The 40,583-nt window shown below is 60.2% G+C and carries 47 protein-coding genes, 1 tRNA gene and 2 pseudogenes (1 of these 50 running past the window's edge); 30 read left to right on the plus strand and 20 right to left on the minus strand.

Annotated features, from left to right (window positions below; translation table 11 throughout):
- A protein-coding gene (locus I2G20_RS05885; protein WP_196258733.1) for an alpha/beta fold hydrolase crosses the window boundary here: on the minus strand, positions 1 to 365 show its start. The gene continues 394 nt to the left of window position 1, outside the view; only the first 365 of its 759 coding nucleotides appear in the window; its start codon is at positions 363 to 365; the stop codon falls past the left edge of the window.
- A gap of 140 nt (positions 366 to 505) precedes the next feature.
- Here I2G20_RS05885 and I2G20_RS05890 point away from each other — a divergent pair, with 140 nt between their 5' ends.
- From I2G20_RS05890 to I2G20_RS05900, 3 genes are all read left to right on the plus strand, one after another.
- The gene (locus I2G20_RS05890; RefSeq protein ID WP_196258734.1) at positions 506 to 751 is read left to right on the plus strand and encodes a zinc-finger domain-containing protein; all 246 of its coding nucleotides are present in this window, start codon (positions 506 to 508) and stop codon (positions 749 to 751) included.
- A 14-nt stretch (positions 752 to 765) separates the two neighbouring features.
- Entirely contained in the window at positions 766 to 1,962 is a 1,197-nt protein-coding gene (locus tag I2G20_RS05895) for an FAD-dependent oxidoreductase (RefSeq protein ID WP_196258735.1), read from the plus strand.
- Positions 1,963 to 2,031: 69 nt separating this feature from the next.
- Entirely contained in the window at positions 2,032 to 3,402 is a 1,371-nt protein-coding gene (locus I2G20_RS05900; RefSeq protein WP_196258736.1) for a TCR/Tet family MFS transporter, read from the plus strand.
- 3 nt (positions 3,403 to 3,405) lie between these two features.
- Here I2G20_RS05900 and gndA read toward each other — a convergent pair whose 3' ends face one another.
- Positions 3,406 to 4,818, minus strand: coding sequence for an NADP-dependent phosphogluconate dehydrogenase (gndA, locus tag I2G20_RS05905; RefSeq protein ID WP_196258737.1), 1,413 nt, complete (start codon positions 4,816 to 4,818; stop codon positions 3,406 to 3,408).
- Positions 4,819 to 4,996: 178 nt separating this feature from the next.
- Here gndA and I2G20_RS05910 point away from each other — a divergent pair, with 178 nt between their 5' ends.
- Positions 4,997 to 5,527, plus strand: coding sequence for a gluconokinase (locus I2G20_RS05910; protein ID WP_196258738.1), 531 nt, complete (start codon positions 4,997 to 4,999; stop codon positions 5,525 to 5,527).
- Here the strand turns inward: I2G20_RS05910 and I2G20_RS05915 are convergent.
- From I2G20_RS05915 to I2G20_RS05925, 3 genes are all read right to left on the minus strand, one after another.
- Positions 5,524 to 6,396 (minus strand): TraB/GumN family protein, encoded by an 873-nt coding sequence (locus I2G20_RS05915; protein WP_196258739.1) that lies wholly within the window; start codon positions 6,394 to 6,396, stop codon positions 5,524 to 5,526. The two genes, I2G20_RS05910 and I2G20_RS05915, sit on opposite strands and share 4 nt — an antisense overlap.
- A gap of 105 nt (positions 6,397 to 6,501) precedes the next feature.
- The gene (locus tag I2G20_RS05920; protein ID WP_196258740.1) at positions 6,502 to 6,768 is read right to left on the minus strand and encodes a TfoX/Sxy family DNA transformation protein; all 267 of its coding nucleotides are present in this window, start codon (positions 6,766 to 6,768) and stop codon (positions 6,502 to 6,504) included.
- 91 nt (positions 6,769 to 6,859) lie between these two features.
- Complete coding sequence (locus tag I2G20_RS05925) at positions 6,860 to 7,627, minus strand: MerR family transcriptional regulator (RefSeq protein ID WP_196258741.1); 768 nt, start codon at positions 7,625 to 7,627, stop codon at positions 6,860 to 6,862.
- Positions 7,628 to 7,830: 203 nt separating this feature from the next.
- On the opposite strand from I2G20_RS05925, the gene I2G20_RS05930 reads away from it, so the two are divergent.
- The 3 genes from I2G20_RS05930 (at position 7,831) to I2G20_RS05940 (ending at position 9,987) form a co-directional block, all read left to right on the plus strand.
- Entirely contained in the window at positions 7,831 to 8,142 is a 312-nt protein-coding gene (locus I2G20_RS05930) for a hypothetical protein (RefSeq protein ID WP_196258742.1), read from the plus strand.
- A gap of 196 nt (positions 8,143 to 8,338) precedes the next feature.
- Positions 8,339 to 8,584, plus strand: a complete 246-nt coding sequence (locus tag I2G20_RS05935) for an EF-hand domain-containing protein (RefSeq protein WP_196258743.1) — start codon at positions 8,339 to 8,341, stop codon at positions 8,582 to 8,584.
- Between the two features lie 191 nt (positions 8,585 to 8,775).
- On the plus strand, positions 8,776 to 9,987 hold the full coding sequence (locus I2G20_RS05940) for a TsoY family (seleno)protein (RefSeq protein WP_196258744.1): 1,212 nt from the start codon (positions 8,776 to 8,778) through the stop codon (positions 9,985 to 9,987).
- A 67-nt stretch (positions 9,988 to 10,054) separates the two neighbouring features.
- Here I2G20_RS05940 and I2G20_RS05945 read toward each other — a convergent pair.
- The 5 genes from I2G20_RS05945 to I2G20_RS05965 form a co-directional block, all read right to left on the minus strand.
- Positions 10,055 to 10,141, minus strand: a tRNA-Leu gene (locus I2G20_RS05945).
- Positions 10,142 to 10,189: 48 nt separating this feature from the next.
- Positions 10,190 to 10,768, minus strand: coding sequence for an ASCH domain-containing protein (locus tag I2G20_RS05950; protein WP_196258745.1), 579 nt, complete (start codon positions 10,766 to 10,768; stop codon positions 10,190 to 10,192).
- A gap of 3 nt (positions 10,769 to 10,771) precedes the next feature.
- Entirely contained in the window at positions 10,772 to 11,266 is a 495-nt protein-coding gene (gene gpt, locus I2G20_RS05955; protein ID WP_196258746.1) for a xanthine phosphoribosyltransferase, read from the minus strand.
- Positions 11,266 to 12,036: a competence/damage-inducible protein A gene (locus I2G20_RS05960; protein WP_196258747.1), complete on the minus strand. Its 771-nt coding sequence runs from the start codon at positions 12,034 to 12,036 to the stop codon at positions 11,266 to 11,268. Before I2G20_RS05960 ends, gpt begins: the two co-directional genes overlap by 1 nt.
- A gap of 128 nt (positions 12,037 to 12,164) precedes the next feature.
- Positions 12,165 to 12,707, minus strand: coding sequence for a hypothetical protein (locus tag I2G20_RS05965; protein ID WP_196258748.1), 543 nt, complete (start codon positions 12,705 to 12,707; stop codon positions 12,165 to 12,167).
- A 68-nt stretch (positions 12,708 to 12,775) separates the two neighbouring features.
- Between I2G20_RS05965 and sfsA the strand changes: the two genes are divergently transcribed.
- Genes sfsA through I2G20_RS05985 form a run of 4 tightly spaced genes read left to right on the plus strand, consistent with a single transcriptional unit; the run spans position 12,776 to position 15,444 of the window.
- Entirely contained in the window at positions 12,776 to 13,486 is a 711-nt protein-coding gene (gene sfsA / locus I2G20_RS05970; protein WP_196258749.1) for a DNA/RNA nuclease SfsA, read from the plus strand.
- A 26-nt stretch (positions 13,487 to 13,512) separates the two neighbouring features.
- Positions 13,513 to 14,346, plus strand: coding sequence for a type I methionyl aminopeptidase (map, locus tag I2G20_RS05975; protein ID WP_196258750.1), 834 nt, complete (start codon positions 13,513 to 13,515; stop codon positions 14,344 to 14,346).
- The gene (gene radC, locus I2G20_RS05980; protein ID WP_196258751.1) at positions 14,343 to 15,065 is read left to right on the plus strand and encodes a RadC family protein; all 723 of its coding nucleotides are present in this window, start codon (positions 14,343 to 14,345) and stop codon (positions 15,063 to 15,065) included. The genes map and radC overlap by 4 nt, the downstream gene beginning before the upstream one ends.
- A 1-nt stretch (position 15,066) precedes the next feature.
- On the plus strand, positions 15,067 to 15,444 hold the full coding sequence (locus I2G20_RS05985) for a DUF1801 domain-containing protein (protein WP_196258752.1): 378 nt from the start codon (positions 15,067 to 15,069) through the stop codon (positions 15,442 to 15,444).
- Here the strand turns inward: I2G20_RS05985 and I2G20_RS05990 are convergent.
- Both I2G20_RS05990 and I2G20_RS05995 read right to left on the minus strand, forming a co-directional pair.
- A complete protein-coding gene (locus tag I2G20_RS05990; RefSeq protein ID WP_196258753.1) occupies positions 15,441 to 16,622 on the minus strand; it encodes a GNAT family N-acetyltransferase in 1,182 nt (393 codons plus the stop codon). The two genes, I2G20_RS05985 and I2G20_RS05990, sit on opposite strands and share 4 nt — an antisense overlap.
- 132 nt (positions 16,623 to 16,754) lie before the next feature.
- Positions 16,755 to 17,219 carry a hypothetical protein gene (locus I2G20_RS05995; protein WP_196258754.1) on the minus strand — a complete coding sequence of 155 codons (465 nt, stop codon included), beginning with the start codon at positions 17,217 to 17,219 and terminating at the stop codon, positions 16,755 to 16,757.
- A gap of 123 nt (positions 17,220 to 17,342) precedes the next feature.
- On the opposite strand from I2G20_RS05995, the pseudogene soxR reads away from it, so the two are divergent.
- A pseudogene (soxR, locus tag I2G20_RS06000) lies at positions 17,343 to 17,798 on the plus strand (redox-sensitive transcriptional activator SoxR); the annotation flags it as partial.
- Between the two features lie 75 nt (positions 17,799 to 17,873).
- Here the strand turns inward: soxR and I2G20_RS06005 are convergent.
- Together I2G20_RS06005 and I2G20_RS06010 are read right to left on the minus strand one after the other, a co-directional pair.
- Positions 17,874 to 18,611: a cytochrome c biogenesis CcdA family protein gene (locus I2G20_RS06005; protein WP_196258756.1), complete on the minus strand. Its 738-nt coding sequence runs from the start codon at positions 18,609 to 18,611 to the stop codon at positions 17,874 to 17,876.
- The gene (locus I2G20_RS06010) at positions 18,598 to 19,317 is read right to left on the minus strand and encodes a hypothetical protein (protein WP_196258757.1); all 720 of its coding nucleotides are present in this window, start codon (positions 19,315 to 19,317) and stop codon (positions 18,598 to 18,600) included. Before I2G20_RS06010 ends, I2G20_RS06005 begins: the two co-directional genes overlap by 14 nt.
- A gap of 144 nt (positions 19,318 to 19,461) precedes the next feature.
- On the opposite strand from I2G20_RS06010, the gene I2G20_RS06015 reads away from it, so the two are divergent.
- The 5 genes from I2G20_RS06015 to I2G20_RS06035 all read left to right on the plus strand — a co-directional run bounded on the left by I2G20_RS06015 (position 19,462) and on the right by I2G20_RS06035 (position 23,469).
- Positions 19,462 to 20,322, plus strand: a complete 861-nt coding sequence (locus I2G20_RS06015; RefSeq protein WP_196258758.1) for a DMT family transporter — start codon at positions 19,462 to 19,464, stop codon at positions 20,320 to 20,322.
- Between the two features lie 76 nt (positions 20,323 to 20,398).
- A complete protein-coding gene (rpe, locus tag I2G20_RS06020) occupies positions 20,399 to 21,073 on the plus strand; it encodes a ribulose-phosphate 3-epimerase (protein WP_196258759.1) in 675 nt (224 codons plus the stop codon).
- Positions 21,074 to 21,145: 72 nt separating this feature from the next.
- Positions 21,146 to 22,450 (plus strand): adenylosuccinate lyase, encoded by a 1,305-nt coding sequence (purB, locus tag I2G20_RS06025; RefSeq protein WP_196258760.1) that lies wholly within the window; start codon positions 21,146 to 21,148, stop codon positions 22,448 to 22,450.
- A 60-nt stretch (positions 22,451 to 22,510) separates the two neighbouring features.
- On the plus strand, positions 22,511 to 23,062 hold the full coding sequence (locus tag I2G20_RS06030) for an RBBP9/YdeN family alpha/beta hydrolase (protein WP_196258761.1): 552 nt from the start codon (positions 22,511 to 22,513) through the stop codon (positions 23,060 to 23,062).
- A complete protein-coding gene (locus I2G20_RS06035) occupies positions 23,062 to 23,469 on the plus strand; it encodes a GNAT family N-acetyltransferase (RefSeq protein ID WP_196258762.1) in 408 nt (135 codons plus the stop codon). The genes I2G20_RS06030 and I2G20_RS06035 overlap by 1 nt, the downstream gene beginning before the upstream one ends.
- Positions 23,470 to 23,518: 49 nt before the next feature.
- Here I2G20_RS06035 and I2G20_RS06040 read toward each other — a convergent pair whose 3' ends face one another.
- Positions 23,519 to 23,845: a DUF1476 domain-containing protein gene (locus I2G20_RS06040; RefSeq protein WP_196258763.1), complete on the minus strand. Its 327-nt coding sequence runs from the start codon at positions 23,843 to 23,845 to the stop codon at positions 23,519 to 23,521.
- A gap of 238 nt (positions 23,846 to 24,083) precedes the next feature.
- Between I2G20_RS06040 and purC the strand changes: the two genes are divergently transcribed.
- The 11 genes from purC to I2G20_RS06095 all read left to right on the plus strand — a co-directional run bounded on the left by purC (position 24,084) and on the right by I2G20_RS06095 (position 33,781).
- A complete protein-coding gene (purC, locus tag I2G20_RS06045; protein ID WP_196258764.1) occupies positions 24,084 to 24,848 on the plus strand; it encodes a phosphoribosylaminoimidazolesuccinocarboxamide synthase in 765 nt (254 codons plus the stop codon).
- 14 nt (positions 24,849 to 24,862) lie between these two features.
- Entirely contained in the window at positions 24,863 to 25,105 is a 243-nt protein-coding gene (gene purS / locus I2G20_RS06050) for a phosphoribosylformylglycinamidine synthase subunit PurS (RefSeq protein WP_196258765.1), read from the plus strand.
- Between the two features lie 279 nt (positions 25,106 to 25,384).
- A complete protein-coding gene (locus I2G20_RS06055; protein WP_196258766.1) occupies positions 25,385 to 26,470 on the plus strand; it encodes an acyltransferase family protein in 1,086 nt (361 codons plus the stop codon).
- Positions 26,471 to 26,592: 122 nt separating this feature from the next.
- The gene (gene purQ, locus I2G20_RS06060) at positions 26,593 to 27,252 is read left to right on the plus strand and encodes a phosphoribosylformylglycinamidine synthase subunit PurQ (RefSeq protein WP_196258767.1); all 660 of its coding nucleotides are present in this window, start codon (positions 26,593 to 26,595) and stop codon (positions 27,250 to 27,252) included.
- Positions 27,253 to 29,481, plus strand: coding sequence for a phosphoribosylformylglycinamidine synthase subunit PurL (purL, locus tag I2G20_RS06065; protein WP_196258768.1), 2,229 nt, complete (start codon positions 27,253 to 27,255; stop codon positions 29,479 to 29,481).
- Between the two features lie 23 nt (positions 29,482 to 29,504).
- Positions 29,505 to 29,738, plus strand: a complete 234-nt coding sequence (locus I2G20_RS06070) for a BolA family protein (protein ID WP_196258769.1) — start codon at positions 29,505 to 29,507, stop codon at positions 29,736 to 29,738.
- 15 nt (positions 29,739 to 29,753) lie between these two features.
- A complete protein-coding gene (locus tag I2G20_RS06075; RefSeq protein WP_196258770.1) occupies positions 29,754 to 30,068 on the plus strand; it encodes a DUF6665 family protein in 315 nt (104 codons plus the stop codon).
- A gap of 112 nt (positions 30,069 to 30,180) precedes the next feature.
- A complete protein-coding gene (locus tag I2G20_RS06080) occupies positions 30,181 to 30,666 on the plus strand; it encodes a GNAT family N-acetyltransferase (protein WP_196258771.1) in 486 nt (161 codons plus the stop codon).
- A gap of 84 nt (positions 30,667 to 30,750) precedes the next feature.
- Positions 30,751 to 31,086: a Grx4 family monothiol glutaredoxin gene (gene grxD / locus I2G20_RS06085; protein ID WP_196258772.1), complete on the plus strand. Its 336-nt coding sequence runs from the start codon at positions 30,751 to 30,753 to the stop codon at positions 31,084 to 31,086.
- 150 nt (positions 31,087 to 31,236) lie between these two features.
- On the plus strand, positions 31,237 to 32,454 hold the full coding sequence (locus tag I2G20_RS06090; protein WP_196258773.1) for an MFS transporter: 1,218 nt from the start codon (positions 31,237 to 31,239) through the stop codon (positions 32,452 to 32,454).
- A 91-nt stretch (positions 32,455 to 32,545) separates the two neighbouring features.
- A complete protein-coding gene (locus tag I2G20_RS06095) occupies positions 32,546 to 33,781 on the plus strand; it encodes a multidrug effflux MFS transporter (protein WP_196258774.1) in 1,236 nt (411 codons plus the stop codon).
- Here I2G20_RS06095 and I2G20_RS06100 read toward each other — a convergent pair.
- Positions 33,771 to 34,583 carry an inositol monophosphatase family protein gene (locus tag I2G20_RS06100; protein WP_196258775.1) on the minus strand — a complete coding sequence of 271 codons (813 nt, stop codon included), beginning with the start codon at positions 34,581 to 34,583 and terminating at the stop codon, positions 33,771 to 33,773. The two genes, I2G20_RS06095 and I2G20_RS06100, sit on opposite strands and share 11 nt — an antisense overlap.
- On the minus strand, positions 34,580 to 35,437 hold the full coding sequence (gene ttcA, locus I2G20_RS06105) for a tRNA 2-thiocytidine(32) synthetase TtcA (RefSeq protein WP_196258776.1): 858 nt from the start codon (positions 35,435 to 35,437) through the stop codon (positions 34,580 to 34,582). The genes I2G20_RS06100 and ttcA overlap by 4 nt, the downstream gene beginning before the upstream one ends.
- Positions 35,438 to 35,800: 363 nt before the next feature.
- Here ttcA and I2G20_RS06110 point away from each other — a divergent pair, with 363 nt between their 5' ends.
- Entirely contained in the window at positions 35,801 to 37,180 is a 1,380-nt protein-coding gene (locus I2G20_RS06110; protein WP_196258777.1) for a peptide transporter, read from the plus strand.
- Between the two features lie 56 nt (positions 37,181 to 37,236).
- On the opposite strand, the gene rpsD is transcribed toward I2G20_RS06110, so the two are convergent.
- Both rpsD and I2G20_RS06120 read right to left on the minus strand, forming a co-directional pair.
- Entirely contained in the window at positions 37,237 to 37,854 is a 618-nt protein-coding gene (rpsD, locus tag I2G20_RS06115) for a 30S ribosomal protein S4 (protein WP_196258778.1), read from the minus strand.
- A gap of 209 nt (positions 37,855 to 38,063) precedes the next feature.
- Positions 38,064 to 39,422, minus strand: coding sequence for an aminotransferase-like domain-containing protein (locus I2G20_RS06120; protein WP_196258822.1), 1,359 nt, complete (start codon positions 39,420 to 39,422; stop codon positions 38,064 to 38,066).
- Positions 39,423 to 39,577: 155 nt separating this feature from the next.
- On the opposite strand from I2G20_RS06120, the gene I2G20_RS06125 reads away from it, so the two are divergent.
- Positions 39,578 to 40,447, plus strand: a complete 870-nt coding sequence (locus I2G20_RS06125; RefSeq protein ID WP_196258779.1) for a DMT family transporter — start codon at positions 39,578 to 39,580, stop codon at positions 40,445 to 40,447.
- A 20-nt stretch (positions 40,448 to 40,467) separates the two neighbouring features.
- On the opposite strand, the pseudogene I2G20_RS06130 reads toward I2G20_RS06125, so the two are convergent.
- A pseudogene (locus I2G20_RS06130) lies at positions 40,468 to 40,583 on the minus strand (IS630 family transposase); the annotation flags it as partial.

Below are 40,583 nucleotides of genomic sequence, written 5' to 3' on the forward strand. Positions count from 1 at the left end.
CCGAAGATCGCACAAGCAACCTTTTCCGGGCTCTGGATGCAGACGAAGGCCGAAATCCGCGCGCCCATCGAATAACCGATCAATGCCACCTTCCCATAGCCAAGGTGATCCACGAGGTTGACGACATCACTTGCCATTTCACGCGCATCATATCGGCCAGAATCGTACACCTTCTCAGAATTGCCGTGGCCGCGATTGTCCAGCGTGACTACGCGATACCCGGCGCCGGTCAGGGTTTCCGCCCATCCTGTAGATACCCAGTTGACGATGCCGTTAGAACCGAAGCCGTGGACCGCGACAATCGGCGGTCCCTCGCCATATATTTCGTAGGCGAGCGTGAAACCTTCGGACTCAAATACCGGCATAAGTGATTCCTTTGACTCTGCTTTCGGCCTGTCTTAACAGCGCGCTTTATCGAGACCAACCGCGCCAATCTGCCCACTGGCATTTGCGGCCTCCAGCCGTTATGGTCCGGCCAACTTTGGCGCACCGGATAGACGCGATCATGGCACAACACAGCACCCCGCACTTCCACAATACCGAAGGACTGGCACGCATCGTGATCGGTGCCAAGGAATTCCAGTGCGTGGGCGCCAAGCCGCCATTCGATCATCCCCACGTCTTCCTTGACATGGGCGCGGACAACGAAATCGTCTGCCCGTATTGTTCGACCCTTTACGTCTACGATCCCAGCCTGCCCGCCGGTTCCGCCGACCCGGCGAGCGCTGTTTTCCACCTCGAAAACGCTTGAAGCCGGAGCGCCGAATGGGCGCACCTCGTACCATCGTTATCATCGGCGCCGGGATTTCCGGTCTGACGCTTGCTCTCGCCCTGGCCAAGTTTGGCGCGCAGGTGTTGGTGATCGAGCGCAACGCTGAGACCTCCGAATTCGGCGCTGGCCTCCAGATCAGCGCCAATGCCCGCAAATGCCTTATCCGGCTGGGGCTGGATGAAGCGCTGGAGCAGGTCAGCTTCCGTCCCGAAGGCATCGACCTATATCCCCATAAGTCCGATGCGCCGCTGCAAACGCTGACACTCGGCGCCACGATTGCCGAACGGTTTGGCGCACCCTATGCGGTCATGCACCGCGCGGATGTGGTCGAGGTGCTTTTTGCTGCCGCCAAGCGCTTCGCCAATATTGAAATCGCCTTCGGCGTCGAGCACTTCACGATCGACGACGCGGACGGAAGGATCGCAATCGCATTTGAGGAGCATGGTGGGCGGCAGCGGACCGTTGCGCCGTTCGCGCTCGTGGGTGCCGATGGCGTACGCTCGGTGGTTCGCACCCGATGGATGGAAGGAGCCGATCCCGTTTATTCGGGCAAGGTCGCTTGGCGTACACTGGTTGTCCCCGATAAGCTCGCCGACATCGTCAAATCTGATCGCGTGAGCGTCATGTTCGGCCCGCGCCATCATCTCGTTGTCTACCCCTTGCCGTATCGGAATGCAGTCAATCTGGCGCTGTTTGTGCAGGAGCCAGAAAGCCGGCTTGCGACGCTCGAAAAGGGCACACCAACGCTACGGAACGTCAACGACCAGCGGCTGGCGGCAATTCTAACCGCGGCCCAAGGCACCTGGACGCCATGGATACTGTCGGCGGTCGAGACGGAGAACTGGCACAAGGGTCCGATGGGTCTCATTGGAGACGCCGCCCACGCCATGCTGCCGTTCCAGGCGCAAGGAGCGGCAATGGGCATAGAGGACGCAACCGTTCTTGCGCCGTTGCTCGTTTCCGCGCCCAACGCGGAGCACGCTTTCAAGCGCTATGCAGCGCTCAGGCAGGAACGCGTAAGGCGTGTGCAGGCGGTCTCGCGTCGGAACGGCCACATATTCCATATGAGCGCGCCTTTTTCATTGGCGCGCGATCTGGTTATCAGGACCGAGGGGCCGGAAGGACACCTCAAACGCCTCGCCTGGCTCTACGGGTACGATCCGCTCTCTGCTGCCATAATAGAACCATAACGGCGGGGTTGCGTTTCCCCTCACGCCCATGCCAATTGAACTCAAGTTATCGACCGCAAAAAGGGCCAAATGCGCGTAAATCCCCAGTCGCGGCTGCCTCTCGTCTTCATCCTCATAACGGTGTTTCTGGACATCGTGGGGCTCGGCATCATCCTGCCCGTGCTCCCCGGGCTTATCCTTGAGCTGACAGACGGGCACAACGTCGCCGATGCCGCCGTGATCGGCGGGTATCTGGTCTTCGTCTATGCGTCCATGCAGTTTCTGTTTTCCCCCATTCTGGGCAATCTGTCGGATCGCTGGGGACGTCGGCCGGTTCTCCTGCTTTCGCTCGTGGGCCTCTCGCTCGACTATCTCCTGATGGCGTGGGCGCCCACGCTTATCTGGCTGTTCGTTGGCCGAATGCTCTCGGGTATCTGCGGGGCGGCAGTGGGCACGGCAACCGCCTATGTGGCCGACATAACGCCCAAGGAAAAGCGCTCGCAGCGCTTTGGCCTAATTGGCGCGGCCTTCGGCTTGGGGCTGATTGTGGGTCCCGTCATCGGCGGGGAATTGGGCGAGTTCGGTCCGCGCGCGCCCTTCTACCTCGCGGCGACCCTGGCGGCAGCAAATGTGGTGTTCGGTTTTTTCGTCCTGCCTGAAAGCCTCTCGAAATTCCGCCGCCGCCGCTTCGATCTCAAGCGCGCAAACCCCTTTGGCGCAATCCTGGCTTTTCGGCATACGCCCATCGTCCTGGTTCTGCTGGGCGCGCTGTTCCTGTTCGCACTCGCTGGGCAGACCTATCCCAATATGTGGAATTTCTACACCATCCGCCAGTTCGACTGGACACCCTCACAGGTCGGCCGGTCGCTCGGGGTCTTCGGCATTCTCTTCGCGCTTTCCCAAGCCGTGCTCGTTGGCCCGGCGATCCGCTATTTCGGCGTGGCCGGAACGATCCTCACCGGACTTGGGCTCGCCGTCTTCGCGTTTATTGGCGTCTCGTTGATCGATACGGTTCTGGGGCTCTGGTTCTTCCTGGTTGTGGGATCGTTCAGCGCCGTGGCCGCACCTTCGCTCACGGGGCTGCTGTCCAATAATGTGAAGGCGAACCAGCAGGGCGAACTGCAGGGGGCTGTAAATGCCACCAATTCCCTGACCGCAATTATCGCACCGGTGGGAGCAACGCAGCTATTCCGGTTCTTTACCTCGGATGCTGCGCCGACCTATTTCCCCGGCGCACCATTCTTCACCGCAGGTCTCATGGTCGCCGGCAGCGCTTTGCTGTTCATCTTCGCCGCGCTACGTTTCAACATATGGCAGGCACCGACCCACAAGGCCGAAAAACCCGTCGTGCCGCCGCCCCCGCCGAGCGGCCAGGCGGTCAACCGGCCAGATACCGAGCCGTTGCCGGGAGCGGAAGACGGAACCGAACCACCCGATGAGGTAAAAAGCGGTAATAGCTGACAGCTATTTCGCCACGAGGCTCGGCCACTTGTGGTGGAAGTCGCCTTCCCTATCGATCCGCTTGAATCCATGAGCACCGAAGAAATCGCGCTGGCCCTGGGTAAGATTGGTCGTACCATTCGCCTGCCGATAGGCATCGAAATAGGCAAGGGCGGAAGAAAGGCAAGGCGCCGGCATCTCGTTGACCGCACAAGTGGCGACCACGGCACGCAACGCCCCATTGCATTCCTTCATTAGCTCAACAAAGGCAGGTTGGGTAAGCAGGTTGGCGGCAGTTCCTGAAGCAAAGGATTGGGAAATCTGATCAAGGAAACGCGAGCGGATGATGCAGCCCGCGCGCCAGATCTTCGCGATTACGTCGAGTGGCAGGTTCCACCCGTTTTCCTCCGAAGCCTTGGCCATGACCGCGAAGCCCTGGGCGTAGGCCGCGATTTTTCCTGCCAACAGAGCTTTTTCCAATGTCTCTAGCGAGATCGTCGCCTTGCCCTTGGCCGCGGCGCCGTAGAGCTTCTCGCCTTCGATACGTTCGGTCTTCATCGAGGAGATTGAACGCGCCGCAACCGCGCCTTCGATCGTCGTGGCCGACACTCCCATGTTCAGCGCCTCGATGGCCGACCAGCGACCCGTGCCCTTCTGGCCTGCGGAATCGAGGATGATATCGACCAGCGGCTGGCCGGATGCCTCGTCCACAGCGTCCAAAACGTGGCCGGTAATTTCGATGAGATAGGAATCGAGTGGCCCCGCATTCCAGTCATTAAACACTTTGGCGCACTCGGATGCGGACATACCCAGGCCATCGCGCATCACCCCGTAGATTTCAGCGATCATCTGCATGTCGGCATATTCGATGCCATTGTGGATCGTTTTGACGAAGTGACCTGCCCCGCCAGTTCCCAGATAGGCGCAGCATGGCTCGCCATCGAACTTGGCGGAAATGGCGGTCAGCACCGCCTCAGCGTTCTTCCATTCGGCCTGCGAGCCACCGACCATGATGGAAGGGCCATGCCGAGCCCCCTCTTCACCGCCCGAGACGCCTATGCCCAGAAATCCGATACCGGATCCGTCGAGCTCTGCGAACCGGCGCACGGTGTCGTGGTAATTGGCATTGCCGGCATCTATGATGACATCCCCTTTTTCCAGCAGCGGCCGGAGCTCGGCGATGACGGCGTCCACGGGTTCGCCGGCCTTGACCATGACGATGACCGATCGGGGGGCTTTGAGCATGCCCACGAAGGCTGCCAGATCGCCGCTGCCCATTACATTGCCGGCCAGATCGCCCGCCGACTCAAGGAACGCATCGACCTTGCTCGCGGTACGGTTGTAGACCGCAACCTTATAGCCATTATCCGCAATGTTGAGCGCCAGATTTTCGCCCATTACGCCGAGGCCGATCAGCCCGATATCTGCCTGAGTCATCACTATCTCCATAAGTGGCAATGGGTTTTCGCACAGTGGGCCCTCAACGTCAAAACGCCCGATGCAAACGCCGCCGATAGGATGTAAAATTTTTAGGCCGCCAGCGCGAGAGCTTTTCTCGCAGCTTGGTTGCGGTATAGATGAAATTGTAATCGATTGCAGGAACGAGGAGGGCCACATGGGGTATGCCACGAGTTCGGCGGCCAACGCAGCGAGGCTCATCGTCGTTATGGGTGTCTCCGGGTCCGGCAAGACGACCATTGGCGAAAAGCTGGCGGAAGCGCTCGGGCTGCCGTTTCTCGATGCAGACAATTTCCATCCGCGCGCTAACGTGGAAAAGATGCGAGGGGGCCGCTCCCTCACCGACGAGGATCGCTGGCCCTGGCTCGAAATCGTGGCCGATGCCATGCGCAACACAGCCGATACGCGGGGCCGCGTGGTCTGCGCCTGCTCGGCTCTGCGACGCGACTATCGTGATTTTCTGGTCAAGAAAGCCGGTGAGTCCATCGCCTTCATTTTGCTGCACGGCGACAAGGACGTCATTGCCAAACGACAGGCGAACCGCCCCGGCCACTTCATGCCTGCAGCCCTACTCGACAGCCAGTTTGCGACTCTTCAACTGCTAGGAGAAGACGAGAACGGCTTTATGCTCGACGTGGCCAATACCGTCGAGGAACTGGTAACGCAGGCCGCTGAGCGGCTCTCTTAGCGGTATTCTACCGAATAACCTCGGTCCTCGAGGATGGCAGGTATCGAGTCCGGCCCGGCAAAATGTGCGAGTCCAACTGCGACCATCACCCTGCCCTCCCCTTGGAGAATGGCCTCGATGCCGTCGGCAAACTCGCGATTCCGTTCGACCAGCAGTGCATCGTAGAACTCGGGAGAACTGCGGCGCATCTCTTCCAGAATGGCTTCGAGGGGAGCAAGATCTCCTGTCGTCCAGGCATCGAGGCTGACAATGAGTTCCTCAATGGATCTGTCCGCCTCGAACAATACTTCGCGCAGCAGCCCGACCTGCGTTGCCTCGTCCATGTCGGCAAACACCTGAAATTGTCCCTCGAAGGATTCGAACCCATGGACCGGAATGGCATGGCTCCGCGCCAGTTCTTCGATGTAGATGTCCAGTCCCTGCGCGGGATCGAAGCCCGCGGCCCCCAGTACCAGCCCGGTGACCTGAAGGTAGGCAAACCAGGGACGTGCGTCCAAATAGCTTTCCAGCGGAACGCCATGTTCGGCAAGCAATGCCGCAAGCGCCTCTAGATCGGCGTCTTCGAGCACGTCCGTCAACGGCCGCTCCGGTGAGAGACCGTATTGCGCGATAAGGGCGAACATGGAGGGCGGGGGATTGGAAATATCGGCGATCTCGAGCCAGACCGCGTCGGATTTGGCGACCAGTTCGGAATAAAGAGCGAGGCCGGTGTTGTCTTCTCCGCGCATCATGTGAACCGTTCCGGCCATGTAGACGACGGAATCGGCGTTCCGCACGATCCAGATCGGCGGGTCGGCACGCTCGGCCCACGCCTGTGTGGGGAACGAGGCGATAACGAGCAGGCACAGCGGAACAATCAATCTCGACATCGGAGGACTCCAATAAGGCTCCACCGAGCCGACCATATAATCGATATCAGAAAGACAAGGCTCTCCAAGGAGAAAATGGAACGTCCAAGCAGGACCGCGGTTCCCTCAGTCGCCAGGTTTCAACTCGGCCGCTGCACGCAGCCAGGCCTTGCGCTCTGGCGACACCTCCCGCCAATCGCTCCCGGTCAACGCCGCGTCCATTGCATAGAGCGCGTTGAGGGATACGCGGTTGCCGAACACAAATCTGAGCCTGAGATAGGCACCAACCGCGCCCACCGCACGCAAGGCTTCGGCGTCCGGGATGCCGACTTCGATGAGCATGGCCTGCGTGACCTTGCCCAGGTTGCGCATCGCGCTGATCGCCCCGGTCATTTCCTACCCCCCAACTTTCGAAAACGCTCCCTGTCTTATTTCAACAAGGAGCGTTCAAATTAGCCGACCTGAGGCTGAAATGTCAGGGCCATCAACCCTGCCGCGCAGCCCAGGATTTCATCGCCTCGGTCAACCAGATGGTGAATCCCGGCGCAATGGCTTCATAGCGGGCAGCGAAGTCCGGATGCGCGAGGTACATGTCCGCGAGCCCGGCATAGGCCTGCGGTGGGCACGGCTTGTCCCACATTTTGCCCACCCACGCGCGGTGAGCCTCGATGAGCGCATCGTTGACGGGATCATCCGCGGCGATGCCCCGCTGCATGGCTTCGGCGAGGCCCCGCTCGATGGGCTCAAGTTCAGCCATCTGCTGTTGCATCGCCCCTTCGGGCTGCGAGGCCATGACGGCCTTGCTCTGCGCGATGCGATCGGCCATGTCCGGCCCGTAGGTGTCGACGAGCCACCGCTCGTATTCGGCCTGCTTTTTGGGATCGACGATCCCCGTGTACAAATCGGCGTCCTTCATGGCGCGATCTCCTTTCAGTTCGGCGATCGTGCGGTCGATCGTCCTCAACATCCCGGACAGCCGTTGGGTCTCGCCAGCGATCCTTTCGCGCTGTTTCATGAGCGCTTCGAGCCTATCGAAGCCCGGATCGTCCAGAATATCCGCGATCTCCGCGAGCGGGATGCCCAATTCGCGGTGAATGAGAATCTGTTGCAGGCGCAGCAGATTTTCGCGATCGTAGTAGCGATAGCCGTTGGTGCCGGTATGCGCGGGTCGGAGCAAACTGATGGCGTCATAATGATGCAGGGCGCGGACCGAAACCCCTGCCAGTTCTGCAACCCGTTTGACTGTGTACATCGTCCGCCTCCTTCTCCGCGCTTTCCGCAGGACCAGGGTCTTAGGCTCTCACGCCACGTGAGGGTCAACCCCTTCCCGGCATTTGAAAAGACTGGGTGATGCTCTGTTCACCATGAGCACAGTGTTCCCCGGCCGGAAAGTAATTGGTGACCCTCTCTGGTGCCATATTGTCTCTGCCACAGAGCCCGACGGAGAAAGACGGTATGAACGCACCATCACGCCAGGAACTCGCTCTCATGCTGGTATGGGCCTTTCGCGACCAGAAGGTCGAATCGGCCTACGATCCCCACGCAGACGCGCTAACGCTGTATCACAACGTGATGGCGCTTCCGGTCGAAGAGGCCGCAGCTGTCATCTCTTGTGCTCGCTCGGGCAACATACCTCCCTCCGACCCATTGATGCTTGCGCGCTGGACCCGGGGCGTCTGCCTTCTGCGCGAGATCATACAACAGCCCATGTGCGAGCTCTCGATTGCCCGCCCTGAGCGAGAATCCCCGGCCGCAACCGCCGCATGATCGAACGGGTCTGCCCAAACACGGCCAAAGCTGGGCAAAATTGCCTATAAATTTCCGTGTGATGGCCTTATGAGGGCCAAGTCTCCGCCACGTATCCCGCTCACGATCCGATCACGGTTTCGCGAACGGGCGGAATCGTCGGCGGGTGGATCCCCGCTCCGCCGTTTTTCAACGATACATGGAGCATGAAATTCCCATGAAGAAGACCGTTATTACTCTTGCCGCCCTGCTAGGCCTTTCCGTTGCCGCACCGGCACTGGCCCAGAGCGTCGATTTCGATACCATCGATGCAAATATGGACGGTGTAGTCAGCTTCGAGGAACTTCAGGTGGCCCTCCCCGCCATTACCCAGGAAGATTTCGATATTCTCGACACTGACGGCGACGGCGTGCTCTCGCGCGAAGAATTCGCCGTTCTCCTGGAAGCGCCTGCAGCTCAGTAGGTTCTCCAAAGAGCGATGTCGCCACAAAGCGGCATCGCTTCTTACCATCCGTATCACTTCCCCCTCAGATTTCTCTCCAGAGATTCAATCGCATCGGTCGAGGCTTCGCCGGCTATTTGATCTGGATCAATGCCGCAACTGTGCGCTAATAATATTCGAATCTTCTAAATTACGAATATATGGAGCACCGCATGATCCCCCGTATGCCTGACGCTCTTGGCGAGCGATACTCTCCTCTTTATTTCCTTGCCGCCCTCGGCGCGGGTGGCCTGTCGGTATCCTTCTTCCTCTACCTCATGTTTTGGGTACCCCACCCCGGGCAGGCGGTACCGATCTTTGAAGACATATTAAGTGCGTTTCAGACAGGAGGCGTCCTCGATCGCACGATGATCGCCGTCGCCTGGATCGGCGTTGCATTGTTTGCTGCCCTGCACTATCGGCTGCTCGCCTGGAATTTCGCTCAACTCTCCCACTTTCGGAAAACGGCAGCCTACACTCAGCTGCGCAATTCCAACGCCGAGACCCAACTTCTTGCCGCGCCGCTCGCGCTTGCTATGGCAATGAACGCTGCATTTGTTCTCGGCCTCGTCTTCGTGCCCGGCCTCTGGTCGGTCGTCGAGTACCTATTTCCCGTCGCGATTCTCGTCTTTGCTGCCATAGGTGTTTATGCCTTTAAACTCCTTGGGGACTTTTTCGGTCGCGTCCTGGTCTCTGGCGGATTCAACCCCGAAAAGAATAACAGCCTGAGCCAGCTTATGCCGTCGTTTGCATTGGCAATGATTGGCGTCGGGCTCGCTGCACCTGCCGCGATGAGCGGCGTTCTGGCGACCGCGGGGATCGCCTACATCCTATCCATCATATTCATCACCGCTGCAGTCCTTCTCGGTGCCATTCAAATCGTTCTTGGGTTCAAGGCCATGCTCGAGAACGGCGTGGATCTTCAAGCTGCGCCGACACTTTGGGTCGCGATTCCCATCGTCACGGTGATTTCGATTGCGGTCCTGCGGCTCGGACACGGTGCGCACGAGCACTTCGACCCGACGGCATCCACAAGCCAGTTCACATTTCTCACGGTCATGCTGGCCATCCAGATCGCGGTCGGCCTCCTCGGTTGCGTAGTGCTGGGCAAACTCGGATATTTCGGCAAGTTCGTCACAGGAGTAGACAAGTCAGCGGGCACCTATGCCCTGGTCTGCCCGCCGGTCGCCATGAACGTGATGCTCCAGTTCTATATCAATCGCGGCCTCGTACCGGCGGGGATACTGGAAAAAGGGTCAGCAACCTATATCGCGCTCTCGGCGCTGGCTCTGGCGTTTCAATTAGCGGCGGTCTGGCTGGTCTTTAGGCTCAATGCCAAGCACTTCCCCAGAGGTGCAAATCCCAAGGCCGTTCCGGCTGAATAGCAGGAACGAAGTCAAACCCGGGACCGGCATGCCGACCGCAGGCTGGTCCCTTTTGGTATCATGCGCTTGGTGCGGGCGGCGGGACTCGAACCCGCACGGGGATACCCCCTCAAGATTTTAAGTCTTGTGTGTCTACCAGTTCCACCACGCCCGCGGCAGATGCCCCTCACATACAGGGCCGATCCGAAATGACAAGCCCCGCCTAGGCTTTGAGAAGCGCCAGCAGTTTTTCCCCGCGCGGCGACAAGCGGTAACCGGTCTCAAGGCTCTCGGTGAGACCAAGCGCCTTCAATTCCCGGACACTCGCCTTGAACACGGGCTTTTCCAATCCCGTTTCGCCCGCCAGAGCTTCGGCGCGCACTCCCGGCCTTTCTGCGATCAGCGAGAGGGCTGCGTGGCTCCAGCCGATCTTGGTGCGTGCATCGATCTTTGCAAGTTCGGCGACAATACCACTGAGCTTTGTCGGATCGAGTGCATTATCTGATCGCAGCTCCTCGCGCGGATCGGGGCCCAAATAACGCACTTCGATACGGTCGAGGTCGCCGGGCTTCATCGTCTCAAGCCACGAAAGGAAATCGGAAACATCGCGGAAACCGGCGCGCTTCGCGTCTGCGTCCGTAACCTCCCCAGCGCTGATCGGCGTGATCGCACCGATCTGCAGCACGCCCACCTTCGTCTTGAGCGTACCGCCGGGTTTGACCGTGCGCTTTCGCCAGCGGCGGAACTGCAGGGTGATCTCGCCCGATTTGATCTTCTCGAGAACCTCGAGCTTGATGAGCATTGTTCAGTCGGTGCCCCCGGTGATCGGTGGCGCATAGGTGAAATCAAGATCCCACGGGAAATAGATCCACGTGTCCTGGCTGACCTCGGTAATGAACGTATCGACCATCTCCCGGCCGAGCGGCTTGGCGTAGACGGTGGCGAAATGGGCATGAGGCAGCATGTCGCGCACCGCGCGGGCCGTCGCGCCCGTATCGACGAGATCGTCGATGATGAGGAGTTTTTTGCTCGAAGCGTCGGCTGCAATGAGATCGTGATTGATAGACTTCATCACCCGGACTTCGCCCTGGTTCTGGTGGTCATACGACTTGACCGACACACTCTCGATCACGCGGATATTGAGTTCACGCGCAATGATTGCGGCCGGCACCAGTCCGCCCCGCGTGATCGCGACGATAGCATGGAACGGCCCCTCGCTGGTCAGGCGCCACGCAAGCGCACGCGAATCGCGGTGGAATTGATCCCAGGACACCGGGAAGGACTTGTTGGGCTGGTTCATCAATATGGCTCCTTGGGAAGCGTGATATTCTTTTTGGCATGAAGCCCGTCGACGAGGGCCTGCACTTCGGCGGTTGCCGCATCCAGCCGCGTAAGGTCGGAGCTGCGCAGCACGAGATGGGTAAGAATATGCGTATGCCCCATCTGGGGATAAGACCCGATCTTGACGTCATCGTAGCGAGACTGGATTTCCGCCAGCGGATCGCCCAATGCCCCTTCGCCCACGCCCGCACTCACCGTCCGGCTCTCGACCTTGCGTCCGCCCTCCAGCGTGGGGGCGATGGCCTCCAGCATCGCCTTCATGATCACCGGCACTCCGGCCATCACATAGACATTGCCAATACGGAAGCCGGGCGCAGCAGACACCGCATTGACGATCAGATCGGCCCCTTGAGGGATGCGCGCCATGCGCAAACGGGCATTGGTGACCTCGGTCCCGGTCTCCTTCCATCGCGCTTCGAGCATCGCACGTGCCTGATCGTTGATCGGCAGTGCCACCTCGAATGCCTTGGCGATGGCATCGGCTGTGATGTCGTCATGCGTGGGGCCGATTCCACCGGTGGTAAACACATAGCGATATCGGGCCCGCAAGGCGTTGACCGCCTCGACGATCATATCCTCGATATCGGGCACCACCCGCACCTCGGTGAGCGCAATCCCGAGATCGGTGCAGAATTCCGCCGTCGCCGCGATGTTCAAATCCTTCGTCCGGCCCGAAAGGATTTCGTCGCCGATGACAAGAAGACCTGCAGTGACCTCGGTTTGACTCATGGACGCGATCGCTTATGAGAGGAACTGGCATGGATGCCCGCACAAGCGGGGGAAATCAAGCAATAGACGAAACTTGCAGCGGTTATCGACAGGCAAGGCGCTCCAGAACCGCGCACCGGCGAGTGGGCTCACCGCGAGGCAAGGTCGGCAAGCCGAGCCTTCCAGAACCCGCGCCAATCCTCGACCTCATCCGGCCCTGCAAGTTTCTCATGCGTCAGCGCGATCGTTGCCTTGCCGCCCGGCTTTTCGCCGATTGTGACGTTCAGCCGCGAGCCATCGGCGAGTGGGCGGCGCCAATAGCGCCACTTCTGGCTGCCGGAGGTGCTCGCAGGTTCGGCAAACTCGACGCTGCCGTCTGTCTCCAACGCGCCTGCCCGCACCTTCCAAAGTGCCAGCGCATCGTCGGGAGAGCCGGGCACGGTTTTGCTCACCGACACTTCATGACTGCCATCCGAGCGCTGACCGGGCTGGCGGCGGCCGATATGTTGCTCGTAAGCGACCGTGATCGTCTGTGCCCACCATCCGCTCGCATCACCGGTGGCGACGATCCGCTCGGCAATGGCCGCGTGACTCATGTGCTCTGCATCGATGTTTTGTAGGAACGCGAGCCATTGCTCCCAGCTTCGTCCAGTCTTTCCGGCGAGGATCGAGGTATCGACAGGCTTGGTCATGGCTTTCTCTCGACAACCTTACCGGATAAGCCTATCCAATCGCCACCGAGCCGTATAGGCAAACGGCCATGCGCTTCTCCTCGCCCCTCATTCGCGGCACGCTTGTCAAACGCTACAAGCGCTTCCTCGCCGATATCATTTTGGAGGATGGCACGGCGATTACCGCCCATTGTGCCAATCCGGGCGGGATGATCGGGCTCAATATGTCCGGACTGCCCGTTTGGCTATCGAAATCGGACGATTCCAAGCGCAAGCTCGCCTATTCGCTGGAACTGGTGGAGCTGCCGACCGGTTTGGTCGGGATCAATACCGCGCATCCGAACCGTATTGTCGCCGCAGCGCTGAAAATGGGACTTATCAGCGAACTGGCGGGATACACCACCGTCCGGCCAGAGGTCCGTTATGGCGAAAAGAGTCGTATCGACTTTTTTTTGAGCGGAGAGGGGCGCCCTGATTGCTATCTCGAGGTCAAGAACGTCCATCTCGTTCGCCAGCCTGGCCTAGCCGAGTTCCCCGATACGGTGACCGTGCGCGGGGCCCGGCACCTCGCCGAATTGGCCGCCATGAAAGCCAAGGGGCTCCGCGCCGTAATGCTTTACGTCGTCCAGCGCACCGATTGCTCGGCCTTCGCACTCGCCGCCGATCTGGATCCTGCTTATGCGGCTGCGTTTGACCTTGCCACCGCGCAGGGCGTTGAAGCGTTGTGCTACGCGACCGATATAGCGAAGGACGGCATAAGCCTTTCTACCCCCCTTCCCTTCGCTCGGACGCGGAGCTAGGGTTGCCCCGATCAGATGAGGCCACGATGACCACCTACGTCGAAGCGACATCGAAGAAAAAGCGGATGCACGGCATTATCCCGCTGCACGGTGAGGAAGGCTTCGCCGGGATGCGAAAGGCCGGCGCGCTGACCGCCGAAGTGCTCGATCGCGTGACCGCGATGGTTGAGCCGGGCATGCCGACCGACAAGATCGACAGGTTCATCTACGAGTTCGCGCGCGATAACGGCGCGATCCCCGCGACGCTCAACTATCGCGGCTACCGCTATTCGTGCTGCACCTCTATCAACCACGTCGTCTGCCACGGGATGCCGTCGGACCGGCCGCTGCGTGAAGGCGACATCGTCAATATCGACGTGACGTTGATCCTCGATGGCTGGCACGGGGATTCGAGCCGCATGTATGCCGTGGGCGAAATCTCGCGCAAGGCGGAGCGGCTTATCGACGTGACCTATGAAGCGCTCGAACGCGGCATCGAGGCGGCAAGGCCGGGCAACACGACCGGCGACATCGGCGCCGCTATCCAGCAATACGCCGAAGCGGAACGGACCAGCGTCGTACGGGATTTCGTCGGCCACGGAATCGGCAGGCTGTTTCACGACGAGCCGAATATCATGCACTTCGGTAACCCCGGCACGGGCGTCGAACTCAAGCCGGGCATGGTCTTCACCATCGAACCGATGATCAACCTCGGCCGCCCGCAGGTGAAAATTCTCAACGACGGCTGGACGGCGGTAACGCGTGACCGGACGCTTTCCGCCCAGTGCGAACACACAATCGGCATTACGGAAACCGGCGCGGAAATCTTCACGCTCTCTCCCCGCAACATCTTCAACCCGCTTGGCGCCAGGGCAGCATGAGGCGCAGGCAGCAAGGCAAGTCCGACGCGGCGGGCCTTGCGGAAGTCCAGCCACATTATCTTGGCCATCGCGAACGGCTGCGGGAACGGTTTGTGACGAGCGGCGCGGCGGCTTTGCAGGATTACGAACTGCTTGAACTCATCCTGTTCCGCATTCTGCCGCGGCGCGATACCAAACCCATCGCCAAAGCCATGCTCGAAAGGTTCGGGAGTTTTTCCGAAGCTCTGGGCGCTCCAGCGCATTTGCTGGAAGAGATAGATGGCCTGGGACCTACCGCGATCACCGATCTGAAGGTCATTCTCGCCGCCACCCAGCGTATCGGCCGAGACGCTATCCAGAACAAGCCGATCCTGGGATCATGGTCGGACGTTATCGATTACTGCACGGCGCAGATGGCCTATGAAACCAAGGAACAGTTCCGCATCCTGTTTCTCGACAAGAAAAACCGGCTGATTGCCGACGAAGTGCAGCAGACCGGAACCGTGGACCACACCCCGGTTTATCCGCGCGAGGTTATCAAGCGCTCGCTCGAGCTCTCGGCGACCGCGATCATTCTCGTGCATAATCACCCCTCGGGCGACCCGGCACCTTCGTCCGCCGATATCCAGATGACCCGCCAGATCGTCGATATTGCAAAGCCGCTAGGCATCGAGATTCACGATCACCTGATCATCGGGCGCTCGGGGCACAGCTCATTGCGGGGGATGAGGCTGATTTGAAATGAATGGGGTCGACGCGTTTCTGGACTCACTTGCTCATCCGCTCCGCGCTGAAATCGATCGTGTACGCGCGCTCATCGTGACGGCAGTTCCTTCGCTCGATGAGCACGTCAAATGGAAGGCACCAAGCTTCAAAGCGGGCGGAGACGATTGTGTCACCCTAAAGCTCTATCCGCCAAAGGCTGTGCAGGTTGTTTTTCACCGGGGCGCCAAGGTAAAGGACAAAGCCGATCTCAAACATCTCGATCCAGATGGCCTGCTCAAATGGGCTGCATCCGATCGCGGCGTTGCACAGTTCACATCGCTCGAAGATATCGACAACCGCGCGGATGCCTTTAAAGCCCTCGTTACGCGCTGGGTTGCGGCTACCTCCAGCTAGCTCTTGCCGCCCGCTACACCTCTGCGCAGCCGCTTGGCCAACGCGAACCAATTGCGATTGCCTTTGACCGAGGCCCGTACGTGCTCGCCCAACCGCTGGACGATCCATGCGATATGACCGAGCGGAGTCAGAACATGGCAATAGTGGCCCAGCTCAACCCGCTCGTTGCACCATTGGCGCTTTTCGTCATTCTCCCCGCGCCCTAGATCGACAAACGCATAGCCCTCGTCAAATGCCGACTGCATGACGCCGAGCAGACACTGTTTGCCGGGCGAACCCGATTGGGTTGCGGCGCACGTGGTCATCGATGAAATCAGACAGTAAAGCCCCCCGCCGGCCGTAAGGTTGTAGCGTACGGCAATCACCTCGCCATCGAGCCGCAGGACATGGAGTACGCCCCCTGCCCGATCGAATACGTCCCTGTAGAACGCCCGCACGTGCGGCGGCGCGAAGGGATCGGCAATGCCCATCTCCCCGAACCGCACGGCTTTCTGCGCGAACATGGTTTCGATGACGTCATCGACAGGATCACCGGGCTTGAGAACCTCGAAATGCGGCACGCCCAGAGCTGCCAGTTTTGCCGCCTGCTGGCGATCGACCTTTCGCCGATGCTTGTTGCGCTGCGCCCCGTCGCATTCCTCCCAGCTCTCAAATCGCGCACGATACCCCCTGTCGGCTCCCTTCATCGAATGGAAAAGGTCCGCAAGCCCCGTCGGCCGGGCAATATCCGTGGGAACATTGGGAAGACTGATGAGGTCGGTGTCGAGTACCACGCGGGCGAGCCGATTCCATACCTGATGCCGGTCGAAATCCGACATGGCAGCAAAGGCACCTTTGTCGACCAGCGGCGCCTGCTGGCCCAGGTGATCACCTGTTAGCCATGTGGCGACGCTCAAGCCCATCCACCGCTTGCGATACAGCGGCAGCAGCACAACGGGCCGGTCGTTGAGCGCGGCAAGCACGAAAACGCGATCTTCCTTCCGCACCGCGAACGTATCGAGCCACGTCCTCACGAAATCGAGCCCCTGACCGGGGCAATCGATACCCAGGGCCTCCAGTTGGCGCCAAGCCGCCTCAACCTCTTCGATCCGCTCGGTAACGACGACGGAAATTCCCGGCACCCTCAATGGCGCCGCGCTTTCCCCTATTACCTGCTCTACAGCAGTGACCGCGCTCATGTGTCCCCCCACCAGCTACGGGAGCCAACCATCAGACAAAACCGTAAATCCCCCGTTTCGTGAAAGGATCAAACGTGCGGATTTCCGTGTTGTACTCGGGAAGCAACAGAGATGGTAAACGGGAAATAACCGTCAATAGAGGCCCATGCGCATGATCACCATGATCCCGAGCAGCACAAAAACGCCTCCGGGATAAACGAGAACGTCCATCCTGTACGTGCTCGCCATGGCAGGACGCGGATCCTCTCCTGCCGCGAGTGCAGCCATCACCGCTTTGCCATTCCTGATGCCGTAAAACCGGATCCCCAGGAACACCAGTAGCGCCGCGATCATGTATAGCCCGTAGGGGGCCAGCAGGTCTGCGAACGAAGTAACGCCGCCGCCAACGTAGCCGCGCACCAACCCCGACAGCATGGCCACCATCGCCGCTAGCCCGATCACCCGGCGGCCGCGCAACCCGACGGCCCTGTAATAGGTCTTTATCATTTCCGGCGGCAGCGCCCGCAATGCAGGATTCCATACGAGCGTCCCCACAACGGCGGCGCCGCCCCAGATGGAGCCTGAAACGATATGGATGTAATGAATCAACTCTAGCATCCGTTTCTCCAACAGCTTGAAAAGCCTCATGAAACCGGCGGTCGTTTGCGTTGTTGCCAGTAACGGATCGAGGTTATAAAATCTCAACCTTAGTTGAGGTCAAGCTATTTTCGAGGGGAGATCATGAGCCAGCAAGCGAGGGGAAATGCGCCGCCAAAACAGAGCCTGACCGTCGGAGAAGTCGCCGCACGAGCCGGCGTTGCTGTCTCGGCACTGCATTTTTACGAGCGCCGTGGACTTATCAGCAGCGACCGCTCCTCGGGCAACCAGCGGCGCTACTCCCGAGACGTGCTCCGGCGGGTCAGTGTCATAAAGACGGCACAGGCGCTGGGACTGGCGCTCGATCAGATTGCCGAAGCGTTGGCCGTTCTGCCCGGCGATCATGCACCTGGCCGATCTGATTGGGAGCGCATGGCCGCACACTGGCGCGCCGATCTCGATCAACGCGTCGTGAGGCTCTTGATGCTGCGCGAAATGCTTTCGGGCTGTATCGGCTGCGGCTGTCTGTCACTCGAACTCTGCCCCTTGCGCAATACGGGCGACCGGCTGGCCACCGAGGGTCCGGGACCACGTCTGATGGTCCCCGATATGAACAGGGAAGAAATCCAGACGCTACTGGCTGGCATCGACGAGGTAATCGCTCGTATGGGCCATTCACCCGAACTGGTTGAGAAAAGGCAGGTTGGCCTGGAACCAGAAGGCCAGGCGCGTGAAATTGCCCGTGATGAACATCACACCGACAATAACGAGTAGCCCTCCCATCACCTTCTCGACTGCTCCAAGGTGCTTCCTGAACCCGTCAAAGAACGAGAGGAAAGGACCAAGCGCCAGCGCCGCGAGCAGGAATGGCAATCCGAGCCCGGCAGAATAGACGGCAAGCAGCGCGGCGCCTTCCCATGCCGTCTGCTGATTGGCTGCCACCGTAAGAATTGCAGCAAGGATCGGCCCGATGCAGGGCGTCCAGCCAATTGCGAAGGCCAGTCCCAACAGGAAGCCACCGAGCGGCCCGCTGGCGATTTTCGGCCCTTCGAGCTTGAACTGCCGGTACAGCGCCGAGATACGGAACACTCCGAGAAAGTGCAGGCCCATCAGGATGATGACGATACCAGCCAGGGGCATGAGCACCGGCAGCGCCCGGCGTAACGCCTGCCCAAAGAACGTCGCCGTCGCCCCAAAAGCGATAAAAACGAGTGAAAATCCGAGAACGAAGGCCAGCGCAGTAATCGCCGTGCGCCTGTAAAGGGCGCCGCCCTGGACGCCTTCCACGCGTAACCGCTCAAATGTCGCGCCGGACATGTAGGTGAGATAGGCCGGCACCAGCGGCAATACGCACGGGCTGAGAAAACTCAGCACCCCTGCGCCGAACACGACTGGCAGTTCAAACCCGAACATGGGGACTCCCGAAACCGATCCCGGCCCTTGTATCGGCTCCGTGCCGCCGCGCATATGGCCCCAATTGTCTCATCGCGCCTTTTTGAACCGCCGCTACTCGAGCACAATCACCCGACCGAACAGCAAAAAAAGGGAGTTCTCCTTTTGGCGACACCGTCACGTCCGCATTAAGCGTATTGACCGCTCGATAGAGAGACGCGAAGGCATCAGGCAGGATTGGGGAGCCGAAATAATCCGCTATCGCCTTGCGACCCTGGCGCGGCGTAGGAGTATTGAATAACTCCGGCATATAGGGCCACGGCTGATCCTGCTGGGCTTGGACATTCCATTGCACGAGGAAAGCGGTCCACTCGGTCCGGGCGCCATGGAGCGTATCTTTGCCCATGAACCTCAACGCCGTTTGCCAGTCAGGAATGCCGGTCGTGATGCCGACAAAATCATCGAAGTCACGCGCCACGACACCAGCATAGCCCTCTGAATCGATGTAGAGGATGCGGCCATCGGACAACAGATGGTAGGTACCGCCCGCCCCGTCATATCCGAACAGCTCCTGCCCGCCCGCAAAAATGATCTCGATCCGTTCATCGAGGCCGAGCCCATAGCCCTCAGATGCCGCCTCGAGCGCCATGACCGCATTGATCTCCCCGGCCAGACGGGAGTTTTCGATTTCCGCGACAATCTCGCGCGCACTCCATTCCCTGCTCACTGCCGATCCTCCTGCCGCAACCATCCATCCGGTTGCGACCGCCGATATCAATATGCCTTTCAGGCCCGCCTGCATGCATTGGACTCCGATGGCGTTCAACCCGGTCGACAGATATCATATCGACCGGGAGTTGGGGGATTCGTGATGCGCATCATCGTTCTGACGGCGATCGCCATGCTGGCCTTTGCGGCCAATTCCGTTCTGGCCCGTCTGGCTCTGGCCGGCAGCGCTATCGATGCCGCGAGCTATACCGGGATCAGGCTGATTGCGGGTGCTGCCCTGCTCTACCCGCTGCTGACATGGGGCCCAGGCACCGGAAGGTCCCGGAAAATGGGTGGGAGCTGGCCGGGCGCAGCGGCGCTGTTTGGCTATGCGATTTTCTTTTCCATCGCCTATCTGATGCTCGGCGCGGGCCTCGGCGCGCTAATCCTTTTTACCAGCGTCCAGATGAGCATGCTCGGCTGGGCCGTATTCAAGGGGGACAGACCCGGCCTCATCGAATGGGTGGGCATCGGCGTTGCCCTCGCCTCGCTGACCTATCTGGTCTCTCCCGGCCTCACCGCGCCACATCCCTTCGGCGCGGTGCTTATGGCTTTGGCCGGCGCGTCATGGGCCGTTTACTCGGTCATCGGGCGCGGGTCGAAATCGCCGCTGGCCGACACGACCGGAAATTTCGCGCGCTGCGTGCCCATTGCCATAGCTCTGACCGGGTTTGGGCTGCTCACTACGAGCGTAGCGTGGGAAGGCGTCGCCTATGCCGTGGCATCGGGGGCAATTGCATCCGGCCTCGGCTATGCCGTGTGGTATCTCGCCCTGCCATCCCTGTCTCGGGTCAATGCGTCGACCGTCCAATTGACCGTCCCGGCGATTGCTGCGGCGGGCGGAGTGCTGTTTATCGGCGAGGCAATCACGCTCAGGCTCGCCATCGCCTCAATCGGCATTCTGGGCGGCGTGGCCATCGCGCTTTGGGCGGCAGAACACCGCAAGCGGGCAATGAACCCATGAATAGTACCTTTTGGGACTAGGATTCCGGGCCGGGCCATACTAACAAGCCCGCAGAACAGCCATTCCGGGGTCCACAATGAGCAACCGGTCCATCAAGGTCGCCCCCTCGATTCTTTCCGCCGATTTTTCGCGCCTTGGCGACGAGGTCCGCGCCATTGATGATGCGGGGTGCGACTGGGTGCATGTGGATGTGATGGATGGGCATTTCGTGCCCAATATCAGCTATGGTCCCCTGATCGTCGAGGCGATCCGCCCGGTGACCAAAAAGCTGCTCGATGTCCATCTGATGATCGCGCCCGTCGATCCCTATCTCGAAGCCTTTGCCAAGGCTGGCGCCGATATCATCACCATCCATGCCGAAGCGGGCCCGCATCTCGACCGCTCGTTGCAGGCGATCCGCGCACTCGGCAAAAAGGCTGGCGTTGCGCTCAATCCGGCAACACCGGTTTCCGCCATCCGGCACGTGCTCGACCGCGTCGACCTCATTTTGATCATGAGCGTAAATCCCGGCTTTGGCGGGCAGGCTTTTATCGCCGAGTCGGTCATCAAGGTCGCAGAGACAAAAGCGCTGGTCGGCGACCGTCCCATCGAAATAGAAGTCGATGGTGGCGTCGACGCGTCAAACGCAGGCGCTCTCGGCAAAGCAGGAGCCACCGCACTCGTTGCTGGTTCTTCTATCTACAAAGGCAATAACGCCTCGACCTACGCACCGCGCATCAAGGCAATCCGCGACGCGGTTAGTACCGGTTGAATCATTTTCTCAAAGCGCTGAATCAATCTCTCAGCGCCCGGACTCACTTTCGCAAGAACGGACCCTAAGCCCATGATCCCGCGCTATTCCCGCAAACAGATGGTCGATATCTGGTCGCCCGAGACCAAGTTCAAGATCTGGTTCGAGATCGAGGCGCACGCCGCCACCGCGCAGGCCAGGCTCGGCGTCATCCCCGCCGACGCCACTGAGGTGGTCTGGGCGAAGGGCAAGGACGCGCAGTTCGATGTCGACCGGATCGATGAGATCGAGCGGGAAGTAAAACATGACGTCATCGCGTTCCTGACCCACCTCTCGGAAATCGTCGGCCCGGAAGCCCGTTTCGTGCATCAGGGCATGACCTCATCGGACGTGCTCGATACCACACTTTCCGTGCAACTTGCCCGCGCCTCCGACCTCCTAATTGCCGATATCGATGCCCTGCTCGCCGCGCTCAAGAAACGCGCCTATGAGCACAAGGACACCATAACAATCGGCCGCAGCCACGGCATTCACGCCGAGCCGACCACATTCGGGGTCAAGCTCGCGCAGGCCTATGCCGAATTTGCCCGCTGCCGGGAACGCCTCGTCAACGCCCGCAAGGAAATCGCCACCTGTGCCATTTCGGGGGCCGTCGGGACCTTCGCGAATATCGATCCTTCGGTCGAGGAATATGTCGCCGAACAGATGGGTCTCGAAATCGAACCCGTCTCTACCCAGGTCATCCCCCGCGACCGTCACGCCATGTACTTTGCGACGCTGGGCGTCATCGCTTCGTCCATCGAACGGCTGGCAACCGAAATCCGCCATCTCCAGCGCACCGAGGTTCTGGAAGCCGAGGAGTTCTTCTCCAAGGGCCAGAAGGGTTCCTCCGCCATGCCGCACAAGCGCAATCCGGTGCTGACCGAAAACCTTACCGGACTCGCCCGCCTCGTGCGCGGCATGGTGATCCCGGCGCTCGAAAACGTCGCGCTCTGGCACGAACGTGACATCTCGCATTCTTCGGTCGAACGCATGATCGGCCCGGACGCCACTATCACTCTCGATTTCGCGTTGGCGCGCCTCACTAACGTCGTCGAGAACCTCGTCGTCTACCCCGAGAACATGAAGGCCAACATGGACAAGCTCGGCGGCCTGCACAACTCCCAGCGCTTCCTTCTGGCGCTTACACAGGCCGGCATGAGCCGCGAGGAAAGCTATTCGGCCGTCCAGCGCAACGCTATGAAGGTCTGGCGCGGCGAAGGCGCATTCCCCGATTTCCTGAAAGCCGACCCGGAAGTCTCAGCGAAACTTTCGGACGAGCAAATCGACGCCAGCTTCGACGATGGCTATCATCTCAAGCACGTCGATACGATCTTCAGGCGGGTTTTCGGGGAGTAATCGGTTGATTTGCGTGTCGCTAACGCCAACATAGCGGTCCAACTCGACCAAAGGGTATTCATGAAAACAGCCGATGCCGATATCCTCGTCGTACCGGGCCTTGGCCATTCTGGCCCCGGCCACTGGCAGCGGCGGTGGGTAGACAAGATCAGGACCGCCCGCTTTGTCGAACAGGACGAATGGGATGAACCGACTCTTGCGGGCTGGCTCGAAACGCTCGAGCGCGAAATCATGATGGCGACACGCCCCGTGGTCCTTGTCGGCCACTCACTGGGTGTGCACGCCATTGTTGCCGCCAGCCAGATTCTGGCCGACACCAAGGTCAAGGCCGCGTTCCTCGTCGCCCCGCCCGACATCGATGAACATCCCGATGTGCCGAAGGCGACCGGCCCTTTCCGCGGCCTGCCCAACGATCCACTGAAATTTCCCTCGATGACGGTCGCGTCCTCGAACGATCCTTACTGCTCCATCGAGCGCGCCGCCGAAATGGCCGCTTGCTGGGGCTCGGATTTTCACATCGCGGGCGATGCCGGTCACATCAACGCAGCATCCGGGCACGGCCCTTGGCCCGAAGGATTGCTGATGTTTACCCGGTTGATGGGCCGCATCTGATGGATGAGTACAAGTTTCAGGCCGAAACGCCCTCGGTCGAGGACTTCTGCCGCCTGCGTGAGATATGCGGCCTAAGCGCCAAAACCCGGGAAGCGGCAGAAAAAGGCCTGGCCAACACCTGGTATGGTGTGACTGTCAATCGCGATGGCCGAACAGTCGGCATGGGACGGATTATCGGCGACGGCGGCACCGCCTTCCAGATCGTCGACATCGCCGTTCAGCCAGACCATCAGGGCAAGGGTTTGGGCAAGAGGATCATGGCTGCGCTGGTCGAGCACCTTCGCGTCAACGCACCCGCTTCCGCCTATGTGAGCCTGATTGCTGACGGCGAGGCAAAGCACCTCTATGCCCAATTCGGCTTCAAGCCGGTGATGCCGGCCTCGATCGGAATGGCGATGCAGCTTTGACAAAAAGCCCGGCGCAATGGCCGGGCTTTTCCGATCCTCAAATCCGCGTTCAGCCTTCCGCCAGAACCTCGGCCTTCGCTTGCGCGTCGAACTGGGCGATCTGGGCGCGAATAGCATCTTCGCCGATCGCCACGCCCTTGGCGTCAAAATCGGCCTTGACCTTGACCACAACGTCTTCCGGCCCCGCTTCCTTGAGATCGGTCGCTATCACTTCGGCCACATAATTGGCAATGGCATCGGCATCCGAGACGCCCATCTGCGCGCAGGCCCAGTGGGCCAGGTGCTTGTTGCGGCGCGCTTCGGCCTTGAAGCGCAGCCCGGCGTCATGGGCAAATTTGGCTTCTTCCGCCCTCTCGCGGTCGTCGAATGAAGACATTGTCCTGTCCCTCGGTCTCGATTTGTCGTTGGCAATCCAGATAGGCTGTTCGCGCCGGCAAATCAACGGGTTCGCACGTCGCAGGCCGGCGCCCCGTCGCGGGTAGACCACAATTTAGCAGAATCGCTGTATCAATGGAAAAGGGCTTGCATTGGAGACGCAAAAAGGCGCATGAGTGCGCGCAAATTTTGACGGCCTCCGCGGTCCGATCTTTTCCGAACATCAACAGGCAGGTGAAATGAACCGTCGCCGCAAGATTTACGAAGGCAAGGCCAAGGTCCTTTACGAAGGCCCCGAGCCCGGAACCCTGATCCAGCACTTCAAGGACGATGCCACGGCCGGCAACGGCGCCAAGCACGAAGTGATCGACGGCAAGGGCGTGCTGAATAACCGGATTTCGGAATACATCTTCACCAAGCTCAACCAGCTCGGCATACCCACGCACTTTGTGCGCCGCATAAACATGCGTGAGCAGCTTATTCGCGAAGTCGAGATCATTCCCATTGAAGTGGTGGTCCGCAACGTTGCCGCAGGATCGCTGTGCAAGCGGCTGGGCCTTGAGTCGGGCACCCAGCTCCCCCGTTCGATTATTGAGTTCTACTACAAGGACGACGCCCTGAATGACCCGATGGTCTCCGAGGAGCACATCACGGCGTTCGGTTGGGCTACGCCGCAGGAACTCGACGACATCATGGCGCTGGCCGTGCGCGTCAACGATTTCCTCACGGGCCTGTTCATGGGGGTCGGCATCCAGCTTGTCGATTTCAAGATCGAATGCGGGCGTCTCTACGAGGGCGACCTGATGCGGATTGTCCTCGCTGACGAAATTTCTCCGGACAATTGCCGTCTGTGGGACATCAAGACCCGGAACAAGCTTGACAAGGACCGATTCCGCGAAGATTTGGGTGGCCTTGTCGACGCCTACCGTGAAGTCGCGCAGCGCCTCGGCATTCTTGTCGAGACCGATAACGCGCTGACCACCGGACCGCGTCTGGTTCAGTGACCCTGGGAAATTTGATGAAGGCACGTGTGATCGTCACCCTGAAGAACGGCGTCCTTGACCCCCAAGGCAAGGCCATCGAGGGCTCGCTGGCCAGTCTCGGATTTGCCGGTGTCGACTCGGTTCGGCAAGGCAAGGTCTTCGATGTGGAACTTTCCACCGCCGACGCGGTTTCCGCTAAGAAGGAGCTTGAAAGCATCTGCGAAAAGCTCCTCGCCAACACGGTGATCGAAAACTACGCGGTAGAGATTATCGGTTAACCTCTAAAATTTAGATTGAATGCCACGCAATCGTATTGGCGCGGCAGTATGGAGTTATGCCCAATGCTCAAGACAGCCTCTCTGTCGTTGATGTTCTTTGCAGCCCTCGGCCTGATGGTTGTGGCCTATGCCAGCGTCCCGGTCTGAGCCCCACACCCCGTTTTCGGGCTAGCCCCGAACGCAAGCCGGATGGGAGACCATCCGGCTTTTTCGTGTCCAAGTGAGCATTGTGTTGACCTTTTGCGGCTAACATTCGCGCCGAACGGAGGGGGACACATAATGAGCGGGCACACAACCACACGGCACGAATGGGTGGATGTCGCAAAGGGGATTTCCATCATTCTCGTTGTGATGATGCACGCGACCTTCGGCGTGGGCGAAGCGACCGGTGAAGTCGGCTTCATGCATTACGCACTCGCCTTTGCCTCCCCCTTCCGAATGCCCGAATTCTTTATGATCTCCGGGCTCTTTCTCGGCCTCGTCATTTCCCGCCCCTGGATGCATTACGCTGACCGGCGCATCGTCCACTATCTCTATTTCTATGCGCTTTGGGCGGTGATCCTGATCCTCTTCAAGCATCTGATCGTAGATCGCGACCCCGGCGGAACGCTTAGCCTTCTCGCAAGCGCGATCTATGAACCCTATTCCATCCTGTGGTTTATTTACGCGCTCGGTGTTTTCAGCTTGATTGCCAAACTGCTTTACCTGGTTAAAGCCCCGCATATAGCGGTGTTCATCGCTGCCGCCGTATTGTCTATCGCACCCTTTGAGACGCCGGTTCCGATCATCAACTACACCGCGCACTATTTCGTCTATTTCTATGCGGGCTATGCCTTTGCGCCGTATATTTTCCAATTCGCAAAAGGCGTGCGTACCAACGCCGCCTTTGCGTGGGTGGCCCTGTTCGCCTGGGCGCTGGCCAATGGCGCGCTGGTCTTCTTTCCCGGCCACGCCGTCGCTTATGGGCACATCGTGACCGGAATCGCCCACATACCCGGCGCCACGTTTGCCCTTGCGCTGGCTGGAGCAATGGCCATCTGTGCCCTGGCCGTATTGGTCGCGAACCTCAAGGCCTTCGCCTGGCTGCGCTGGATCGGCGCCCATTCGATCGTGATATATCTGAGCTTCGTCATCCCGATGGGCATATTTCGGACGCTGTTGCTGGCCGTGATGCCGGATCTCGATGCCGGGCTGGCAAGTCTTGCAACGCTGGTGGTCGCGATCCTCTCGCCCATCGTTCTCTACTGGGTCATCGGCAAAGTCGGCTTTGGAAAATTCCTCTTTGAGCGTCCGTCCTGGGCCTGCCTTCCCGGCGTACCGGGTAGCCGTTGGGGCGTTGCGCCCAAGCCCGCGCCGGCTGAATAAGCCGAGTTTGAGACGCATTTCGGGGATTCGGCCAGTCCGCGCCGAATCCCCTTGCTTTTTGCAGCCAGAATCCCGAAAAGGCGCGCATCCGGCACCCATTTTCTCGAAGAGAGACCCGCGTGATGAAATCCGCTGTTGTCGTCTTTCCCGGCCTCAATCGCGAACGTGACATGGTCACGGCGCTTGAAAAGATCGGCGGCACACCCCCTGCGGTCGTCTGGCACAAGGACACCGATCTGCCCGATGTCGACCTGATCGTCATCCCCGGCGGCTTTTCCTATGGGGACTATCTCCGCGCTGGCGCCATCGCCGCGCGCTCACCCATGATGGACATCATCCGCGACCGCGCCGAAAAGGGCGTCAAGGTACTGGGAGTTTGCAACGGTTTCCAGATTCTGACCGAAGCCGGGCTCCTGCCTGGCGTCCTGATGCGCAATGCCTCGCTCAAGTTCGTCTGCCGCGAGGTCAAGCTCAAGATCGCCAATGCCGACACTGCCTTCACCGGTAGATATTCCGATGGTCAGGTCATCCGCTGCCCCGTTGCGCATCACGACGGCAACTATTTCGCCGAAACCGATACGCTGAAGTCCATCGAGGACAATGGCCAGGTCGTCTTCCGCTATGCCGAGGGCAGCAACCCCAACGGTTCGCTCAATGACATAGCCGGCATCACCAATGCCAAGGGCAACGTTCTCGGCATGATGCCCCACCCCGAGAACCTCATCGAGCCCGAACACGGCGGTGAGGACGGACGCGCTCTTTTTGCGGGACTTTTGAACTAGATGACCCTGCGCAACGACATCGAAATCACCCCCGAACTGGTCGCCAATCACGGGCTCAAGCCCGACGAATACCAGAAGATCCTCGATCTCATCGGGCGCGAGCCGACGTTCACCGAGCTTGGCATCTTCTCGGCGATGTGGAACGAGCATTGCTCCTACAAGAGCTCCAAGAAATGGTTGCGCACGCTCCCCACTTCCGGGCCGCGCGTCATCCAGGGGCCCGGCGAGAACGCCGGCGTCGTCGATATCGGCGATGGGCAGGCCATCGTCTTCAAGATGGAATCGCACAACCACCCGAGCTTCATCGAGCCCTATCAAGGCGCGGCGACGGGCGTGGGCGGTATCTTGCGTGACGTCTTCACCATGGGCGCGCGTCCCGTGGCGGTGATGAACGCCTTGCGTTTCGGCGAGCCCGAAAACGAAAAGACAAAGCATCTCGTTTCCGGCGTTGTCGCCGGCGTGGGCGGTTACGGCAATTCCTTCGGTGTCCCGACCGTAGGCGGTGAGGTGCAGTTCGACCGCCGCTACAACGGCAATATCCTGGTCAACGCCTTCGCCGCGGGCCTCGCGGACACAGACAAGATTTTCTATTCCAAGGCGGAGGGTGTGGGCCTGCCGGTCGTATATCTCGGCGCCAAGACCGGCCGCGATGGCGTTGGCGGTGCGACGATGGCGTCGGCTGAGTTTGGCGACGACATCGAGGAAAAGCGCCCCACCGTGCAGGTTGGCGACCCATTCACCGAAAAGCGCTTGCTCGAAGCCTGCCTTGAACTGATGGCCACCGGAGCTGTGATCGCCATCCAGGATATGGGCGCGGCGGGCCTGACCTGCTCGGCGGTGGAAATGGGCGCCAAGGGCGATCTCGGCATCGAACTCGATCTCGACAAGGTGCCGGTGCGCGAAGAGCGCATGACGGCCTATGAGATGATGCTCTCAGAATCCCAAGAACGCATGCTCATGGTGCTGCATCCTGAAAAGGAAGCGGAAGCCCGTGCGGTATTCGAGAAATGGGAGCTCGATTTCGCCACCGTTGGCAAGACCACCGACGATCTGCGATTCCGCGTGCTGTTTCAGGGCGAGGAAGTCGCGAACCTCCCGATCAAGGAACTGGGCGACGAGGCTCCCGAATATGACCGTCCCTGGATCGAACCCGCAAAGCCGGAACCGCTCGGCGAAGTGCCGCAAATGGATGTGGCAGACGCCGTTCTCGGCCTGCTCAACTCGGCCAATCATTCGTCGCGCCGCTGGGTTTACGAACAATACGATACGCTCATCCAGGGCAATTCGCTCCAGACCCCTGGCGGCGATGCCGGCGTGATCCGTATTGATGGCCACCCGACCAAAGCCCTGGCCTTCTCATCCGACGTCAACCCGCGCTATTGCGAAGCCGATCCGCTCGAAGGCGGCAAGCAGGCTGTGGCCGAATGCTGGCGGAATATCATCTCGACCGGCGCGGAACCTCTGGCCGCCACCGACAACCTCAATTTCGGCAACCCCGAACGCCCCGAGATCATGGGGCAGATCGTCATGGCGATCAAAGGGATTGGCGAAGCCTGCCGCGCGCTCGACTTCCCTATCGTTTCGGGCAATGTCTCGCTCTACAACGAAACCAATGGCCGCGGTATCCTCCCGACCCCGACCATCGCCGGTGTCGGGTTGATCGAGGATCGCACCAAGACCGCGCGCAATGCCTTTGCCGCCGAAGGTCAGCCGATCCTGCTGGTCGGCGCGCCCGCCGTCTGGGGTTCCCATATGGGCCAGTCGGCCTATCTGCGCGATATCTTCGGACGTCATGAAGGCGCGGCCCCTGCCGTCGATCTCGAGCACGAGAAAAAAACGGGGCATTTCGTCCTGAGCCTTATCCGACAAGGTGTCGCCACCGCAGTCCACGACCTTTCTGACGGAGGCCTGGCGCTTGGGCTTGCCGAAATGGCGATCCGGGGCGGAATCGGGGCCACCGTCAACCAACTCAACGAGATCGATCCGATCCCGACCTTCTTCGGGGAGGACCAGGGTCGCTATCTCGTCACCGTCAATCTCGACCCTCAGGGAGAGGAGATGCTTGCACTCTGGAAGCGGGCCGGCGAACTCGGTCTTTTCGCGCCCTGGATCGGCTCGACAGGCGGCAACACCTTGAAGCTGGGCGATGCGCGCGCCATATCGATCGAACAGTTGAGAGATGCCTATGAGGGCTGGTTCCCCGGCTTCATGGGAAGTACAATCTCCTGAGTTCAACGATATGGGAGCCTCACATGCCAATGGATGCAGCCGAAATCGAGAGCCTTATCAAACAGGCCCTGCCCGATGCCAAGGTTGACATCCGCGATCTGGCCGGAGACGGCGACCACTACGCCGCCACCGTCGTATCCGAAGCCTTCCGCGGCAAATCCCGCGTCCAGCAGCACCAGCTCGTCTATCAGGCCCTGAAGGGCAATATGGGCGGCGAATTGCACGCCCTGGCGCTGACGACCACGGCGCCGGACTGACGGGCCAGCACAAGAATGTCCCTTCGCGATAGCCTCGATCTCTTAAAGGCGGTCAATCCCGAAGGCGGACAGGCCGTTCTCGAACACGAAATCATGGCCGAACGCGCCTCCTCGCTCAATGCAGCCGAGGCCAAGGTGGCAAAGACAATGGACGCGCTGCGCGCCGCCGGTCCCGATGACAATGCGGATGCGCTATCGAATGCCCGCGAAGCCGTATGGGCCTACTTCGTGCAGCGCGAACTCATCGGTTTCAAGCGTCATCACGACGTCATCACGGCATTCGGCATTCCGCGTGAGGTGCTGAATGGATTAGGCGTGATGCGGCGCTGATGATACGCGCTGAGTTTGCATCTCTGAGTTCCTCCGGTAGCCTGCCCCACGACAGCATTCGCAGCGCTACCTACCGCCGCGACACTCCGTACCAACTGAGGCTCTCCACCTAATGACCAACGCTGCCTTCACAATCCGCCCTTTCCGGGACTCGGATGCGGACGCGTTGTGCAGGCTGCATGTTGCGGCAATTCTAGCGACCTCTGACGAGCATTATACCGAGCTACAGCGAAAAAGTTGGGCCTCCGGCAAAAAACCTGAGTCCTACATCCGCATTGCTCGAGAGGAGGAGACTTACCTCGTTGCCGTTGACGCGAACGATCAGCCGTTAGGCTTCTGCAGCTTTGCCGACGCCGAAATCAAGGGGCTTTATGTCAGGCCCGCCGCACAGCGGCGCGGCATCGGCACAGCATTGATGCGCCGAGCAGAGGCGGCACTTATAAGGCAGGGCGCCACGGAAATCGTGGTTCATTCTGGCCTGCCCGCTGTGAGCTTTTACCAAGCCTGCGGCTACGCGGTCGTCTCGCGATCCCTGCACCGAACGCATGACGGCGAAGAGCTGCAAACAGTACGCCTCGGGAAGCACATCAGCGAGTGATCTCGACATCGCTGTCTCGATCCCCTATCTAACGGCTTAAAGTACTACCCTGCCCCCACATCCGGGCACGAAAGGATAACACCCATGAGCGACATCAACGCTTTCATCGACGAGCAGATCAAGTCCAATGACGTGATGCTGTTCATGAAGGGCACGCCGGATTTCCCCCAGTGCGGGTTCTCCGGGCAGGTTGTCCAGATTCTCAACTATCTCGGCGTCGAATACGGCAGCGCCGACGTGCTCTCCAATCCTGAACTGCGCGACGGCATCAAGGTCTATTCCAACTGGCCGACCATTCCCCAGCTCTACGTCAAGGGCGAGTTCGTCGGCGGGTGCGATATCGTGCGTGAGATGTTCCAGCAGGGCGAGCTGCAGACCCATCTCGAAGGTGCGGGGATCGCGGTCAAGCAAAGCGCCTGAGCCTCGTAGTTTGTGATTTCAAGGCCCGCACGGCTCTTGCCGAGCGGGCCTTTTCTTATCAGCCAAACTGATGAGCCTCATTCCAGAATTTCGTTTTGAGCGTCCGATGCCCGGGTATATCGTCACTCGCCGATAAACGAGTCTCACCAGATGCTTGCCCCTAACCGCTCCGTTTTGCCTATCCCGTTGCCCTTCATCATCGTCGCGGGTTGCCTCATCGCAATGGTGACCTTCGGCACGCGCTCTACGGCGGGGCTCTTCATGCTGCCCATGACCGCCGACCTCGGATGGTCGCGCGAAGGTTACGCGATGGCTCTCGCCATGCAGAACCTCGTCTGGGGCATAACCCAGCCGTTCGCGGGCGGTTTCGCCGACAAGTTCGGCACCGGCCGAACCCTGGCGCTCGGCGCGCTTGTCTATGCGGCCGGGCTCCTGCTGTGGTCGATCACGCCGACCGTCGAGATTTTCTATCTCACCGGCGGCGTGCTTATGGGCGTCGGCATCGGCACGGCCTCCTTCGGCGTCGTCATGGCCGCCTTCGGACGCGCGGTTCCCCAGGAGAAGCGCTCCTTCGTCTTCGGCGTCGCCACCGCCGCGTCCTCGATGGGCCAGTTCGTTTTTGCCCCGCTCGGGCAGGCCTTCATCTCGAACTTCGGTTGGCAGATGGCTCTGGTCTGGCTTGCGCTCATCATCCTCATGGTCGTGCCGCTTTCCGCCACCCTGCGGGGAAGGACCAACAGTGCACCCGGGGAAGCCGACATGCCTTTCATGCAGGCGTTGGCCAAGGCGCTGGGGCACGGCTCCTATCGCCTGCTGGTCATCGGCTTTTTCGTCTGCGGATTTCACCTGGCCTTTATCACGGTCCACTTCCCGGCCTTCCTCATCCAGTGCGGGCTGACGCCCGAGGCAAGTTCCTGGGCGCTTGGGCTGATCGGGCTGTTCAACGTCGCGGGCTCGCTGCTCGCCGGCTGGCTAGGCGACCGTCTGCCCAAGCAGATGCTGCTCGCGGGCATTTACTTTCTAAGGGCCGTGGGCACCGCCGCTTTCCTGCTCCTGCCTATCACGGAAGTCTCAGCCTATATCTATGCGGCCACCCTGGGGCTGCTCTGGCTTGCCACTGTACCGTTGACAGCCGGCCTGGTAAGCCTCTTCTTCGGCCCGCGCTACATGGGCATGCTTTATGGAGTGGCGTTCCTCTCTCACCAGATCGGATCGTTCTTCGGCGTCTGGCTCGGCGGGCTGACCTTCGACATGACCGGCAGCTACGACCTCGTGTGGTATCTCGGCATCCTGATCGGCCTGTTCTCTGCGGCCATCCACCTGCCGATCAGGGAGAAGCGTGTTCCAGCTTTCATGGCGCCCGCATAGTCATTTCCAGGGTTGCCAAACCTGTCTTGAAGGTTCAAGTTTACTGCGCGGGCGGCTTCGGCTGCCCGCAGCCTTTTCAGCGAGTATCTTCATGACAACTGTCGCCACGCAGAGCCGGGATATTTCCCGGACGGAATTCATCGCTCTCATTGCGGCTCTAATGGCGTTAAACGCGCTGGCAATCGACGTCATGTTGCCCGCCCTTCCCTATATGGGCGATGCGCTGGGGGTTACCAATGAGAACGATCGGCATTTCGTGCTCGGCGCCTATATGCTCGGCTTCGGTACGGCCCAGCTCGCTTTCGGCCCCCTGTCCGATCGGTTCGGGCGCCGGGCGCCCTTGTTGATCGGGCTGGTGATCTATGTGGTTGCGGCCTTTGCTGCGGCCTTTGCACCGAGTTTTGCCATTCTGCTGATGATGCGTTTTATCCAGGGCATCGGGGCTGCAGGCACGCGCGTCATCGCGCAATCGGTCGTGCGCGATAAATTCGGCGGGCGAGCGATGGCCGAAATCATGTCGCTGGTCTTCATGGTCTTCATGGCCGTGCCGATTGTCGCGCCGGGCATCGGGCAGGTCATCCTGCTTACCGGGCCGTGGGAATACATCTTCTATTTCATGGCCTTGCTGGCCGCAGCGGTGACCGTTTGGTCCATGGTGAGGCTTCCCGAGACGCTGAAACCCGAGAACCGCCGCGCTCTGCGGGTGAGCGTCATTGTCGAAGGGTTCCGGCTGGTTTTTACCAATCGAATGGCGTTCAGCTACGGGCTTTCGGGCATGTTCCTGTTCGGCGCGCTGTTCGGGTTCATCAACACCTCCCAACAGATCTTCGTCGATCTTTACGGCCTCGGCCCCTATTTCCCGGTCGCTTTTGCGGCAATGGCTGGACTGATGGCGATTTCGTCCTTCCTCAACTCCCGCATGGTCCGGGGGCTCGGCATGAGGCGGTTGAGCCACTCGGCGTTGCTTGTCTTCACCTCGGTCAGCGGGGTCTGGCTCCTTATTACGCTCGTCATGCACCCGCCACTCTGGTTGTTCTTCTCGCTGTTCGCCACCGTGATGTTCATGTTCGGCTGGGCCGCCTCCAACATGAACGCACTGTCGATGGAACCACTGGGCGCCGTGGCGGGCACGGCCTCGTCGGTTTTCGGTTTCGTGCAGACTGTGGGCGGCGCGATTTTGGGCACGATCACCGGCCAGTTCTTCGATGGCACGCTGACACCCGTGGCGACGGGCTACTTCCTCTTGGGCTTCCTCGCCATCATGTGTGTGGTCGTAGCGGAAAAGGGCAAGCTGTTCGGCGTAGGTGAGACGGCGGCTAAACCGTAAACACCTCGCGTCGGAGCGCATCCCAGCTTTCACGGTCGGAGGCGATCAGCAGCCCGCCTTCCCGATGGGCAGGCAGATAGGGCGAGCCGTCGAACCGCGCAGCGTGCGCGCCCGCTTCCTGCGTGATCAGCGTTCCCGCCAGGTGATCCCAGGGCATGAGCTTGTTGAACATCAGGTAGTGCAGGTGCCCGGCCGCTGCCATGCGGTACTCGTGCCCCGCACAGCGATAGCTGGCATTCATCCTGACATTGGAAAGATTGCCCAGCACCTGACGGCGCTTTTCAGCGGGAAGGAAAAACACAGACGCGGTGCCCGCCATTTCGCTCAGCGGCACGGGATCTGCAAACTTCATCCGCACCTGCCGGCCATCGGGGAAAATCTGCCATGCCCCGCATCCGCGCTCGGCCATCACCCAATCGTCGCCCATCGGATCATAGATCACCCCGGCGACCGTTTCCCCGTTCCGGACCACAGCAGCCATGACCGCAAAGAGTGGCACGCCGGCGGCATAGTTGGCAGTGCCATCGATGGGATCGATGTAGAGGACGATTTCGTCACCGAACCGTCGCTCGAGTAAACCCGGATCTGCCGATACTGCTTCTTCTCCGATCACGACATGCTGCGGATGGGACTCAGCAATCGACGCTGTTATCGCGCGCTCGGCAGCCTCGTCCGCCTCGGTCACGAGATCCATCGCGCTCGTCTTGGTCCGGACCATGCCCTCATCGAGCCTGCGGAACCGCGGCAGGATTTCGGCGCGCGCCGCATCGCGCAACACATTGGCGAGCCTTTCGATATTCATGCCTTGCCGCTTTCCGCCATGAGTGCCGCGAAGTCGAACAACCGCGTATCCAGCATATGGCTTGGATTGATGTTGCCCAGAGCACGGATCATCACGTCCTTACGCCCCGGCATCTTGCGCTCGAAATCATCGAGCATCGCCTTCATGGCATTGCGCTGCAGCCCGTCCTGCGAACCGCAGAGGTCGCAGGGGATGATCGGAAACGCCAGCGCCTCGGCAAACCGCGCCAGATCGCTCTCAGCACACAAGGCCAACGGGCGCAGGACTTCCACGTCACCTTCGTCGTTAAGCAGCTTGGGCGGCATCGCTGCGAGTTTGCCGCCATGAAAGAGATTCATGAAGAAGGTTTCGAGAATATCCTCTCGGTGATGCCCCAGCACGAGTGCCGAACACCCCTCCTCCCGCGCGATCCGGTAAAGATGCCCACGCCTCAGCCGCGAACAAAGCGAGCAATAGGTGCTGCCGGAGGGAAGCTTGTCGGTGACGATCGAATAGGTGTCCTGATATTCGATCCGGTGCTCGATCCCGTATCGGTCGAGAAATTCAGGCAAGATATGCTTGGGGAAACCCGGCTGGCCCTGATCGAGATTGCATGCCAAAAGATCGACCGGCAGCAGCCCGCGCCATTTGAGGTCGAGCAGCACCGCCAATAACCCGTAGCTGTCCTTGCCGCCCGAAAGAGCCACAAGCCAACGCGTGCCGGGGCGCACCATGCCATAGGCGTCAAGTGTCTCACGCACCTGACGGATCAGGCGCTTCCTGAGCTTGTTGAACTCGACACTCGATGGCGCATCCCGAAACAGCGGGTGGCAGCTCTCTGAGTCGTCGGCGATCGCGGGGGTGGCAAGCGTCATTGCTCACTCCTAACAGGGGAACGAGGGGTTGATACAGCCAATAGTGGGAGGAGGAAAGCCGGAAGGCGCCCTTCTGGATGGAGGTGCCTGGATTTCTCGTCAGACACTCCATCCATCGGGTGACGCAGGAACAAGTCCCGCACGAAAGCGGGCAGAGCCGGAACGGCGAAACGCACAATTCCGGAGCCTTCCGAGACCATACGTCCAACCTCTTGCCCGGGGTTTAGTTCAGGGGCTCCAATTTGCGTAAAAAGCTCGGTGCTAAACCCCAAATAACTCCGCTTGCGCACATACCTCCAAAAAATTTAGATATCTCCTCTCCGCGTAGGCCCCTCCCAGGCGGCCCGATTCTGGTGGCGCAAAATGTTCCGATCCTTCTTTCCCGAGCCCAGGCTGTTCTTTTCTTTGGCGCTGCTGTGGCTTTTGCTCACGACCTTGTTGTGGACAGCATTTAGCGCGCCGATGCGGTCGTTTATCAGTATCGACCGCTTCGTCGTCCCTCCCATCTGCGCACCCCTCGCCGAACCCGCGCCCGATCCCTCCGATGGCGTCTCCGAAGCCGTGCCCAGCACACCTGTGTCGGATCTTGTGGCACCAGAAGACCCCGCGAGCCTTGAAGGCACAATGGCAGCAGCAGCCGACACCAACTGCCTCGCGCCCGGCACCTTCTTTGATGGCGAGCGCATATGGCTCTATCAATATGTGCTGCTGATCGCCTTCCTCTTTTGCCTGTTCTGGTATTTCTACAAGCGAAACTACTGGTACTGGTGGTCTGTCGTCGGTTCCACCACCATCCTGCTCGTCACCTATTTCAACGTGCAGGTCGATGCTTTCGTCAACAATTGGCAGGGCACCTTCTTCAACACGCTGCAACAGGCGCTGTCCCAGCCCGGCTCGGTCGAACCGGCCGATTTCTATGGCCAGATCTTCATGATCTTCATCGTCATCATGCCGCGCATTCTGGTGCTGGTGGCGCTGGCCTTCTTCACCGCGCACTACGTCTTCCGCTGGCGCAAGGCGATGAACGCCTATTACATGGGCTATTGGCCTGTGATCCGCACAACGGAAGGCGCGGCACAGCGCGTCCAGGAAGATACCATGCGTTTCGCCCAGATCATGGAGGATTTGGGAACGGCGTTCTTCGATGCACTGATTACGCTGGCCGTATTCGTTCCGATCCTATGGGGACTCTCGCAACACATCACGGAGCTCCCGATCTTCGGCGATGTGCCCGGCAGCCTCGTTTGGGTTGCGCTGATGTCGGCGGCCTTCGGCACCGTACTGCTGGCCGTTGTGGGGGCAAAACTCCCCGGCCTGCAGTTCGAAAACCAGAAGGTGGAGGCCGCCTACCGCAAGGAACTCGTCTATGGGGAGGACAATGCCGATCGCGCCGCGCCGCCGACGGTCCGGGAGCTCTTTGCCCGCGTGCAGCGCAATTACTTCCGGATTTACTGGCACTACACCTATTTCAATTTCGCCCGCTACGGTTATCTCCAGCTCGCCGGCTATATTCCCTTGATGGCGCTATCGCCCTCGATCCTCGCCGGCACTCTCACGCTGGGCCTCTACCAGCAGGTGCAGCAAGCCTTTGGTCAGGTGGCGAGCTCGTTCCAGTTCCTCGCCCGCGCATGGACGGTCGTCATCGAACTCCTTGCGGTCCACAAGCGTCTCAAGAAGTTCGAAAGCTTCATTCCACAGGACCAGGAACCCGACAGGGATCTGGTGGGAGCTTATCTGGATTGACCAAACAAAAAAAGCCGCCCGAAAGGGCGGCCTTTTCAAAAACTCTGAAGAATCGATCAGCGCGAATAGAATTCGACGACGAGGTTCGGTTCCATCTGGACCGGATAAGGCACATCGCCGAGCGAAGGCACGCGAACGAAGGTTGCGGTCATCTTGGAGTGGTCGGCATCGACATAGTCCGGCACATCACGCTCGGCGAGCTGGACAGCTTCGAGGACGATGGCGAGCTGCTTGGAGCGGTCGCGCACCGAGATCACGTCGCCCGGCTTCACATTGTAGGACGGGATGTTGACGCGCTTGCCATTAACCAGGACGTGGCCATGGTTGACGAACTGACGGGCTGCAAAAACGGTCGGCACGAACTTGGCGCGATAAACGATCGCGTCGAGACGGCTTTCCAGAATGCCGATCAGGTTCTCACCGGTGTCGCCCTTGCGACGGGCGGCTTCAGCATAAACGCGCTTGAACGCCTTTTCGGTGATCGAGCCATAATAGCCCTTGAGCTTCTGCTTTGCACGCAGCTGCGTACCAAAGTCAGACAGCTTGCCCTTGCGGCGCTGGCCATGCTGGCCGGGGCCATAGGCGCGTGCATTGAGCGGGCTCTTGGGACGGCCCCAGATATTTTCGCCAAGACGGCGATCGATTTTGTGCTTCTGCGAATGACGCTTTGACATCGCTTGTCCTTTTCAAACCAAAGATAAAGACAGCGCCCTCCTCTGCATGTCTCTTTTTTAAAGAGAATGCCGACAGACCGTGCGAAAAAACGTCAACTGGTTCAACCATTTGGCAGAACCGATAACGGCAAACCGACGGTCTCGGGTGCTCGTCTGCGGCATAAAGCCTGATGCAGACAGCGCGGATGTATGGGGATGGACGCCAAAAGTCAAGCGTTTGCGGCCATTGCGCGCTCAAGAACTGCCATCACCTTCGGGTCGCCGCACTGGGCGACATTAAAGCGCATGAAGGACGCCGCCGATTGCGACGCACTGAATACATCGCCGGGCGCGAGCACGACATTGTCGGCAAGAGCAGTGCGCGCCACAATGGCGGAGTCACGCCCGTCCGGCAGGCGGCACCAGAGAAAGAAGCCCCCTCGCGGCATCAGCCACGACTCGATGCCGACGCGTTTAAGCTTCTCGGAAGTCTCCTCTCGCGCTTTCGCGAGGCGTCGGCGCAACGATTCCATATGCTTGCGATATCCACCGCCGGACAGAACGCTCGCAATAAGTTCGGTCGCAACCGGGCTCGGGCCGCCGAAACTTGTCGCCACCTGAAGGTCGATGAGATGAGCCACCCAATCGCCCCGCGCCGCGATGTAACCGCAACGCACCGAGGCGGAGAGCGACTTGGAAAAGCTGCCAATGCGGATAACGCGATCAAGCCCATCCAGCGCCGCGAGCCGCACGGAGGGTTCGGGTTCGAAATCGACAAAAATGTCGTCTTCGACGACGGTCAGATCGTGGGAGGCGGCGAGGTTCAGCAGACGATGAGCAGTTTGCGCGTTGAGCGTTGCTCCCGTTGGATTGTGCAATGCGGAATTGGTGAGGTAGAGACGCGGGCGCGTGGTGGCAAGCAGCGTTTCGAACGCCGCCATATCCGGCCCGGAGGGTGTATAGGGCACGCTGACGATCTTCACCTGATGCGCACGCAGCAGCGCCCGGAAATTGAAGTAGCAGGGGTCGTCGACCAGCACCGTATCGCCCGGGTTGAGCAGGAAGCGGCAGACCAGATCCACCGCCTGCGTTCCCGATCCGGTCAACAAGAGCTGGTCGGGTGCAATTTCGATCCCCTCTTCTGCAAACCGTCCCATCAGGATACGGCGTAGCGCCAGCGAGCCGCGCGCGCTGCCGTAATCTGAAAGGGCATCCCCTGCGCGCGCAACGGCACGCAGCGCTCGGCGGAGCGCATCCTGCGGCATCCAATCGGGGGGCAGCCAACCGCATCCCGGCTTGAGGGCGGAAGGATCGGCGTCGAGCGACTGTCGCGAGACCCAGAATGGATCGATGACCCGCTCAGCCTGCGGCATATTCTCCGTGAGCACCCGCGGCGGAAGAGCGGTCGCCGATACATAAAAGCCCGAGCCCGGCCGCGCCCGGACCAACCCATCGGCTACCAACCGATCATAAGCCTCGACCACAGTAGAGGGAGAGACATCCATTGTCCGCGCGAAACTGCGGATAGACGGCAGCTTGTCGCCCGGGGCAAGGGCGCGGCTGGCGAGCTTGGCGCGAATGGCCTGCATCACATTCGCTGTGCGTGCGCCACGTCTGTTCACCTGTTCGAGAGTGCGCAAGTGTATCGCTCCATCAACCAATACAGTTCGGTGAAATTGTATTGATCTGTAACTGAACGCGCCAGCCCCAAACGTTTATGACCAAAATCGGAAAGCGAGGTGGGATGAACGGGACACAATCGTCAGTCGAAGGCTGGGGCAATGGCCTGCTCGGCGTGGTCATTTTCAGCGGCTCCCTGCCCGCGACGCGCGTGGCCGTCGCCGATTTCACCCCGCTGTTTCTCACCGGCGCCCGCGCTGTCGTCGCTGCTCTTCTTGGTGCTGCCTTGCTCGTGCTTTTGCGACAAACTCGTCCGCTGCGCCGGGATATCGCCTCCCTGGCCATCGTTTCGCTCGGTGTGGTTGTGGGATTTCCGCTGCTGACTGCGCTCGCCCTTCAGCACATCACTTCGGCCCGCTCGATTGTCTTTATCGGCCTCCTGCCGCTCGCCACTGCCCTATTCGGGGTCATGCGCGGCGGCGAGCGGCCAAAGTTGGCATTCTGGCTGTTCTCGTGCCTTGGGAGCGCGGCGGTTGTAGCCTTCGCACTTTCCAACGGGGGAACGAACGCGCTGGCTGGCGACCTCCTGATGATCGCCGCGATCATCGTGTGCGGCCTCGGCTACGCTGAAGGCGCAAAACTCTCGCGCCGCCTTGGCGGCTGGCAGGTGATCTCCTGGGCGCTGGTCCTGTCGGCTCCAGTCATGCTGGCGTTGATGGTCGCCACCCTTCCCGATTCTTGGGATGGCATCGGCGCTCCCGCCTGGGTCGGACTGGCCTATGTCTCGGTCTTTTCCATGTTGGTAGGCTTTATTTTCTGGTATCGCGGGCTTGCGGTCGGCGGCATCGCCAGCGTCGGGCAATTGCAACTCCTGCAACCCTTCTTCGGCCTCACCCTCGCCGGACTGTTGCTGGGAGAACCTGTGGCATGGACGATGATCGTAGCGACCGGAGTCGTCGTCGCCTGCGTTGCCCTTGCACGCCGCTTTGCCTGAGCGGCTAGGGCGGAATCCTATCAGTCTGCATCGTATCCAGCGGCTGCGAAGTAGTTGGCGCACTCTTTGGGCGTGAAGGTTTGGACCAGTTTGCCAATTCTGTTCCAGAGCGCATCAACGGTTCGCTCTGCTGCTT

The sequence above is a fragment of the Pelagibacterium limicola genome (assembly GCF_015694405.1).
In the GTDB taxonomy this organism is placed as follows: Bacteria; Pseudomonadota; Alphaproteobacteria; order Rhizobiales; family Devosiaceae; genus Pelagibacterium; species Pelagibacterium limicola.

Bases quoted from the DNA above. Each gene is read 5' to 3' on its own strand.
- purB (WP_196258760.1), top strand. From the start codon at position 21,146: ATGATCCCGCGCTATTCCCGCAAACAGATGGTCGATATCTGGTCGCCC.
- I2G20_RS05925 (WP_196258741.1), bottom strand. From the start codon at position 7,627: ATGTACACAGTCAAACGGGTTGCAGAACTGGCAGGGGTTTCGGTCCGC.
- I2G20_RS05930 (WP_196258742.1), top strand. From the start codon at position 7,831: ATGAACGCACCATCACGCCAGGAACTCGCTCTCATGCTGGTATGGGCC.
- I2G20_RS05895 (WP_196258735.1), top strand. From the start codon at position 766: ATGGGCGCACCTCGTACCATCGTTATCATCGGCGCCGGGATTTCCGGT.
- ttcA (WP_196258776.1), bottom strand. From the start codon at position 35,437: ATGACGCTTGCCACCCCCGCGATCGCCGACGACTCAGAGAGCTGCCAC.
- rpe (WP_196258759.1), top strand. From the start codon at position 20,399: ATGAGCAACCGGTCCATCAAGGTCGCCCCCTCGATTCTTTCCGCCGAT.
- I2G20_RS05920 (WP_196258740.1), bottom strand. From the start codon at position 6,768: ATGACCGGGGCGATCAGCGCGATGCGCAACCTGGGCAAGGTCACGCAG.
- purS (WP_196258765.1), top strand. From the start codon at position 24,863: ATGAAGGCACGTGTGATCGTCACCCTGAAGAACGGCGTCCTTGACCCC.
- I2G20_RS06005 (WP_196258756.1), bottom strand. From the start codon at position 18,611: ATGTTCGGGTTTGAACTGCCAGTCGTGTTCGGCGCAGGGGTGCTGAGT.
- I2G20_RS05965 (WP_196258748.1), bottom strand. From the start codon at position 12,707: ATGACCAAGCCTGTCGATACCTCGATCCTCGCCGGAAAGACTGGACGA.
- I2G20_RS06015 (WP_196258758.1), top strand. From the start codon at position 19,462: ATGCGCATCATCGTTCTGACGGCGATCGCCATGCTGGCCTTTGCGGCC.
- I2G20_RS05990 (WP_196258753.1), bottom strand. From the start codon at position 16,622: ATGAGCGCGGTCACTGCTGTAGAGCAGGTAATAGGGGAAAGCGCGGCG.
- I2G20_RS05960 (WP_196258747.1), bottom strand. From the start codon at position 12,036: ATGAGTCAAACCGAGGTCACTGCAGGTCTTCTTGTCATCGGCGACGAA.
- rpsD (WP_196258778.1), bottom strand. From the start codon at position 37,854: ATGTCAAAGCGTCATTCGCAGAAGCACAAAATCGATCGCCGTCTTGGC.
- I2G20_RS05950 (WP_196258745.1), bottom strand. From the start codon at position 10,768: ATGCTCATCAAGCTCGAGGTTCTCGAGAAGATCAAATCGGGCGAGATC.
- I2G20_RS06100 (WP_196258775.1), bottom strand. From the start codon at position 34,583: ATGAATATCGAAAGGCTCGCCAATGTGTTGCGCGATGCGGCGCGCGCC.
- I2G20_RS05900 (WP_196258736.1), top strand. From the start codon at position 2,032: ATGCGCGTAAATCCCCAGTCGCGGCTGCCTCTCGTCTTCATCCTCATA.
- I2G20_RS06095 (WP_196258774.1), top strand. From the start codon at position 32,546: ATGACAACTGTCGCCACGCAGAGCCGGGATATTTCCCGGACGGAATTC.
- I2G20_RS05935 (WP_196258743.1), top strand. From the start codon at position 8,339: ATGAAGAAGACCGTTATTACTCTTGCCGCCCTGCTAGGCCTTTCCGTT.
- I2G20_RS05985 (WP_196258752.1), top strand. From the start codon at position 15,067: ATGAATGGGGTCGACGCGTTTCTGGACTCACTTGCTCATCCGCTCCGC.
- purL (WP_196258768.1), top strand. From the start codon at position 27,253: ATGACCCTGCGCAACGACATCGAAATCACCCCCGAACTGGTCGCCAAT.
- I2G20_RS06070 (WP_196258769.1), top strand. From the start codon at position 29,505: ATGCCAATGGATGCAGCCGAAATCGAGAGCCTTATCAAACAGGCCCTG.
- I2G20_RS06075 (WP_196258770.1), top strand. From the start codon at position 29,754: ATGTCCCTTCGCGATAGCCTCGATCTCTTAAAGGCGGTCAATCCCGAA.
- sfsA (WP_196258749.1), top strand. From the start codon at position 12,776: ATGCGCTTCTCCTCGCCCCTCATTCGCGGCACGCTTGTCAAACGCTAC.
- I2G20_RS06110 (WP_196258777.1), top strand. From the start codon at position 35,801: ATGTTCCGATCCTTCTTTCCCGAGCCCAGGCTGTTCTTTTCTTTGGCG.
- purC (WP_196258764.1), top strand. From the start codon at position 24,084: ATGAACCGTCGCCGCAAGATTTACGAAGGCAAGGCCAAGGTCCTTTAC.
- I2G20_RS06090 (WP_196258773.1), top strand. From the start codon at position 31,237: ATGCTTGCCCCTAACCGCTCCGTTTTGCCTATCCCGTTGCCCTTCATC.
- gndA (WP_196258737.1), bottom strand. From the start codon at position 4,818: ATGACTCAGGCAGATATCGGGCTGATCGGCCTCGGCGTAATGGGCGAA.
- I2G20_RS05890 (WP_196258734.1), top strand. From the start codon at position 506: ATGGCACAACACAGCACCCCGCACTTCCACAATACCGAAGGACTGGCA.
- I2G20_RS06120 (WP_196258822.1), bottom strand. From the start codon at position 39,422: ATGCAGGCCATTCGCGCCAAGCTCGCCAGCCGCGCCCTTGCCCCGGGC.
- purQ (WP_196258767.1), top strand. From the start codon at position 26,593: ATGAAATCCGCTGTTGTCGTCTTTCCCGGCCTCAATCGCGAACGTGAC.
- I2G20_RS05910 (WP_196258738.1), top strand. From the start codon at position 4,997: ATGGGGTATGCCACGAGTTCGGCGGCCAACGCAGCGAGGCTCATCGTC.
- I2G20_RS06055 (WP_196258766.1), top strand. From the start codon at position 25,385: ATGAGCGGGCACACAACCACACGGCACGAATGGGTGGATGTCGCAAAG.
- I2G20_RS06030 (WP_196258761.1), top strand. From the start codon at position 22,511: ATGAAAACAGCCGATGCCGATATCCTCGTCGTACCGGGCCTTGGCCAT.
- I2G20_RS05940 (WP_196258744.1), top strand. From the start codon at position 8,776: ATGATCCCCCGTATGCCTGACGCTCTTGGCGAGCGATACTCTCCTCTT.
- I2G20_RS06040 (WP_196258763.1), bottom strand. From the start codon at position 23,845: ATGTCTTCATTCGACGACCGCGAGAGGGCGGAAGAAGCCAAATTTGCC.
- gpt (WP_196258746.1), bottom strand. From the start codon at position 11,266: ATGAACCAGCCCAACAAGTCCTTCCCGGTGTCCTGGGATCAATTCCAC.
- map (WP_196258750.1), top strand. From the start codon at position 13,513: ATGACCACCTACGTCGAAGCGACATCGAAGAAAAAGCGGATGCACGGC.
- I2G20_RS06080 (WP_196258771.1), top strand. From the start codon at position 30,181: ATGACCAACGCTGCCTTCACAATCCGCCCTTTCCGGGACTCGGATGCG.
- I2G20_RS05995 (WP_196258754.1), bottom strand. From the start codon at position 17,219: ATGCTAGAGTTGATTCATTACATCCATATCGTTTCAGGCTCCATCTGG.
- I2G20_RS05915 (WP_196258739.1), bottom strand. From the start codon at position 6,396: ATGTCGAGATTGATTGTTCCGCTGTGCCTGCTCGTTATCGCCTCGTTC.
- radC (WP_196258751.1), top strand. From the start codon at position 14,343: ATGAGGCGCAGGCAGCAAGGCAAGTCCGACGCGGCGGGCCTTGCGGAA.
- I2G20_RS06125 (WP_196258779.1), top strand. From the start codon at position 39,578: ATGAACGGGACACAATCGTCAGTCGAAGGCTGGGGCAATGGCCTGCTC.
- grxD (WP_196258772.1), top strand. From the start codon at position 30,751: ATGAGCGACATCAACGCTTTCATCGACGAGCAGATCAAGTCCAATGAC.
- I2G20_RS06035 (WP_196258762.1), top strand. From the start codon at position 23,062: ATGGATGAGTACAAGTTTCAGGCCGAAACGCCCTCGGTCGAGGACTTC.